This is a genomic window from Oceanobacter sp. 3_MG-2023 (assembly GCF_030688925.1).
GTDB lineage: Bacteria > Pseudomonadota > Gammaproteobacteria > Pseudomonadales > Oceanobacteraceae > Oceanobacter.
The window spans coordinates 1-57671 of the sequence record NZ_JAUYVX010000010.1 but is presented as its reverse complement, the minus strand read 5'-3'; the positions used below and the strand labels follow the sequence as shown (position 1 = coordinate 57671).

Below are 57671 nucleotides of genomic sequence, written 5' to 3'. Positions count from 1 at the left end.
CTACGGACGTTGTATTCATGCATCATAAAAAACATATCTATCCATTGCCAGCGCACGGGTTAAATGCGCTATGACACAAACGGTAACGGGTTCGTTCTCTTAAACTCAGTTGGCCTGATAACTTTTTGAAATCAGCTCAAAGGCGGTTTCGAGTTCAGCGGTGCAACGTAAATTCAGCTCAATATTTCCTGTCCCCCAATGGCCAATTTTCGATACATCCCGTATAAACTCAGGATCATGTAGTTTGCCTGTTGGGTTAAGCTTTAATAGATCATCAGTGGGTGACAGCTTGAGGAATAACTGGATTCTGGGGTCTTTATTCTGCGGCAATACAAGAACACTGACGAAGTTCTTGATCCGTTTAAAGGCGGTGTAGAGTTTAAGCTCTTTTCGCTGCACCTCATCACCGAGGCCGCTCGCGTATTCACAGACCTGATTGTACAGGCTGACAAGCTCGGGGGATGATTCAGCCAGTCGCTCTTCATGAGTTTTATCAGCCGACTTGCTTTTGCCACCTGCTGCTGATTGGGTTGTGCTGCTTTGCGTAATCTTTTTAGGGGCACTGGTCTCAACGGTTTGGGCATTAACCAATTCCAGTAACAGCAGATCATTACCAAAATAGCGATAGCGCATCAGTTCGATATTACGATTGATCTGCTGTACCGCATGTTCATCATAACGGTTGAAATCGGCGGCAATACAGATCAACCGAGTGCCGCCCCACTCGATGGATTCGGTTAGCTCTTTATCCAGCTGCTTCATCACCAACAGCTGGAATTCCGCCTGATGATCCAGCAACCAATCGAGGTAGAACAATCCCTGATTAATCACGTTCTCATTACTATGGCGTTTATATTCGATAATCACGGGACAGTTGTTTTCATCCAACCCCAACGAATCGATTCGACCTTTGTGCGTTTTGCCTGTGCTGTATTCACTGGCGAGAAAACGCACCCCCAAAAAGGTTTCTAATTGACCTTCGATCAGGTTTTGCAGATCTTTTTCCAGCAGTGCGCTATGGCTTGAGAGTTCATCAACACGATCGGCATTGATAGAGAAAAGTTTGATATCACTCATGCGTTGGCTTCCATGCTGGGTTGAGGGTTTTCGGGCTTCCAGTTGCGGACGTCGATTTTTCCTGTGACGGCGGCGGAGATTAAGGCTGTGCGGCGTTCTTTTAAATAAGCTATTAAATTCATCGATTTTTCTTCAACCACATCATATCTATTCAACATATCATCCAAGAAAGAAATGATATCGTATTGCTCATGAGTGGGAGGAAATGCTGCTTTTACTGCTCCAATCCTATCTATGTTCAAGTTTGCTTGAGTGCTTTGTGTAGACGTTTGCTCTAATGCGGGCAGTGCAGCTAAAAGGCTGTAACGTAAGAATTCCAACTCAATGTCCTCTTGCGGCTTAAAACCAACGACACTATCTGGAGCATAAGCCTCAAAACCAAGAATCGCAGTGTCTCCAATATTGGCTGCTATAGCCATAACTAAAGTACCGCTAGGGAATAATTGACTGATGTCTTTTCCTTTTTCATTCAAAGTTTGTTTGTATGAAGTTATAACCTTACCAGCTCTTGCAATATCACCTGTTTGAATAAATGGATATTCACCATCATAGAAAGATGGGTCGTTTCTTGGTCTATGGCCAAATTTTCCTCGGTAAATTAAACAAGAATATCTATAAGATTTCGTTATCCAATGCTCTGGCACTTCGCCCAACCACTCAATACCTGAATCTTTCATTGGGGCGTCGGGGTTTAGGCCTTTGGTGACGGCATGGCTGATCACCGCCTGACGCTTCTCTTTCAGCAGCTTAATCAGTTGCTGTTGCTTGTCGATCAGAGTGTCGATCTTAGCGGTTTCGTGATCGAGGAAGTTAGCGATTTGGTTGCGCTCTTCAGCACACCGAGGCAACCCAACAATTTGGTTAAGTATATTGGAAGCAGTAATCAAAGGTTGAGCATTTTTGGAAACAATATCTTCAAGGTTTAAGCTCTTTAATAGATAGAAATTAAATCTAGGGAGGTCATCTATATTACTTTTAATAATTAGAACGTTATCAGAAACACCAAATTGTCCTTCCGCATAATTAACTTCGCCTGCTGACCCGACACGACCAACTAATGTGCATTTTGATATAGATATACACGAATCTGATTTTCCAATGACTCCATTAGCCCCCCAAAGAGGAAACTTACCTGTTTCCGATTTGGTATTCGTTCCACTTTTTGCGCTCAACTCCCACTTTAGTGCTTTAAAAGTCCAGTCTATAGGAATGCTAGAAAAAGGAATTTCTTTACTCGTTTTGTATTCTCTATAAGCTATATAACGCTTCTCCGTCATGAGTGAACCTCCCGCAATAGCGCCATAATCTCCGCACTCACTTGGTCTAGGTCAGCATCAATCTCCTCCAAGCTACGCGGTGGCTGATAGACATAAAAATGCCGATTAAAGGGGATCTCATAGCCGACAATACCAATCTCTTCATCTTTGGCGTCGCGCTTATTGGAATCGATCCAGGCATCGGGCACATGGGGGGCCACTTCACGGTCGAAGTAGCTTTCGATCAGGGTTTCGGTGGGCTGTGAGGGGTCGAGGGGGACGTTTTCGTTATCCCGCAAGTCGCCATCGGGTTGGTATTCCACCACGGTGGGTTTGCCATTAACGGTTGTTTCAAATGCACCGTACTTTTTACCCTGAAGGCTGGCCTGAGCCGACCCTTTCAGCACTTTCTTGATAACGGGTTGTGCCGCTGGGTTTTTCCAGCTAATGGCATCCAGCAGTTGTTTCTTCTCTTTGACATCCAGCTTGATACCGGTCTGCCTGATGGCGAGTTTCAGCGCATCTTCAAAGTGGTTAAAGTCATCGCAGGCTTGATCAATAATCATGTCTGACCCCATTGCTGCACCCAGTGCCGCTTGTAGCTGATGGCCTTTATCCAGCAGGGCTTGTTGGCTCAACCAGAGTTTGCTATCCAGCAGCTCCTTGATCTGCTTCTCTTTCAGTTCAGGGTAGCTGGCCTTGAGTTCGGCCCTGATTTCGATCGCAACGTCGGCAAGCTGGCCGTAATTTGTCTCATCCCAATCGCCACCATAGGCCAGCCAGATCCACTGCATCGGCGCATTAAAGGGTTTGGGGGCAAAACGCAGTGCTTCCAGGCGTTCATCACTGAGCTGTACGGATAACCGTAATGGCCGCTCGATGGTAATACGGCGATAACCAAAATCGGTGGTATTAAATATTTTACTGGCGAAGGTTTTGGTTGTTTCTGGTTTGGGGTTGGCCGCTTGGCGTCCCCGGCTGCTCTTTTGCTCGGCAGGTTTATCCAGCGACTGATTATCGATGGCTTCAAAACCACCAAAACAGCGGGTGATCATGCGGATATCGTCTGCGCTCATCTCGTTACGTTTAGAGCCTAGCGATTTACGCATTTTGCCGCAGAGGTTGACGGCGTTAATCAGCTGTACCTTGCCTTTGCGTTCGGCTGATTTCTTGTTCGACAGCACCCAAACATACGTCGCGATGCCGGTGTTGTAGAACATATCATTCGGCAAGGCGATAATTGCTTCCAGCAGATCGGCTTCGAGGATATAACGGCGAATCTCGCTCTCTCCGCTTCCTGCGCCGCCGGTAAACAAAGGCGAGCCGTTGAGGATAATGCCGATACGGCCACCGCCTTCAGCAATGCCTGACTGGTTTATCGAGGTATCGCGCAGCTTGCTGATCAGGTGCAGCAGAAACAGCAGCGAGCCATCCGACACCCGTGGCAGCCCAGGCCCAAAACGGCCATCATAGCCCTTCAGGGTATGCTCATCCTTAATGTCGCCCTCGACCTTTTTCCAGTCCACTCCAAACGGCGGATTAGACAGCATGTAGTCGAATTTATCGGCGTAGAGTTGATCGTTTGACAGCGTGTTGCCCAGTTTAATACGGCTAACATCCTGCCCTTTAATCAGCATATCCGCTTTACAGATAGCGTAAGACTCGGGGTTCAACTCTTGTCCAAAGGCACGCATGACCGCATTGGCATTGAGCTCATGCACATATTCCATACCACTGGACAGGAAGCCGCCTGTCCCTGCGGTGGGGTCATAGATGGTGCGGATAATGCCGTCTTTCGTCAGCGCGTCGTCATCCTCCATAAACACCAGTGAGGTGGTCAGGCGGACGATATCCCGTGGGGTAAAGTGTTCCCCTGCGGTTTCATTCGAGCTCTCCGCAAAACGGCGGATCAGCTCTTCAAACACCAGGCCCATTTCGTGGTTGGAAATGGCGTCGGGGCTCAGGTCGGTATTGGCAAACTTCTGCACCACTTTGTAGAGCAGGTTGGCATCACTCAGCAGGCCAACAAACTCATCAAACTTGAAGTATTCAAAAATCTCCCGGGCATCTTTGGAAAAGCATTGAACATAGTTTTCGAGGTTGTCTTTAATGCCTGTTTCACCCAGTTTATCGAGCGACATGGGGGATGTGTTAAAGAAGTTTTGGCTGGTTGCCCGCAGAATCAGTTTTTCCGTGGCTTCCGCGGGCAGGTGCATGCCTTGTACTTTCTCGCATTCGCTCAAAACCGCTGTTTTATCTGCCTCCAATACGCATTCCAGACGACGCAACAAGGTAAAAGGCAGAATCACCCGCCCGTATTGGCTTTGTTTGAAATCACCACGCAGAAGGTCAGCCACCGACCAGATGAATGCGGCCGTTTGAGAGAAGTCAGTCATGAAATAGCTTTGCCTTATAAAACGTATTAGCAGAGCCAGCGGGGGAAAGAGATGAAGCGTCCGCTGCCTCTTTTTGGTTGAAAATCAGTGTACTATAGAGAACGGCTGTTAGGTATATTTTGCGGGTAAATGAGTTACCGCAAGGTCATGACGTCTGTCTGGCTGGCCAGGCAGATCAACATCACTCAAGATCGAGGCGCAAGTTTTCTTGTATTTCATCTATCAGTGTTTTTGGTACTTCCTGTTCCTGCGCAAGCTGACGCCAGGTTGATACGTGTTCAATGGTTGTATCAATAATATCGTCGATTTTTCTTTTGTTAAAAATCGGGCTGAGTTTTTCCAGGCTATGGAAATCACTTCGTGTAAAGTGGTCTCTTTTACCATTCAGGCTCATCCAGTGGCTGTTCACCCATTGGCTGCCTGGTTTGTAGCTGTAGGCCAAATCATAAGCCGGTGCGAGCGACCATTTGTCTTTTTTCAGCATAAAAGCAATGTTTTTTGAGTGGTCGTCATGGTTTCTCGCAATGATGTTAAAGGTCATGCGCTTGAAAAGTTGCTCGGCGTCAAGAGCGGATAGTTTCAGCTGTCTGGCTATGCCAAATAATTCGGCGTAAGAAAATGAACCCGGTTTTTTATAGTCAACGTGGGCAAGGCCGTTAAGCGTTTGTACGTGTACCTTGCTGTTGTTAATTCGGTCAAATCGCTGGGTAATAAAGTGTCGTCGCTTGCCTTCATCGAGCAAGCGGCATGGCATCATATCGACACCGCATTTTTGGGCCATTAAATAATAAACAAACTCCATGGCACCATAACCTGATGGATCACCGAAGGTTTCTTGATGTTTGTTATGCTCACTCACGCCATCAAATTTCATCAGGTAATGAGTAAAACCGTTGGGTACATTGGCTTGGCCAGAGCGAACCTGGGTAAAATCTTTGTTAAATGCCAATACTGCTTTTGGTCTTGCTCCTCCTGCACTCATGCCTACAGATAACAAAGACATCATTGCTTCTCTGTCATCCTGGCCATTTTGTTTGAGTGCTACGGCAAAATCATTTCGTGAGTTGAGTATTTCCTGTGCAATTGCAACGAGCGATTGGATTTCTACCTGTTGTGACGCATTCAAACTTCGTAGCTGTGTCGCCGGTGCATATTCCAGTGCGCCCATGCCTCGCTTTCCTGTGTATTGAAGGCGTTGCAGTGGCGTAATTTCGTTTGGTGAATGGCCTTGTCCTGCAACCCATGCGTTGAGCACTGCGTTGCCAAAATCATCCGGCAATGAATCGGCAATTAATCCGGGCAGTCCTTTAAACGTATTGAAACCCAGCTCAGGAAAGCTATAAATGCGGCCCGATAATGGCATTTTGATTGGGGACAGTTCGACGCCATTTTTTACGAAGCCAGGGTCGTATTCAAATGAGCCGAACCCCTTTTCAGTGTTAAAACTCACTGCGCCAACCAGTTCGTCCTGGTAAGTTATTCTGATGGCTTCCATTACCATTCTGGCGTTTCCTTATTTTTGTTGCTGCGTTGGCCAGAGGCTCTCTGCCTTTTTTTGCCTTGTAGTTTGGCCAGTTGCAGGGGAGATATTTCTTGCTGAGGGAGGAAGAGATCGATCTGTTCTGTGAGGTCCAGTGCCATTAATATCGCGATCATGGTATCGAGCTGCACTTTTCCTTTTTCTGCATTCAGAACCGTTTTGCGGGCTATGCCAGCAAGCGCTGCCACTTCGGATTGGGTGAGATCCCGGTTGAGTCGGGCTTGCTTCAACCTGTCGCCGATCTCTTCTGCCAGTGCTGTAGCGGTCTCGACTTTCATTTTAAAGTCCCGTTTTGGTTACTTTAAATCTGGTTTATTTATTTAATGCTCTTAATTTAGGACTTTACAAAAAACCTGTCAAATATATATTTTAATGTGCTTGATTGGTTGCATTAACTGGGTTTTTATCACCTAAAGTAACCATTCAGGGACTTTGTACTTTTCTTGCACTTTATTCGTACTTCTCTTGCACTTTATTCGTACTTCTCTTGCACTTTATTCGTACTTCTCTTGCACTTTATTCGTACTTTTCTTGAACTTTATTCGTACTTTGTTTGTATTCTGTTTGTAGTCTGTTTAACAGGGGCTGGATAACAGAAACCTGGCTGGGTGGCTGGTGAATATAGCTGCCATCAACACAAAGCGGTGCAGTGGTTCAATATTTTCTATATCTCCGGCACGACCCGGGCAGATTCCAGCCAGCGAGATACTTCAGCGTATGGCACATGCTCCAGCTGGCCAAAACCGGGCAACTGTCGAGCACGCACCTTGGATAACCAGGGCACCTGGATACCGCATAAAAAACGCGTCAGTAATTCCAGCGATGCGGCCCGGCCAAACTGTTGCTGTATTTTCTGTTGTAACGGAGCGACCAGGGTTGCTGCATCCAGCGCGGCCAATGACGCACCACTCCGGGTTGGTAGCCACTCTTTAAACTGCCCCCGGCAGACGGAGCAGATACCGCAGTCTTGCGGCATCTGTTCACCAAAGTAGGCGGCCAGCCGCCGTGATACGCAATCAGGCTGACGAAACAGGTTGAGCATATTGTGGATGCGGTTGATCTCGTTGGCCTGCTTCTGCAAAAAATGCTGATACAGGGATTCTGCCAGGCCAGGCTCGGCGAGTGCCTGTTCATTCACCCGGTACACATCCGTCATTTGTTTGCTTTCGAGCTGTAGCCAGCCTCTTTCCTGACAGAATTCCAGCGCGTTTAATGCCCGTACCCGGGTTGGTCTGTCTCCGTTGCTGGCCTGCGCCCCTAACGACTGTTCCAGAGCATCCAGGTTGAGGGTGTACCAGCTGCGGCCTTTGTTGCTGGTATTCAGTACCGTGGCCAAAAACTGCTGGCGTTCACCATTGAAGTGGCTTAATAACGCTGTTTCGGTCTGTTCAAGCTTGTAACGATATTCGGCAAAATAGCTGTATTGCGATGTCAGTACGCCACGCATCTCAAGGTTGACCAGCAGGGTTTTCAGCGGCAGCAAGCGAATATTTGAGAGACTGGATAACGGCGTCATCAGTACCTCCCACTGTCCCGCTTCTAGCTGACCGGCGACCGACTGAATCACCTGTTGAATGCTGTGTAATTCCGGCCCATCGCCGTAAACGAAGTTTTCCAACACCGTCAGCCCGCTGTCATCGGCCAGCATAATACAGTCCGATGCCTTGCCGTCACGTCCGGCGCGGCCAATTTCCTGGCTGTAATTTTCTATCGATTTGGGCAGGTCGTAATGCATGACCTGGCGGATATTGCTTTTGTCCACGCCCATGCCAAAGGCGATGGTTGCCACAATCACCGGTACTTGCCCCGACATAAACTGCTGCTGGATGCTGTCGCGCTGCTCATGGCTCAAACCGGCATGGTAAGCCCGCACCGGAAACGGCACTTGCCGGGCCAGCTGTTGAGCCACGTCTTCTGCGGTATGTTGCAGGGTGACGTAAATGATGGCTGCAAAATCCTGCTGTTTTTGTGCCGATTTACGCGCCAGATGCTGTAACCAGAGGGCGCATTGGGCCACCCGTTCGGAGGTGGCGGTTGGCTGCACTAACAGGCGTAAGTTGGGACGGTGAAAACCGGTTGTGACGACATCCTCTGCATCCAGGGCAAAATGCGTTTGCATGTCTTCGATCACTGCCTGGGTCGCTGTGGCGGTTAACAGCAGCACCTGTGGCACGTTAAATTCACGGCAATAAGCGGGTAATTTCAGATAGTCCGGGCGGAAGTTATGCCCCCACTCGGAGATGCAGTGTGCTTCGTCGACGACCAATAACGAAATCGGCACCTGGGCTATAAATTGGCGGAAGCGCTCGTTTTTCAGTCGCTCCACCGACACCATCAGGATTTTGATTGTGCCGCTGCGCACTCCGTTCATAACATCCTGGGCTTCATCACGGCTCTGGGTTGAGTCGATGGTGGCCGCGGCGATACCACGGGATTTCAGAAACTGTACCTGATCCTGCATCAGTGCCAGCAATGGTGAAATCACCAGGGTCAGGTGCGGCAAGATCAGGGCTGGTAGCTGATAACAGAGTGACTTGCCCGAGCCAGTCGGAAAAATCGCCGCACTGGAACGCCCGGCCAGAATCGCCTCGATCACTGGCTGCTGACCAGGACGTAGCGCATCAAAACCAAAATAGTGCTGTAGTGGCTGCTGCCAGGATGATGTCATAAACCTGTTCCCTGTTGGCGTTATCCGGATAGGCCAAACAGTGTAGCGGAAAGCATCAGCGGCATGACAAGGATATGGCAATGGCAAGAATAAAGATGGCAAGAATAAAGATGGCAAGAATAAAGATGGCAAGGATAGAGGTGGCAAGGATAAAGACATCCGTTGCGAACAGCGGATATATTGGCAGTCACTGTTGGTGCCAGCGAATCAGCCGGGGCTGTGTCTTGCTGGCTGGTGTCTTGCTGGCAAGCTGACGCTGCACCGGGGCAGCCGAATCAGGCTGATTACTCAGCCTGTTCCTGCACCAGATACTGCTCGGTTTTAAGGTATTCCACCCCGTATTGCGCCATCAGCCGGGTCATGTCACCACTGTTGATCATTGCTGTCACCACGTCTTCCAGCGCATACCCCAGCGCCCGATGATCGTTTTTGACTGCCATACCCACTTCCCAATAACGACTCACCAGATTCGGCATTGGTATATCGGCCAGTTGGTAACGCTCGGCCTGACTGTCACCCAGCTGTTGCATGCCCCACTCCAGCTGCGACTTCATGCCCATAACGCCGGCAACCTCTCCTTCTTTCAGGGCAGCAATGGCGTCAGCGGTGGTCGTGAAGTGCACCACGTTATTACGGACTTTGCCGCGAAAGGCGCTGGTCAGGTAGAAATCCGGCAGTGAGTCTATTTCGACACCCACCTTGTCGTACATAAAGGTGGCCAGGTTTTCGATCGTTGCCAGTTGCTGGCGATCGATCAACAGTTCCCAGCGTTCCCGCTGATAAGGGGCAAAGAAATGCACCAGATCGTTGATGACTCGCCCATCCGGGTCGACCTTGAAGGCAAATTCACGGTCGTACGGTGCCCGCAGCATCACATCCGCGACGTCACGCCGTAACATGGGTTCGTCTTCGATCCGGGCCAGATAATGGCCTTTCCAGACATGGTTACGCAGGTCGTCATCCAGATTTTCATCCGGGATCATCCAGTGCAGATGCAGCTTGACGCCCAGCCCTTTGGCCAGTGCCCGTGCAATCTCCACGTCAAACCCCATGGCCTTGCCGTCCACTTCCCAGGAGTACGGCGGGAAATCACGATATACCGCCACACTGAGTTCACCGCTCTCTTGCACATCTTCCAGAGAGCGGGCACTGGCATTGCTACTCGCTAACACCCATGCCAGCAGCAAAACCCGCCACCAGGCGGGTTTCAGCAGCATACCGGATGCTTTCGCCGTCAGGGAAAACAAGGGATTACTCGTCTGCAGGACGGGTTTCGAGCCATGCCCGGATGGCCCAGAGACCTTCCTGACTGAGGAAGTCGGCCATTTTCGGCATATATGGCACGCCATTACGCACCGCGCCGTTACGTACCCGATAAACGAACCATTCATCGCCATCAAGGCCTGGCTCCAGCATCCGCAGATCCGGTGCAATACCGCCGGAAATGGCATCAAGACCATGACAACGGGCACAGTTCTGAGCGTATGCCGATGCGCCAATTTCGATAGCGCGTGGATTACCACGGTATGGGTTTTCTTCGCGCCATTCGTCGCCAAGCTTCTCAAGACCACTGACGTCAATCGCCTGAGGTGTCACATCTCCGTGCGCCCAGACAGTACCCGACGCTGCCATAAAACCAGCTAATGCGATGCCATGAAGGACAGAACTGAATTTTTTCATTATGAGTACCCGTTTGTTATTTTCTTTGAGCTTATTCTAGGTACGAGTAAAAACGGGCCACAGAACACTTTGGTAGCCGATTTTCAGTACCTTGGTACTAGGAGGGTATTGCCAATAACGGCGGTCTTCAGGGGGAGGCGGCTGGCACTGGGTTGCCATTCATCATAAAATCAGAAGGGAAAGGTGCTGCAATCATCACCGGATAACCACCGACACGACCCGGTAAAATCCAACCGTGGCCGCTATCTGACGGCGTTATAACAGCCTCTGGGGTAAAACCGGGTTCCATTCCGGCAATAACGGCCGCGGCATGGCAACAGTACCCGCGCTGCATCACATAGTACGAGAGGCGTAAATGTTGGGTACTTAATGCCTATACCTGTCTCTTGTCGGGTTGCGTAATCTCGTTGAAATAACAGTCCCGCCGATAACAATCAGGCTTTATCCGGGCTTTATTACCATAACAACAATAATCATTTTGCAACGGCGGGATACTATGACAAACGCCCGATTTCATCAGACTTATGCCTTTTGCCTCTCTCTTTGGTCAATCTGCTCAACCGGCTTGACCTGCCTAACATCGGGGCAAAGGTCTGCCCCCACAGGATTACCAACCTTGCTGCTCAGTTGCTGGCTGCTGTCCGTCACCACGATGGTCAACGCCGCGACTCCGGCAGCCGATACCCAATCCATCCAGATTGGTTATCTTGAATTGCAGCACGAGACCCCACCGCTGCTTTCCAATGTTTTGCCCGACCCGCAAGACAATGCCCTGCAAGGGGCGTTGTTGGGTATCAGCGATAACAACGCCGGAGGCCGCTTTCTTGGTCTCGCCTACTCTCTGGAGCAGGCCCGCAGCTATGATGAGGCTGAACTCCTGGCCGCACTCCATCGCTTTCAGCAACAGGGCATCCAGTTGTTGCTGGTGAACGCTCCGGCCCAGACCCTGACAACGATGGCCAACCAGTACCCCGAGCTGCTGTTTTTTAATGTGGGGAGTTACGACGATTCATTACGTCTCAACCAGTGTGTGGCCAATGTGCTGCACACTTTGCCCAGCCGCGCCATGCTCACCGATGCCATGGCCCAGTGGCTGATCAGGAAGAAACTGAAAAAATGGTTGCTGATCAGCGGCACTCGTCCGGAAGACAAGGATTACGCCAATGCTGTCCGGCGCTCAGCCAAACGTTTTGGGGGCAAAATTGTCGCCGCAAAAGACTGGACCTTTGATTCTGACCTGCGTCGGTCTGCCCAAACCGAGGTGCCACTATTTACCCAGACCAAAGAGTACGATGCGGTTGTGGTGGCCGATGAAGTTGGCGATTTTGGCGAATTCCTGCTTTATAACACCTGGTACCCACGTCCTGTCACCGGAACCCAGGGGCTGAAGCCCGTGGGCTGGCATCGTGTTATTGAACAATGGGGAGCGGCACAGCTGCAAAGTCGCTTTGACCGGCAAGCCAGCCGCTGGATGACCGACAAGGATTATGCTGCCTGGGCTGCCATTCGTTCCATTGGCGAATCCCTGTCCCATCAGATTCCTTATTCCGCCACTGATATTCGTAGCCATTTGCTCAGTAGCCGGTTTGAACTGGCGGGCTTCAAGGGCCGCAAGCTGACCTACCGGCACTGGAATGGCCAGCTGCGCCAACCGATTGCGCTGGTGCATCCACGGGCGCTGGTATCCCAGTCGCCGCAGGAAGGTTATCTGCACCCTTATACCGAACTTGACACCCTGGGTTTTGACCAGCCCGAGAGCCAGTGCCGACTGGTCGATCAAGCTGATTAAACCGGCCGCCACTATCTGCACCTGCCCAAATCCGAGGAGCCACAGGATGAATTCCCCTTTTAAACAGCTGTTAGTCTCTGCAGCACTGATCACCCCATTATTGCTGCCGGTCAGCGCCCAGGCGGCGCTGGCTTATGTTTCCAACGAGAAAGACAATTCGCTTTCCATTATTGATCTGGACAGTTTTGCCGTGGTCGACACCATCGAGGTCGGCCAGCGCCCCCGTGGTATCACCTTTAACCATGACTATTCGTTGCTGTATATCTGTGCCAGTGACGATGACACCGTGCAGGTGATGGACGTTGCCACACAACGTATCGTCGCCAGTCTGCCTTCCGGTGAAGACCCGGAGCAGTTTGCCCTTCACCCCGATGGCGACCGCTTGTATATCTCCAACGAAGACAGTGCTCTGGTGACTGTGGTGAACCCGTTAACCCATCTGGTCACCGGCCAGATTGATGTTGGTGTTGAGCCGGAGGGCATGGCCGTCAGCCCGGATGGCAAGCTGGTGGTCAATACCTCCGAAACCACCAGCATGCTGCACTGGATCGATACCAGTACCAACCAACTGATACACAATACCAAGGTCGACCAGCGCCCCCGTTATGTCCAGTTCAGCAAGGATGGCAACCGCCTCTGGGCCAGTGCCGAGATTGGTGGCACGGTATCGGTGATCGATGTTGCCAGTAAGGAAGAGCTCCACAAGATCCGCTTCAATATCCGCGGGATTCATCGTGACAAGGTGCAGCCCGTTGGCGTCAAGCTGACCTCTGACGGCCGTTATGCCTTTGTTGCCCTCGGCCCGGCCAATCATGTCGCGGTGGTGGATGCCAACACCTGGGAAGTGCTCGACTATTTGCTGGTCGGCCGCCGGGTCTGGCATATGGCACTGACGCCCGATGAAAAATTCCTGCTCACGACCAACGGTATCAGTGGCGATGTCTCGGTGATTGATATCGAACGGATGAAGGTCACCAAATCCATCAAGGTAGGACGCTACCCCTGGGGGCTGGCCATCAAGCCAGACTGAGTTATGACGCATTCATCACAGCCGTTAGTGGAAGTCGATCAGCTGGGGCACTGCTACCCCGGCAAACAAGCACTGAAGCAGGTGTCGTTCAATCTTCAGGCCGGTCAGTTTCATGCTCTGCTCGGCCCCAACGGCGCGGGTAAAAGTACGCTGTTTGCGCTGATCAGCCGCTTGTTTCAGGTGCAACAGGGTGACATCCGGGTGAATGGCCACAGCTTGCGTCATGCCCCGGCTGCCCTGCTGGGTAATATTGGTATGGTGTTCCAGCAAAGTACTCTCGATCTCGATCTTAGCGTCGAACAGAATCTCGACTACCACGGCTGCCTGCACGGCCTGTCGACGCGCTTGCGCCAGCAGCGTATCGAGGAAGAGCTGGCCCGGGTGGAATTACTCGATGCCCGGCACAAAAAAGTCCGGGCGCTAAACGGCGGCCATCGCCGCCGGGTGGAAATCGCCCGAGCGCTCCTGCATCACCCCAGTTTGCTGTTACTGGACGAAGCCACGGTTGGCCTCGACCCGCACACCCGCGCCAGTCTCAATCGCCATGTCCGTTCGCTGTGTGAACAGCGGCAGGTCACCGTGCTGTGGGCCACCCATCTGATTGAAGAAATCTTGCCCATCGATCCCGTCACGCTGCTGCATCAGGGCAGTGTACTGGCCAGTACCTCGGCCCATGCCCTGTGCCAGCAAACCGGTACGACCTCCCTGGTGGAGGCTTTTGAGCAGCTGACTTCCCGCCCACCGCCAACGGATGGAGCCAACCTATGAGCCTGGCCAGTTACTGGTATGCCTTTAGTGGCATTCTCAAACGTGAAAGCTTGCGTTTTATTCATCAGCGCAGTCGCTTTTTCAGTTCATTGGTGCGGCCATTGTTGTGGCTGGCGGTTTTTGCCGCCGGTTTTCGGGCGGCGCTAGGGATTTCCATTATCGAGCCTTACGACACCTACATCACGTATGAGGTGTATATCGTCCCCGGACTGGTGGCGATGATTTTGCTGTTTAATGCCATGCAAAGCTCGCTGTCGATGGTATATGACCGTGAAATGGGCAGTATGCGGGTGTTGTTGATGAGCCCGCTGCCCCGCTGGTATTTGCTACTCAGCAAGCTGGTTGCCAGCACTCTGGTCGCCATTCCACAGGTATATGCCTTTCTTGCGATTGCCTGGTTATTCGACGTTGAAGTGCCACAGGTTGGTCTGTTGTGGGTTGCTCCCGCGGTTATACTGACCGGTGTATTACTCGGGGCCATCGGGCTGTTTATATCCAGCTTTATCCGCCAGCTGGAGAATTTTGCCGGAGTGATGAATTTTGTTATTTTCCCGATGTTTTTTATGTCGTCGGCTTTATACCCGCTCTGGAAAATGCAGGAATCCAGTGAATGGCTTTATTGGCTGTGCCGCATAAATCCTTTCTCTTTTTGTGTCGAGCTGATTCGCCATGCGCTGTACGGTAAATTGAACGCTGACGCGCTGTTGGTGGTCAGTGGCTGCCTGATGGTATTTACCTTGCTGGCGGTGCTGACGTTTAACCCGGAACGCGGTCAGATCGGCAAACCCAACCAGCGCTGATCAATACAGACCAACATCTGTCAGTCAGTACCGGATTAATCATGCATCATGCCCTGTCATGCCTGTGACAGGGTCATACGGGTAATCTTGCGCCTCTTCGCGGCACAGCCTCTGTATGCCGTTACCTGCTGTTCTATCAGCCCTCATATCCTTCTTTGTCACAACCGCTCTCACAATCCCTTCACAATCCCTTCACAATCCCTGTCACGACCTCTCTCACAACCGCTTCACAACCGCTCTCACGACCCGCCAGCTTGCTCCAGCTGACTTGCTCCAGTCGGCTTGCAGGCCCGGTGATAATCTCCCTGTATCAAACCTGGTCCTGCTGTATCACTTCCTGCTGTATCGCTGCTCTGGCTCTGTCGGCTCTGTCGGCTCTGTCACCCGACGCCCGGAGTCCAGTAGATACTGGTCGTGGCGATTCAGGTGAACACTGCGGGTAAGAATTGAATAACAGGCACCCAGACCGATAATCAGGCATTACGGTTATAAACAGCTCATAAAAACAACTGCCATATTATAAAACCAACGATGCACATGCTGACCATGACGATGGTGTATCACCTTGACCTGCTATTTCCGATGAATAAATCAACGGCTCTTTAACCTGTCCAACGGGTCAGATAAGGTCACCTTTACTTTGGTCGTATTGGTTTCGTCAATCAACGGCAATGCTATTTGCTCCTACCATAAGCAGCCAGCGGGCCGGTCTTTACTGCATATTTTTCATAATTTACATATCCTTGCATTATTCTCACCTCTCAGATTAATGCACCTGAGTGCATATTACTGTTCCACTATTCTGGTTAAAAAATCGACGCAAGTGCAATGAAGCCATTATCCATCCCTGCTACTCACCATGTCGTTGGCGGTTTGTTGCCCCAAAACACTCACGACTTCATGTTTTTTAATACTGCTATCTTGGAACATTGGTGAACTCTGTGCTATACAGTAATCATCAGGAACACCTGAGAGTCTTGCATCTGCTCCTACAGCATAAAAAACCAACAAGGATTGCGTGTTATTGTTTATACACTGCGCATTTCTTTGTTTTTTTCTGTGTCTTTTTGCATGTGCAACATTTTTGGTTTTACCTGCCCATATTCACCATTAAACCATCAGAGGTTTGAATGACCGTATCCATTCTCGAAACTAATATCGATGAGCTGATTGAAGCCGAGCAAAAGAAACTTGCCGAATTAATTCAGGCCAAAGCCGATCAGCAAAAAAAATACGCTGCTCTGAATGACATCGCAGAAGCCTTTCAATCAGCATTAACGCAGCACGGTGTTTCCGAGAAAGAGTATTACCAGTACATTGCATCAGATCTGGAAAACTGGATTAAAAGCAATCCAGAAAGCGCTCTGTATGAATCACTGCAAAAACACTTCACCAAAGCGGCGTTAAAGGTACAGAAGACCTCCAGCCTGCCCCTGCCGAAGCTGAAAGTCGGCAAATACCGCAATCCGGCTACCCAGGAAGTTGTGGAGAAGATCAAACGCTCTCCCAAGCTGCTGGATCAATGGATTGAAGAATACGGGTTTGCTGTTGTAAGAACCTGGAAAGAGTAGTCATAACCATACACAGCCGGTAAACCTGCGGGTTGCCGCTGTGTGTGTTTTACTCTCAACAATAGCAGCAGATGTTGTATCCTCTGCTGCTATTGTCTGTTTTAGTACTTGCCCGGTACTTGTCCGGTACTGGTTGTTGAGCCTGTTATGCTGTCTATGTTGTCTGTTGTCTATGTTGTCTGTTGTTATTCCAGACTATATTAAGCTTATGAGCTGTTGCCAATAACCTTAAATCACAGCACTTAAATCTCAGCGATGGCATCCAGACTTTCTGGCAAGATCTGCCCACCATCCACAACAATTTGCTGGCCGGTGATATACGATGCTTCATCCGAGGCAAAAAACAATGCGGCATTACCAATATCTTCAACCGCGCCCAAGCGTTTAAGCGGAATGGATGATGCCATACTGTTCAAATACTCTTCTCCCAGATCCGCCAATCCTTCCGTCATAATATTGCCCGGCATAACGGCATTCATCGTCGTGTTGTAACGCGCCAGTTCCATCGCTGCGGTTTTCAGAAAACCCAATTGACCCGCTTTTGATGCACCATAATGTGACCAGCCAGGATAACCGGTTATTGGGCCAGTAATGGATGACGTCACAATAACCCGACCTTTCCCCGCTGCTTCGAAGGATGGAATACAGGCTTTTACGCACAGGAATGTACTTTTAAGGTTGGTGTCCATTACCTTGTCCCAATCGTCTGGCTCCAGATCGATCAGTTTGGTCTGTGGGAATATACCGGCATTGGCACACAATATATCAATCTTGCCAAATATATCCGTGGTGGCTGCCACCATTTCCTGTACCGATTGCCAATCGGCTACATCACACTGGCAGAAGGCAGCGATTCCGCCTTCTGCCTCGATTTCAGCAACCGTCCGCTGGGCTTCCTCCTCGCCCCGCGCAGCAATCATTACCTTGGCCCCCTGACGGGCAAAAATCTGCGCAATACCCTTGCCGATACCTTTGGAGCCACCGGTCACGATCACGACTTTGTCTTTGATGGAACTGAACATGATTTTCCCTCGATTTACAGTGAGTTGATACAGCACATCATCTCGGTATACTTTTGCTCTTGCAACATTTTAATTTGCAAGATAAAGATTTTGTCGATCTAATAACCCGACACCTTGGACATTTCCCGTATCAGAGAGCACACCATGACAGGTATTTACGACGATCAGTTTGTTAATCGGCTACAACAGGGCGTACTACAACTGGCGCCGCGCTGGGGTGCCGGAGCAGAGGCCAGCGTGCGCCTGCTCACCTTGTCGGAAAACGCTACCTTTCTGCTGGAGCAACCAGGCAAAGAGCCGTTGGTGATTCGGGTACACCGCCCGGATTATCACTCCCGTGCTGAAATTGCCTCCGAACTGAACTGGATTCAAACCCTGAGAGATAATCAGGTCGTCACGACACCAGCCCTGATACCACTGGATGACGGCTCTTTTATCGCCAGCTTTGATGATCAGGGCCAGACCCGTTACGTCGTTGCCTTTGCCTTTATGCCAGGCACAGAGCCAGATGCCGATGCCAACCTGATTCCCGGTTTTGAACTGCTGGGGGCCACCTCTGCCCGTCTGCATCAGCAAGCCAGTGCCTGGACATTACCACCTGCATTCCAGCGCAAAACCTGGAATTTCGACAGTGCCTTTGGGGCACAACCGCTCTGGGGAGACTGGCGCGCCGCGCCGGGCTTGACGCCGGCAGGTCAAGATACGCTGGAGCGGCTGTGTCAGCGCTTGCAACAACGGCTGGCCAACTATGGAGAAACACCCGACCGCTTCGGGCTGGTACATGCCGATTTGCGGCTGGCCAATCTGCTGGTTAATGACAAGCAGCTGGCGGTTATTGACTTTGATGACTGCGGCTTCAGCTGGTTTATGTACGACTTTGCTGCTGCCATCTCGTTTTATGAAACCTCACCACTGGTACCGGAGCTGCAACAAGCCTGGCTGCGCGGCTACTGTTCCGTACAGCCGTTAGCCGATGAACATATCCAGATGATTCCGGATTTTATTCTGTTTCGTCGTTTGTTACTGACGGCCTGGATCGCCAGCCACCCGGAAACCGAGACCGCTGCCGCTGCCGGACACGAAACCTATACCCAGGGTACCGTCGAACTGGCACAGCAATGGCTGAACCAACAGGAGACCAACCAATGAGCCAGACGGATTCTGCGGTACGCCCGATTCTCGATATGAATGCCTTTGACAGCAGCCAGGCGTCTGCCAACCCCGGTGTTAATCGGCGTTTGAACAATCTGGGAGCGGCTTCGGTACTGTTTTACCGCCAGCCGATTGAAATGGTCTCGGCCCAGGGGTGCTGGATGACGGCCGCTGATGGCCGCCGTTATCTTGATTTTTACAACAATGTGCCCAGTGTCGGCCATAGCCACCCTGCGGTGCTTGAGGCGGTTACCCAACAGCTTTCACGGCTGAATACCAACACCCGCTATCTGGTCGCCGCGGTGGATGATTACCTCGATGCCCTCAAGGCCAGGCTGCCCGGTGATTTATCCAATGTTGTCATGACTTGCTCGGGCAGCGAGGCCAATGACCTCGCCATGCGTGTTGCCCGCAAGGTCAGCGGCGGCAGTGGTTTTATCGTGACCGAAGCGGCTTATCACGGCAATACGGCTCTGGTAACGGAAGTATCCCCGTCGGCTTTTCGCCATGCATCGCTACCCGACCATGTCATAGCGATTGCTCCGCCTTCAACACAAGCATACGGCGACGACATTGCCACCGGTTTTGCCAACGCCGTACGGGATGCAATCCGGACTCTGACACAACGTGGACATCCACCGGCGGCGTTGCTGGTTGATTCAATCTTTTCTTCGGATGGTGTGTTTGCCCAACCTGCCGGTTTTTTACAAGCCGCCGTTGAGGTTATCCACCAGGCCGGGGGCTTGTATATTGCCGATGAAGTGCAGCCGGGTTTTGGCCGCCTTGGTGCTGCCTTCTGGGGCTTTGATTACCATGGCGTCCAGCCAGATCTGGTTACCATGGGCAAACCGATGGGCAATGGCTTTCCGATGGCGGCCATGGCGACTCGACCGGATTATCTGGCAGCTTTCTGTGAGGACACCGGTTACTTCAACACTTTTGGTGGCAACCCGGTAGCGGCGGCGGCGGGACTGGCGGTGTTAAATGTGCTGGATCAGGAGGGGCTGCAACATAATGCCCTGGATACCGGCCACTGGTTGCAGCAGCAGTTAACCCAGCTGGCCAACGGGCACGACCGTATAACGGATGTTCGCGGCAGTGGTTTGTTTATTGGTGTGGATATTGGCAGCGTCGATCATCCCGGCCAGCCGGACCCGACGCACACCGTCCAGATCATTAACCGGATGCGTGATGCCGGTGTACTGATTGGTGCCGCCGGTAAACATGCCTCGACCCTGAAAGTGCGCCCACCCTTGTGCCTGACACGCCCGGAAGCGCAGCAATTTGTCGATGCCCTGGCACTGGCTCTCAGTACCGACTGACAGCGGGCAACCGGCTACGAGCGCCGGACTGGTTTGGCCAGCTGGATATCAACACCACCGCTGGCCAATGCCTGGTCAAGCGGGCCTTGCGGGGCGATATCCGTCACCAGTACGTCAATATCGGCCCACTGTGAAAAACGCGCCGTGGCCATACGGTCAAATTTGGAGTGATCCGCCACAATCATATGGCGGCTGCTCTGCCGCAACATACCGGCATACACTTCGGCAGCATCCATCAGGGCATCGGTTGGCCCTGCCGGAGAAATGCCACTGGCCCCGAGAATGGCCCAGTCGACATTATAATCGAGCAGGAATCTCAACGTCTGGGCACCGTGAACGGCCCCTTCTCCGGCATGATAAACCCCCGGCGCCAATATCACTTCAATGGTCGGATTCAGTGACAAGGCGGTCGCAACGCCAAATGAGTGGGTGATCACGGTGATATTGTTCATCTCAAATGCGATCCGTTTGGCTACCTGTACCGTGGTAGCCCCCGACCCCATCATCAGCACGCTGGCACCTTTTAATAACGGCGCGGCGGCCTTGCCAATAACAGCGCGCTCCTCAACGTTGGCCTTGTGTCGCTCCGACAATGCGGGTTCAGCCGGCTGGCGCAGCAAGGCACCGCCATAGGTACGGCTGATCAGCTGTTGCGCTGCCAGTTCTTCCAGGTCGCGCCGGATCGTTTCGGTGGTTACTCCCAGAGCGCCGGATAACTCACTGACCCGCATTGACGGATTGATCGTCAGCTGGTCAATAATGGCCTTGTGGCGGGTGGTTTTCTTGCGCGACATATGGCGTTCCGTGGTTCAGGCGATCAAAAGTTGATTAACAAACAGCATCAACAAACAATAACAATCAACAAACAGGCACTATTAACAAACAATAACGGCCAACCTCTGGAGGCCGCCACTGCGATCAGAGTGGCCTCACAGCATACAACCCAAGCAGCGTTTGCTGATGAGCCGTGATTATTTCATTTCAAAGCCTTTGGAGAACAAAAAATCTTTCATATGGGGCCGTAGTTTCTGGCTGAACATCGGCCGTAATTGCTCCGACCAGTTGGTGATTTTCTTATTACCGGTACGCTGCTGATAATAGGCTTCCATCGCCGCATCAAATTCAGCTATCTGGGCTTCATCCTGGCTGTCATCGTAATAATCCTGCTTCAGGATACTCGCCAGTGGTAAACGGGGTTTGACTTCCGGGTTCTGGGCCGGATACCCCAAACACACACCAAACACCGGGTAGACATGCGCCGGCAATTTCAATAGCTCGCTCACTTCGGCCGGATTATTACGCAAACCACCGATATAACAGATACCCAACCCTTCAGACTCAGCCGCTACCACCAGATTCTGGGCAATCAATGCTGCGTCCGTTGTGGCAACCAGTAACTGTTCTGTCATACCGGTGACGACTTCGGCCCCGGCTCGCTCTGCCGCTCCGAACGCCCGTTTCATATCGGCGCAAAACACCAGAAACTCAGCACAGCTGGCCACATAGGGCTGGCCACCCGATAACGTCACCAGCTGCTCACGATTGGCGCGATCCACTACCCGCACAATGGCATAGGCCTGTACGTGATTGGAGGTCGCGGCGGCCTGGCCTGCTTCGACCAGCGTCTGCAATAATTCATCACTGATGGGCTGATCGGTAAATTTACGAATGGAACGATGGGACTTGAGTAAATCGATAACCGCGTTCATACAACCTCGTGTCGTGTATTGAATACAAAAAATGGACAAGACAAGTACGCAGTTGAACAAATAACGCCATCATTTGCCAATACTGTTGATATCACTTGCCATCATAAAAATAGCGAGACAGTAGCCAGGCGTCCAGCCAGAAGCCGCAATATACGGCCCTCTGCGCTGTTTGTTAGCGACCGCTGACTACAGACCTTGCGAGTGCTGCAGAATGGCCGCAACAATCTGATCCATGCTACTGGCGTCAATATCCGGGCGACGATAAAACGGATGATAAGGAATGCCGGAGCGGTCGATATAGGCGGCTTGCATACCTGCCGACAAGGCTCCATGGGTATCCCAGTCGTGGGTAGCGACCAGTCGCAAGGACGCGATGGGTTCGGCCAGTTTTTGCGCTGCAAAGTGATATACCGCCGGGTCCGGTTTGAAACTGCCCGTTTCTTCTACCGATATAATCTCATCAAAACAGCTTTCCAGACCGGCGTTTTTTATCTGATTGGCTATCAGGGTTGATGAAGAATTGGAAAAGGCCACGGTGCGAAAACCATGGCTCCGCAGTGTTGCCAGTGCCGGTTTTATATCCGCATGAGGACGCAGGCTGGCGAAACCGGCCAATAGTTTGGCCCGCAGGTCATCGGTCAGGGTAATGCCATAACGCACAGCCACAGAGTCCAGCATCGCGGCGGATAATTCAGCAAAGTTGGTGCTGACTTTGGTAGCGATACACACGTTTGAGGAGTGCAGCAGTAACGAAAACCATAACGGCAAGGCACTCTCGTGGCCAAAGACCTCGGTAAAGCCGGGTTTCAGGGCACTCAGGTCCAATACGGTTTCGTTAATATCAAACAGGATGGTTTTGTTATTCATATTTTCTCACTGGTTATACCACGCTCCAGGCGCAGGAGATGGCCAGGTTTGAGGCGACTGTTTGTCCATCAGATACAGATTATCCGCGGATTCAGACAACCATACCTGGCTGCCTGAATCACTTATCAGCGTCGACTTTTTATGTTATGCCCTTATGCACCGGTATTGTTAACCGTATTTTCGTCTCCGGATAACTTATCCCCGGACACAACCCTGGCTGACTCATTATCCGTACGATCACCATACTGGATACGACTGACCTCCGCCAAATCCAGTAATTCCCGCAGAGCCACGGTCAACATGGCAAATTCCACCACATCAGCGCTTTGTAATTCCGCCAGCATACCTTGCCAGCGACCAAACATCAGAGCCTGCTCACCTTGCCAACGTTGTAACGCCTCCATCAGGGTTTCGTCAGCGGTTTTACTGGCCAGAATGGCAATCGTCAGTGAGCGCTGTTGCCAGTCCAGATCATCGCGCAGGCTTTCTCTGGCCAGAGCTTCCCAATGGCTGTTGGTCGGCAGGGTGTTGATTTGTTGCCCGACCCAGTTGAGTGACAAGTGTTCACCAATATCGAAGTACGCCGCCGCCACTTCCGCAAAGGTGCGGTCGGTTTCGGTGGCGGCTTCAATAATGCCGAGAGCTGAGTACAGATTGATGGCACCTACCGTGTAGCTGGCCAGACTCTGGGGGACACCCCGGTCAACCCGGGCCTGATAGCTGCGTTGCCAGCGCTCCAGGGATGAACCCCGCAATATATCTCCCAGATTGGCAGCAATATCTTCCACCGCTGGCCCAAAAGCGGCCACTTCGTTGGCAATATCAATGGTTGAGCGACGATTTCGCAAGAACCAGCGGGTCGCACGACGTACCAGCCGCATTAATTCCGCCATCATGTCTTCCTGGATATCAGTACCGATTTGATAATCCAGTTCGTTGATCTGCAACCAGTGTTTTTCCAGCGCAAAAATATCCCGGGCGGCAACGTAAGCACGGGCAATATCGGCAATGCTGGCACCGGTAGATTTATGCAGCCGGTGCATAAAGGTGATACCCATATAGTTGACCATATCGTTGGCCAGCTGGGTGGCGATGATTTCCTGGTGCAGGCGATGTCGTCCTAACTGCTCGCCAAAACGTTTGTCCAGCGCCTGTGGAAACGCCGTGGTCAGAATCTCGGCCACATAAGGGTCGGCGTAAATGTCCGGGCAGTTCAGCTGTTCTTTCAGATCGGCCTTGGTATAGGAAATCAGTACCGACAACTCGGGCAAGGTCAGGCCAGAGCCGGAGTTCTTGCGCTCGTTAAGCTGGTCGTCATCGGGCAAAAATTCCAGCGCCCGGTTGAGTTTGCCCTGGCTTTCGTAGGCTTTCATCAGGCGGCTGTATTCGTCCAGCCGGGTCATGCAGTCCTTGTAGGCCAGCGAAATAGCCTGGGTCTGACGGTAATTGTTCGCCAGCACCAGCTCGGCGACATCGTCGGTCAACTCCATAAAAATGGCATTACGCTGCTTGCGGGTGAGGTCGCCGTTATCAAGCACCTCGTTCAGCATGATCTTGATATTCACTTCGTGGTCAGAGCAGTCCACTCCACCAGCGTTATCGATAAAGTCGGTATAGCTGGCTCCCCCCTGTTCGGCAAATTCAATCCGCCCCAGTTGGGTTACTCCCAGGTTGCCACCTTCCCCAATGACCTTGGCGCGTACTTCTTTGCCGTCGATACGCAGGCTGTCATTGGCCTTGTCGCCGACTTCGGAATGGCGTTCGCTACTGGCTTTGATATAGGTACCAATGCCACCATTCCACAGCAGATCCACCGGAGCCTTGAGCAAGACCCGAATCAAATCATTGGGCGCCATACGATCCTGGGTAATGCCAAAGCGCTGTTTCATCGGCAAGGATATGGCAATACTTTTGGCGGAACGCAAAAAGACACCGCCGCCTTTTGAAATCAGCTGGCTGTTGTAGTCCGCCCAGGAAGATCGTGGTAATTCAAACAGACGCTTGCGTTCTGCAAAGCTGGCTTTCGCATCCGGCGTCGGGTCGATAAAAACATGCATATGGTTAAACGCCGCCACCAGGCAAATATGCTCCGATTGCAACATGCCGTTGCCAAATACATCCCCGGCCATATCCCCAATACCAACGACCGTCACATCCTGTTCTTGCACGTTATGGCCACGTTCGCGGAAATGCCGCTGTACTGACACCCAGGCACCCCGGGCGGTGATGCCCATTTTCTTGTGGTCATAACCAATCGAGCCACCAGAGGCAAAGGCATCTCCCATCCAGAAGCCGCGACTGACGGCGATCTCGTTGGCGATATCCGAAAATGTTGCGGTCCCCTTGTCGGCCGCCACCACCAGGTAAGGGTCATTACCATCGTGGCACACAACCCCTTCCGGTGAGCAGGGTTGACCCTCAACCAGGTTGTCGGTGACATCCAGCAGTGCACTGACAAAAATCTTGTAACAGCGGATACCTTCTGCCATAACGGCGTCACGGCCACCGTCCTTGGGCAGCTGCTTGGCAACAAAACCCCCTTTGGCTCCGACCGGCACAATCACGGCATTCTTGACCTGTTGCGCCTTGACCAGTCCCAGCACTTCGGTACGGAAATCATCAATACGATCAGACCAGCGCAAGCCGCCACGAGCCACCTTGCCGCCACGCAGGTGCACCCCTTCTACCACGGGTGAGTAAACAAAAATCTCGAACATCGGCTTCGGCAACGGCATATCACCGATCATGTCCGGGTTCATTTTCAGGGCGATATAGGGCTTGGTCTGGCCGTCGTCATCCAGTTGGAAAAAGTTGGTGCGCAAGGTGGCCTTGATCAGCTCACAGTAACGACGAATGGTGCGATCTTCATTAAGCTGGCGCACGTCATCCAGACTGTCGAGTATTTGCTGTTCAATTCTGCCGGTATCGGTTTCCCGCTGTTCGGCACCGTCCTGATCCAGACCAAAACGGCTATGAAACAGTTTCACCAACAAGGTGCTGAGCGGGATATAACGACACAGGGTTTCGGCAATATAGGATTCCGATATGCCAAAACGAATCTGCTTCATATAACGGGCGTAGGCCCGCAACAAGGCAATATCTTTCCAGTCCATCTGGGCACCCAATACCAGCCGGTTAAAGGCGTCGTTCTCGGAGCGACCTTCCCAGGTAGCACGGAACGAATCCTGAAACAGGTTTTTGACATCGGTAATACTGATGCTGTCGGCCAGGGTATATTGCAGCAAAAAGTTGTGAATCCAGACGACTTCGCCATTCTGGCAAACTATCTCGTACGGGTGTTCACCCAGTACCCGCAACCCCAGGTTTTCCAGTACCGGAATCACATCCGACAGCGGCAGAATCGAACCACGATGAAACAGTTTGAAACGCAAGTGGTCGCCATTTTCTTCCAGCTGACGGTAAAAACTCATCGACAGCTGGCCAGGCTGCTGTTTCAGCAAGGATTCCATATGCTGGATATCGGCCACCGCCGTACGGGCGCCAAAACTTTCCCGATAACCGGCCGGGAAGGCGGTGCGGTAGGTGTGATACTGGCGATTGCCCAGCTCTTCTCCCACCTGTTCAATCAGCGCATCATGCAAATCATCCGGCCACGAGCGCACCACCTGACGGATTTTGCGTGATACCCGGGCATCGTCAAAGCTGTTGTCGCGCTCCGGGTCAAGCCGCAAGGTGTACTGCGCCCGCGCCAGTACCGACTCAGAAAAATAGGTTGTTGATTCAATATCTTGCGGCTCGAATTCGGCCTGCAACACCCCTTCGATCCGTTGCCGCAGTTCGGTGTTGTAAATGTCCCGCGGCACATACACCAGACAGGAAACAAACTTGCTGTAGGTGTCACGACGCAAGTAAACCCGGGTCTGGCGCCGTTCCTGGATATTCAGAATACTGATGGCGGTCTTGTACAGCTGTTCCGCCGATGACTGGAACAACTCATCACGGGGGTACACTTCGAGAATACGATCCAGCTCTTTGCCGCTGTGACTGCCGGCGTCAAATCCCGCCTGCGCCCGTACTTGTGCCAACTTGTTACGAACGATAGGGATATTGTTCGGGCTTTCGATATACACCATGGAGGTATACAGCCCCATAAAACGCACGCCGCCAATGACCTCACCATCGTCGTTATAACGTTTAACCACCACATAATCAGGGTATACCGGACGATGAACACGACTGCGAACGCCGGATTTCATAAAACTGACCGGGCAACGGCCGGTAATAAATTCCTGAATTTCGTCCGACAGGTCGTGCAGCTTCAGCCGCGTCCGGTCGGTCTTGTTGCGAAACAGGAAAGAGCCCAGTCCCTGTTCACTGTCGCGCACCACAAAGCGGTCGTCGCCTTTCTGTTCAAAATGGAATTCATCCGAAGCCAGAAAGGTAAAGTGGCCTTTTTCCAGCCATTGCAGAAAGGCCAGCCCCTCTTCGGCACCCTCCACCTGAACACTGGCCAGGTGGTCGCTCACGACGTGAAGCCGCTGGGTAATGGCAGCAAAGCTGTCGACGCAACAGCGAACTTCTTCCAGCACCGAATGCAGCGATTCGGTCAGGTGTTGCAGCACGGCCTTGTCGGAGTGATGGTCAAACTCAATATAAATAATGGCTTCAGCTACCTTGCCCTGACCCGGCTGGCTCCAGTCGGATTCGGTATTCAGATGGCCATCGCGATCCCGCGTGGCATGCAGCACACAGTACTGGATGGTATGCAGCGACATCTGATGGGCGTTCAGTTGCATCCGCACGGAATCCACCAGAAACGGCATGTCCTGACACACCACTTCCACCACAGTGTGTAACGACTGCCAGCCGTGATTCTCATGATCCGGGTTAAATACCCGTACCTTGACTTCATTGGCTTGCCGCTGCTGAATAAAATGCCAACTCGACAGGGTCGCCCCGTACACATCGGCAATCGGACGCACAAGCCATTCGTCGACCGGTGCGTTAGCGTAATAAATATCGGCAAAACGGCTTAATACCGCGGCCTGGGTGGGTGTATTGCGGTCCATAATCGTGTTGTGCAAGGCAGTCAGCATGGGAACTATCCAATTCGGTCGTCATGTTTGTTTCAGAGTAACATTGCTGACAATTAGTTGCGTGATATCCGTGCTACTAACCATCCGATCGCCGCAGTGATTCTTGCACTGCGCTTGAACTTACTGCATCTGCCCCCATCTGAGCGACAGCGTCATCGACTCTCGCCAGTCATCCATGGCCGCTCTGATTGCTTTGAATCGTAATATGACAGGAATATTCCATGACCCAGCAAGAAGGATTTCAACGTCTTCGTACCACTTTGCAGCGCCAGATTATTGGCCAGCCTCATCTGGTTGACCGTTTGCTGATTGCTCTGCTCAGTGATGGACATCTGTTAGTGGAAGGTGCTCCGGGGCTGGCCAAAACCAAGGCCATCAATGCCCTGGCGCAAAACATGGAAGGCGATTTCAAACGTATCCAGTTCACTCCGGACTTGCTGCCCGGTGATATTACCGGCACCGAAATTTACCGCCCCGAGCACCATAATTTTGAGTTTCAGCCCGGGCCGATTTTCCATAACCTGATTCTGGCCGACGAAATCAACCGCGCACCAGCCAAGGTGCAAAGCGCCTTGCTCGAAGCCATGGCCGAACGGCAAGTAACCGTTGCCGGTGTCACCCGGCCATTACCGGCGCTGTTTTTGGTAATGGCCACCCAGAACCCGATTGAGCAAGAGGGCACCTACCCACTGCCCGAAGCCCAGCTCGACCGTTTTATCATGCATGTCCGGATCGATTACCCGGATGCCGACGCCGAGCTGAAAATCCTGCGGCTGGCCCGTGGCGAAGCCATGGATAACCCAACCGACGCTCTGCCAGCCTTGAGCCAGCAAGATATTCTCAGCGCCCGCCAGGCAGTGTTGTCGTTACATATGAGCGAAGCCGTTGAGCAATATATTGTGCAACTGGTGATGGCCAGCCGGAACCCCGGCCGTTACAACGCCGAGCTGGCCAACTGGATTGAGTACGGCGCCAGTCCCCGTGGCACCATCGCGCTTGAACGCTGCGCCCGCAGTCACGCCTGGTTACAGGGCCGCGATTACGTCAGCCCGGATGATGTCCAGGCAGTCGCCCACGATGTTCTGCATCATCGCCTGATACTGAGCTTTGAAGCTGAAGCCAGCGGCAAAACGACCGATCAGGTGATCGATACGCTGCTGTCCCTGGTTCCCGTGCTCTGACAGGCAGACTCTCATGCGCTATTCCAACGACCCGACCCTGAGCCTGTTTCATCACGGCAGTCAGCTCAACCCTGCCCAGCTGATTCGTCTCAGCCAGCTGGCTCGCCATATCCCGTTAAAAAAACAGCAACGGATACTCAGCAGTCGGGCAGGTAATCATGTATCACGGGTTAAAGGACGTGGCCTCGACTACGCCGAAAACCGCCAGTATCTGCCCGGTGATGATATTCGGGCGATGGACTGGCGCGTCACGGCCCGGACGGGTAGCCCACATATCAAGGTCTATCAGGAAGAAAAAGAACGGCCGGTCCTGCTGGTCACCGACTTGCGAGCCAGCATGAATTTTGGCAGTCGCCGCACGCTGAAACAGTTGTTAGCTGCCGATCTGACGGCCCTGCTGGGCTGGGCTGCCATCGCAGAAGGCAGTCGCCTTGGTGCCCTGCTGTTTAATGATAACGACGAACTCGATCTGCGGCCCAAGCCAGGTCGGCGTCAGCAACTGCACATTATCAACAGTCTGGCGACCCTGTACGACACCCGGCCACCGGGCAGTCATGTTCCAGCTTCAGCCTCGGCGTCACCCCAGCAACGAATCACCGATATGTGCCTGCATTTACGCCGTATCGCCAAGCCCGGCAGCAGTATCTACTTTATCAGTGACTGGCACGGCATGAATGCCGATGCCGAAGCACAGCTGTTCACCCTCAGTCGCCATTGCGACCTGACGGCGATCCAGATTTATGATCCACTTGAAGCCCGTTTGCCAGCCAGTGGCTGGCTGACGCTGACCAATGGCCAGCGCCGTGACCTGATTAACAGCTCCTCACAACGCCAGCAGCACAGCCACCAGCAACGCTTTGAGCAGCAGCAACAGCAATTGCAGCAACATATGCTGCGGCTGCAGATGCCCTTGTTGACCCTGTCAACCGCCGACGAGCCGTTACCGAGCCTGCTGGCCGGGTTGGGTTTAACCAGGGTCACAGGAGGTTAACCATGGCAACCAGCCCTACCCTACCAGCCGCAACCAACCCACTGGCCAGTCCGGTGCCCTCACTGCCACTGGCCGATATTCACTTGCCCGATCCAGTGTCAAGCTGGCCCGCACCGGGATGGTGGCTGCTGGGACTGGTTGTACTGGTCGCCGTCGCGGTAGCTTGCTACGTCGGCTACCAGCAATTATGGCGACCGTACCGGCAGCGGCAAAAACAGCGGGCCATCCAGCAGGCTTTGCAGGCCCGGCTGCAACAGGCCAGAGCCGACTGGCACCAGCATCAACAGGCCGGGCGTTATATTGCCGACCTGCAAACCACACTGAAACTCTGGTGTCGGCATTACGCCCCAGAGGCAATGACGTTACATGGCGCGGCCTGGCTCACTTTTTTACAAGGTCGCCAGGCGGAATCTCTTTTCGACAGCAGCGACAGCCGCTTGCTACAGCACGGGCATTACGCGCCGCTCACTGATATTCGTGACGAACAACTGGACACCTTATTCCAGCATCTGACTCGCTGGCTGGCCAACGCTACAGCCCCGGAAACAGCCCCGCAAACGATTCAGGAAACGACCGCCACTACGACCGCCACGACCACTACCTCTCGTCCCATCCCCCGGCAACAGGAGTCACGCGGATGAACTGGTTTTCACCTGATGCCCTGGCTTCACTGGAATGGTACTGGCCCTGGGCCTTTGTACTGTTGCCGCTGCCATTACTGATCCGCTTCCTGCTCCCGGCCATCAAGCCGGAACAGGCTGCCCTGCGCGTCAGCCAGCTGGATGACTGGACTGGCCAACACAGCAACGATCAACAGCGCCACACCAGTGCCTGGCTGGTTCTGGCGAGTATCAGTCTGATCTGGTGTTTGCTGGTAACGGCCCTGGCGCGACCTTATCAACTGGGTGATGCCGTTGCCCTGCCCACCAGCGGTCGAGACCTGTTATTGGCCGTCGATATTTCCGGCAGCATGCAACGTGAAGACATGGTGATTAATGGTCAGCAGGTTGATCGCCTGAGCGCCGTAAAAAACGTCGTGGAGCAGTTTATCGATCAACGTCAGGGCGACCGGCTGGGTCTGATTCTGTTTGGTTCCAACGCCTACATCCAGACGCCACTGACCTTTGACCGCCAGACCGTACGCCAGTATCTGTTGGAAGCCCAGATTGGCCTCGCCGGTGAGCAAACCGCGATTGGTGATGCCATTGGTCTTGGCATCAAACGCCTGCTCAGTCATCCCGCCGACAGCCGGGTAATGGTGTTGCTGACCGATGGGGCCAATACCGCCGGCGAAATCGAACCATTACGTGCCGCTGCCCTGGCCGCTGACAACCAGGTACGGATCTACACCATTGCCCTGGGAGCCGACTCCATGGTGGTACCCGGCCTGTTTGGTAATCGTCGGGTCAACCCGTCCCGCGATCTGGATGAGCCCACTCTGACCGAGATCGCCCGACAAACCGGCGGGACCTTCTTTCGTGCCCGTAATATCGACGAGCTGAACCAGATTTACGGGCTGATCGACCAACTGGAACCAACCGAAAAAGACCCGGAAATATTCCGGCCACAACGCAGCCTGTACGACCAGCCGCTAGGACTGGCGCTGGTGTTATCGCTGTTACTGGCGCTGGCACGCAGCGTTGATTTTATCGCGCTGCAGCAGCGGCTGCGCCATGCCGGTTCACGAGGTAAATAGCCGTTGTGATGGATTCTAACCTGATGACCAGTTTTCATTTTCTGCGCCCTGAATGGCTTTGGTTGCTGCTACCAGCAGCCCTGTTACTGTGGCAAAACCATCGCCGCCAACTGCAATCCGGCCAGTGGCAAACCCTGATGGACCCACAGCTGCTGGACTATATGGTGGAGCAGCAACCGGCCCAGGGACGCCGCCCCGGACTGATCTGGCTGGCACTGGGATGGTTACTGGCCACTCTGGCCATGGCCGGGCCAAGCTGGGAGAAACTGCCCCAACCCGTGTACAAGAACCAACACATACTGGTGATTCTGCTGGATATGTCGTATTCCATGGCCGCCCAGGATATCAAGCCGTCACGGACTGAACGGGCGTTGCAGAAAATCACCGATATTCTCAACAGCCGCCGGGACGGACAAACCGCCCTGATCACCTACGCCGGTGACGCCCATACCGTCACCCCGGTCACCAACGACAGCGGCACCATTGCCAACCTGCTTCCAGCGCTGTCACCTTTTATCATGCCCAGCCCGGGCAGCCGCCCGGACCGCGCCATCGAGCTGGCACAACAACTGGTGCAAGACAGTGGCTACCAGCGGGCTGACCTGCTGCTGATTACCGACGGTATCCAGCCCAGAGACGTTGACCGCATCCAGCAGGTGCTGGATCAAAGGCATTTCCACCTTGGGGTGATCAGCCTTGGCAGCCCTCAAGGGGCACCGATTCCCCTGCCCTCCGGCGGCTTTTTACAAGACAGCAACGGCAGTATTGTATTGCCGGGTCTGGATACCCGACCACTGGATGCATTACAGCAACAGCTGGGTATTCCCTGGCACGCCATCAGCTTGCTTGACGACGACTGGCAAGCCGTTACACCAGCAGCGGCAACCCCGGATTCCCATACTAACCCTGAAGCGAAACACTCGGACCAGAACAACAGTCTGAACCACAGTCAGAGTCAGCCATCCTTCGACCGCTGGCTGGATGAGGGCTTTTGGTTGCTACTGATCATATTGCCCCTGGCGCTGGCCGGATTTCGCCGAGGAGTATTAAGCAGCTGGTGCCTGGTCTTACTCTTGCCGCTCGGGTTGTTATCATCTCCACCCGGCTATGCGGAAACAACCACCGACAGCAGCGCCAACACTGGCAGTCGCTGGCAAGACTGGTGGTCAACACCGGATCAACAGGGTGCCCGCTTACTGGACACCGACCCGGCCGCCGCGGCCAGCAAGTTTGAAGACCCGGCCTGGCGTGGTACCGCCGCCTATCGAGCCGGTGACTATCAGGCAGCGGTCGACGCTTTTGCCAACGACCCCAGTGCCACCGGCCACTACAATCTGGGCAACGCACTGGCGCAACAGGGTCGCTACGAGGATGCCTTGGCGGCCTACGACAATGCCCTGCAACAACAGCCCGATATGGAGGATGCCCGCAAGAACCGGGAGATAGTTGCACAGGCACTGAAACAGCAGCAGGACCAGCAAGATCAGAAAAGTCAGGATCAGCAGCAAGATCAGGATAATCAGGGACAACAACAAGACCAGCAAAACCAGCAGGGCCAGAATGGTCAGGATCAACCGTCCTCGGACTCGTCCTCAAAGAATGCCGATCAGTCCGGTGAGCCGTCTTCCGAGCCACAGCAATCCAGCGAACAACCCAGCGAGCAATCGCCGTCTGACGCCGATAACGATGGCCAGTCAGATCAGCAACCCGGTCAGGATCAGCAGCCGTCTCAGGAATCATCACCAGAAGACGCCGATGACCAGACCAGCGACGACCAGACCAACAAAGACCAGGCTAACAACGACACACCAGCCAACAACCAGGCACCACAGCGCGCGCTTGGGGATATTCCCAGCGATAGCCTCGAGCACTTGAGCCCAGAAGAACAAGCCAGCCTGCGCCAATGGCTTAACCGGGTGCCCGACCAGCCCGGCCAGCTGCTGCAACGCAAGTTTTTATATCAGTATTCCCAGCAATCCAAAGATCAGCCGCCAGAGGATGTTTTATGGTAAATCAGCGAGAATTCCGGCTGATGGCCCGCCCCGTTGTCGCCCAAGCCCAAGCTAAAGCCACCCCTGCCCACCAAAGGGGCACGGCTCGTTCACTGCACTCGCTATGGCTACTGCTAGCCCTGCTCCTGATCAGCCCGCGCCTGCTGGCCGACAGCTTTACCGCCAGTGTCGATCGCAGCCAGCTGTCGGAACAGGAAACCCTGCAACTGACCCTGACCCACGATCCGCAAATACTCTTTGGTTCCCCCGACCTGAGCGCCATCCGGCAAGACTTTGAGATTGTGCAAGGGCCCAACCGCATGAACAGCATGCGCTCGGTCAATGGCGAAAGCAGCTCTCGCACCGAATGGACCCTGACCCTGATGCCCAAACGTACCGGTGCCCTGACCATTCCGGCGATTGAGTTTAAAGGTGAACGCAGTCAACCTCTGACCATTACGGTCAAGCCGCTGTCCGACAGCGTGCGCGAACAGGCCAGCCAGCAGGCATTTTTCGATATCCAGCTGGACCAGCAACCTGAATATTATGTCCAGGGCCAAATCCTCTACACCGAAAAGCTTTATTACCGCGTTAATCACCGCGATGCCAATCTCAGTGAATTGCAGGTAGAAGATGCTCGGGTCGAGATGCTGGGAGACCCGAAACATTACACCAGCATGATTAATGGTGAACGGGTCGGCGTCTACGAACGGCGTTATGTGATTTATCCAGAAAAAGCGGGCACCCTGGTGATTCCCGGGCAACGTTTTCAGGCTCTGGGAATTGTGCAAAACGGCAACGACCCCTGGGACCGTCAGCGCACCATGATTTCGGCCGTGACCCGGCCACTGGAGCTGGAGATTTCGCCGATTCCTGCCAACTATCCGGCTGCTCCCTGGCTACCCGCCCAACAGCTCAGCCTGACGGAGCAGTTCAGTGCCGACCCGACCCAATGGCAGGTTGGCGAGCCCATTACCCGGACGTTGATTATCCGCACCGAAGGCATGTCGGCCAGCCAGGTGGTATTACCCGATTTACCCCAACCGGCTGGCATGAAGCAGTACCCGGATCAGTCAGAGTATCAGGATACCCCCGGGGAGCACGGCTTCAGTGGCCAGTTCCAGCAAGCCATTGCCATGGTGCCAACAGCAGCAGGGACCGTCGTCCTGCCGGAGATACGTTTGCCATGGTGGAACACTCATACCAATCAACTGGAATACGCCACACTGCCTGCGCGTACCGTGACGGTATCAGCAGACCCGGCCCAGACTGTCCCAGGTGCACCCAGTGGGATGACAGCCAACCAGCCCCCATCCCAGAGCAGTGCAGCCAGCACGACTCTTAATAACAACACCGCTCTCAGCAATACCAACCCGGGCACCACAATGGCCGGTGCTGCCACCACCCAGGGTATGACTACCATCGGCATTATTGGCTGGGTAGTGGCGCTATTACTGCTGTGCAGTCATCTGTTGTTGCTGTACTGGTGGAAATTCCGCTCGCCACAGCCAACCACACAGGCCAACCAAACGGTTAACAGGGATAAAACGCCGGCCGCCAGCTGGGCAACGCTAACACGGGCGTGTAATCAGGGAACCATGGGAGAAATACGCGCCGCGCTACTGAACTGGCTGGCAACAGAGATGGCGAGCAGTGGTATCAGCCGTATCGATCAGCTGGCCAGCCGGGCTGGCGATCCTGAGCTGGTTCGCAGCTTGCAGCAACTGGACGCCAGCTTGTATGCACCGGAAAACGACCGTTCGAACCTGGATGGCAAACAGCTACTGCGCCAGCTGACACACTGGCGTCAACAGCAAGGTCGCACACAGGCTGGTTCCGGTTCATTGCACGACAGTCTGTATCCATCCTGATACAACGTCCTGAGATAACAGCCAAAAATAACGTTCTGGAATAACCAACGATAGATAACGCTAGATAACGATGGCTGTAGCCGGGCGGTTTTTATTCGACCACCAGCCCATGCTCAGCCAACACAGCCAGCAGGCGGGCTTCATCCCAGACACTGACGCCAAGATTATTGGCCTTGGTCAATTTGGAACCCGCCTTGTCTCCCGCCACCAGAAAATCGGTTTTGGCCGATACACTGCCCGTTACCTTGACTCCCAGTGTTTGCAAATGTGCCTTGGCTTGCTCACGGGACAAGGCCGACAGGGTGCCGGTAATCACCGCGGTTTGCCCGGCCAAAGGCAATGCATCGGCCTCTGACGGCTGCACCGGTTCGGCTTCTGGCCAGACCAGCCCGGCCTGTTGTAATTGCTCGATCACCGTCCGGTTGTGGCCTTCGGCAAAAAAGTTGACCACATGACTGGCCACCACGGTGCCAACATCGGACACCTCCAGCAGTTGTTCAACACTGGCATCCATAATCGCCTGCAAAAAGCCGAAATGATCGGCCAGACTTTGCGCCGTCACCACACCGACCTCCCGGATACCCAGGGCATACAAAAACCGTCCCAGAGTGGTCTGTCTGGCCTTGTCGAGGGCTGCCAGTACATTGGTGGCCGATTTCTCACCCATTCTCTCCAGGCCCGACAACTGCTCCAGTGTCAGGTGGAACAGGTCGTCGACAGAATCGATCAGGTTGGCAGCCACCAGTTGTTCTATCAGTTTGTCGCCCAGACCTTCTACATCCAGTGCCTTGCGTGAGGCAAAGTGCTTGATGGCTTCTTTGCGTTGTGCGGCACATACCAGCCCGCCAGTACAACGAGCTACGGCTTCGCCTGCGACCTTTTCAATCAGCGAGTCACACACCGGACAGCGATCAGGCATGACAATCGCTTCGGTCTGCGGCGGCCGTTCCGCCATCACCACGGAAACAATCTGTGGAATCACGTCACCGGCCCGACGAATAATAACGGTATCCCCAATCCGTACTTCCAGCCGGGCAACTTCGTCCATATTGTGCAGCGTGGCATTACTGACGATAACTCCTGCGACTTGCACTGGCTGCAGGCGGGCTACAGGGGTTACAGCACCAGTGCGGCCAACCTGAAAATCCACCCCGATCAAACGGGTCATCTGCTCCAGTGCCGGAAACTTGAAGGCAATCGCCCAGCGTGGTGCCCGGGCCACAAAGCCCAGCTGCTGTTGTAAAGCCAGATCGTTTACCTTGAATACCGAACCATCTATTTCATAGTCCAGCTGATGGCGTTTCTCACCTAACAGCCGATAGCATTGCAGTGCCGGTTCCAGACCGCTGGCAAGACGGGTTTCCGGATTGATACGGATACCCCACCCCTGAATCTGATCCAGCACGCCCCGGTGGGTTGCCGCCAGTTCAAATTCGTCCGAGACGATCCCAACGCTGTAGGCACAAAATTCCAGTGGCCGTTGTGCTGTAATGGCAGAGTCGAGCTGACGCAACGAGCCGGCGGCAGCATTACGTGGATTGGCAAACACCTTGCTGCCGCTGGCTCTGGCCTTGGCGTTGTAGGCCTCAAAGCCGGCCTTGGGCATATAGACTTCGCCACGGACTTCGATACGCTGCGGCCAGTTCTCGCCTTGAAGGCGCAAGGGCACATTCTTGATCGTGCGGACATTCCGGCTAATGTCTTCACCGGTCTGGCCATCGCCACGGGTCGCCGCCCGTACCAACAGGCCATTTTCATACAGCAAGCTGACCGCCAGACCATCCAGCTTTGGTTCACACACCAGTTCAATATCGGTGGTGGTTTTCAGTCGATCCTGCAGGCGCTGGTAAAACGCGGCGAACTCTGTTTCGTTCATGGCGTTATCCAGCGACAGCATTGGCATTTCGTGCTGGATCTGGTCAAACGATGATAACGGCTCGGCACCGACACGCTGGGTGGGTGAGTCTGTAGTAACCAGCTCCGGGAACTGTGCTTCCAGCTGCTGTAACTCCCGCATCAGGCGGTCGTATTCGGCATCGGGAATCAGCGCTTCATCCAGAGTGTAATAACGATAGTTGTGGTCGTTGATTTGCTGACGCAGCTGTTGAATACGGATACTGGCTTCGTTTGCTAACACGACGTCTTGGGAGGTATCGGAGGGCATGACTTTCTGGCTCACACTGGCAGGCGCGGTGCGTGCCGCGCCTGAAGGAATGGGTTGTACACACTGGTGACGCTAGCGCCGCCGGCCTGCTGCCGCCTGTTTTTTGGCCAACAGTGCTTGTCGACGTTCATATTCAAGAATTTGCTGACGATCGTGCTCTACCGTTTGTTTGGTAAAGGTACTGAGCGTGCCATCCTTGAGTTCGGCATTCAGGTGATCGGCCAGCAGCCGCGCCATTTCAGACATGGCCTGATAGGCTTCCAACGGGCGCTTGGCACCTGGCAGGCTTAAAAAGAACGTTAATCCGGCAAAATTCTCATCGGCCATGGTGGCCGGATCAAAGATGCCGGGTTCGTAAGTCTGGGCAATTGAAAACTGGATCGCCCCCTGACCGTCGGCTTCTTCAAAGCGGTGAAATATTTTTTCTTCGCCGTAACGCAGGTCACAGCCATCAAACAGGTGTAAGAGTGCCAGACCGGAAAACCCTGCCTCATCCCGAGCACGGGCGTGCACAACCAGTACGACTTCTGCTGCAGCGCGACTGGACAGCTGTTCAGCATTCTCGCCAGCATAAATAATCAACTCACTGCCCTGATCCGCACCCTGTTCTTCTTGCAGGGCAATCTCATCTTCAAGATGTGGCTGCTGGTCGTCCTCTGCCTGACTGTCTGCCAATGTGGTGTCGGCTTCCTCATGACTGGTTTCGTACCCAGTCGATATGGCCGCCTGTTCTTCTGTCCTGGCCTCTGGCTCGATAATCACTTCCTGCTCACCCAGCGCTTCGACGGTCATCAACAGCGGCACGGATTCATCCAGATTCACCGGCTGGGCTTTGGGGATGATGGCGGCCGGTGGCTGCTCGTCGGTTGACTGGTCTATTTCCTGGCTACGGGCATTCAGCCAGCTTTCAATATTGTCTTGCAAGCCCTGTTCTTCTGTACTCCCGGTCTCGGGTTCCAGAACATCGGTACGGGGAGCAGCCAGATCGTCACGGTCACTGGCCCAGGCCTCGGGAACAAAAGCGTCGATATCCCCCGGGTTGTCTGTACTGCCGGAGTCGCTGGCCGTTATCGGGTCATCCTTGGATTCAGAATCCTCCACTACCCGAAAACGCCCACCCGGTAACTCAGGGTTGTGATTATCTTGCGGAAATTTGAAATTCTTGTTGATGTCCAGCTTCAGTGCCATCGCCCGGGCACGCTTCATTCGCCGTATGCCATCCACTACGATCGTCACGACTGCCAGTAACCCCAGCAAAATCATGACCGTTTTCCAGGTCAGTTCCATAACGCCCTCTTCGTCTGTGTATTATCGGGCAACTGGATTTGGTGTCTCATAAAACCCGTTGTAGGTTGCCCGCTGTATTCTGTTGTTGATTGCGCCCTTTCTGACGCCCGGCAGCTTAACGCTTACTGTTCGATCATTTCTGCCGCCGCTTCGACATCAACAGAAACCAGCCTGGACACGCCAGGCTCCTGCATGGTGACACCCAGTAATCGGGATGCCATTTCCATTGCGATTTTGTTGTGGGTAATAAATATAAATTGCACCTTGTCTGACATTGCCTTTACCAGTTTGGCATAACGTCCGACATTGGCATCATCCAATGGTGCGTCTACTTCATCGAGCATACAAAACGGCGCCGGATTCAGCTGGAAGATGGAAAATACCAGTGCGATTGCCGTTAATGCTTTTTCACCGCCCGACAGCAAGTGAATAGTGCTGTTTTTCTTGCCCGGAGGCCGCGCCATAATGGCTACGCCTGTGCTCAGCAAGTCATCATCGGTCAGGTCCAACCAGGCATGCCCACCACCAAATACCTTGGGAAACAGGTCGGCCAGGCCGTGGTTGATTTTATCAAAGGTCTCTTTGAATCGGGTACGGGTCTCACGGTCAATTTTATGAATGGCGCTTTCCAATGTTGCCAGCGCGGTTTCCAGATCGTTACTCTGGGTATCCAGATACACTTTACGTTCTGACTGCAGTCGATATTCATCGATAGCCGCCAGGTTGATATTGCCAAGACGCCGAATGCGTTCACCCAGGTCAGACAGGTCTTGCTGCCAACGTTCGGGGTCCGCTTCTTCTGGCATATTGTCCAACACGTCTTTCAGGGTCAGTTTTTCTTCCTGCAGCTGTTCGATCAGCCCTTGGCGACGAATATCCAGCGCCTGACATTCCAGTCGTACGGCTTCCAGCTGGTTACGCACTTCCAAGGCCTGTTGTTCTGCCTGACCACGCTGTTGCTCCAGCTGCCGCAATCCGGCTTCTGTGCTTTCCAGCTGGCTACGGGCTGCCTGTACCTGCTGTTCTGCCTGTTGGCGTCGGGTTAACAGTTGTTGCAGTTCTGATTTTAACTGCTCCAGATCAATATTATGATCTTGCGTTTGGCTTGACAGTATAGCCTTTTTTCTTCCACGCCACTGTTCCAGCTGCGCCTGTAACCTCTGTAGTGCCGTGTTTAGCGACTGAATACGGCTATCCAGTTCACGTTGTCCCAATGCGGCCTGATGAGCGGCTTGCTGTTGTTGTTGCAATAATGCCCGTGCATCATCCAATTGTTGCTGTTTGCTGTCTCGCTGCTGCAGCAGTTGGTCACGCTCATCGCCATATTGTTCAATCGCGGCATTGGCTTCTTGCCATTGCAGCCGGGTTTCTTCCAGTTCTTCTTGCAAAAATGCCTGTTGTTCACGAGCTTCCCCCAGGTCGTCATCGATACGCCGGCTTCGTTGTGCCGCCTGTTCGGCCCGGGCCTGGTGGGCTGACAGCTGGGTTTGTAGTGTCATCAACTGGCTGTTGACCTGCTGCCATTCCCGTTGGGCATTGTCCCGTTGCTGTTCCAGACCACGCAAGCGCATCCGCGCTGCTTCGTAATCGGCTTCCCACTCTTCCACGTCCATATCCAGCTGGTCCCATTGCTCCAGCAACAGTTCCAGCTCTTGCTGGCGACCCAGAACACTGCCCTGGCTTTCGTCCTGGCGTTGTACCCGTATCCAGTCGCGGCCAACCCGTACTGCGTCGGCAGTGATCCAGCTTTCTCCGACGGCCAGCTGGTGACGCTGCGCCAGGGCCTGGTCAAGGGAGTCTATGGTGCGTACGGAGGCCAACAGGTCGTCCAACGGATAAGCACACTGTACCCGTTGCAGCAGGGAGTCCGGGGCCAGCGCGGTATTGCTCGCATCAATGGCGGAGTCGGACCAGAGCACAAGGCTGCCTTCCTGCAAGCTGTCCAGCCATTGGCTGGCGGCGTCCAGATTATCGATCACCAGCGCTTGCAAGTAGTCCCCCAGGACTGCTTCCACTGCGTCTTCCCAGCCTCGTTCAACCTGCAGCCGTTCTGCCAGTCGGGGTTTGCGCGCCAGCTGACGGCTTTCCAGCCAACGGGCCATGGCATCGCTGCCTTGCCCCAGTGCGGCTTTTTGCAGCGCTTCCAGTGTTGCCTTGCGATTGCTGAGGGTGTTGAGTTGCTGGCGACCGGTTTCTATTTGCTGTCGTTGTTGCTCGATCTCGCCCCGAACTCGCTCAGCCTGTTCTTTACTGCTGTCGGCACGCTGTTGCTGGTCTTCTGCTTGCAGCTCGTATTCGCTCACTTCTTCTTGCAGCAGCTGGATTTCATCCTGTTCCGGGCTGTTCTGTAGTTGCTGTTGCTCGCTTTGCAATTTTTGTAGCTGTTGCTGCAAGCGCGTCAGTTGCTGCTCCAGGGATTGGATCCGGGTCTGGGCAACATCGGCCTGACGGGCTGGCTCACCCGCCCGTTGGGTAAACTGTTGCCAGTCATCCTGCCAGCGGGCTTGCTCATGTTCGGCGTCTTCGAGCTGCTCTTTGGCTTGCTGTAGTAACTCGTCCAACAGTTCCTGTTCCGGTGCCTGTTGCAGACGCTCGGCTTCCAGCTGATCCAGTTGCTGCTGATCGGCTTCCAGGGCGATCTGGCAGGCTTCCAGCTCACGTTCGGCTTCGGCCAGATTACGGCTCAGTTCCTGCGACATTTGCGACTGGTGTTCTATTTTTTGTTCCTGGCGGGCAATCAGGGCACCGACTTCATAAAACTGGCCCTGCACTTCCTGAAACTGTTCGTTGTGTTCCGTTTGTTGTAGCCGTAACGATTCGGTTGTGGTGTCGATGCGCACCTGCTCGGATCGATACGCTTCCAGACGTGTATCCAGCTCACTGATCAATAACTCGCGCTGGCAGTACTCCTGATCCAGTTGCTGCCATTTCAGTGCCTGCAACTGGGCTTTTTTCTGCCGCTCTTCGGCTTTGAGTGCCTTGTATTTTTCCGCGGCCTCCGCCTGGCGCTGCAGATGCCCCAGCTGGCGGGTCAGTTCGTCGCGAATATCCTGCAGGCGTTCGAGGTTTTCCTGCGTGCGGCGCATGCGGTTTTCGGTATCACGGCGGCGGTCTTTATAACGGGAGATACCCGCCGCTTCTTCAACGTAAATCCGCAGTTCTTCCGGTTTGGCTTCAATCAGGCGGGAGATCATGCCCTGTTCGATAATGGCGTAGGAACGAGGCCCCAGGCCAGTCCCCAGAAACAGGTCGGTAATGTCTTTACGGCGACAGCGGCTGCCATTCAGAAAGTAGGTAGACTGGCCATCCCGGGTAACCTGGCGACGGACGCCAATTTCGGTGTAGGCCGCGTATTCTCCCCGCAGCGTCTGGTCACTGTTGTCAAAAATCAGGTCAACGCTGGCTTTGCCTACCGGCTTGCGCTCGGAAGAACCATTAAAGATAACGTCGGTCATCGAGTCGCCACGCAGGTATTTGGCTGAGCTTTCGCCCATCACCCAGCGCACCGCATCAATGGTGTTGGATTTGCCGCACCCATTAGGGCCAACGATACCGGTCATATTGGTATCAAAGCTGACCGTGGTGGAGTCGACAAAAGATTTGAAGCCAGAGAGTTTGATGGCCTTCAGGCGCATAGGAATCCGGTGGAGTTGGACTGTACAGGGCAACAGCCCGAATAATACGCAATATTAATTGGAAGTGGCTAATCACGCCACTTCCACAGCGTCAGATTGACTCTTTCTGTGCATTGGCTTCGATGGCTTGCACTACCAGCAAGCAGTGACGCTTACAATATTCATTGACCAACGCCTGTACTTCATCACAGCGTTCACCCAGGGTATAGCCGATCAGGCGGGTAACAAACAGACTGGTTTCGTTCATTTCACCCAGGTTTTTGCGTAATGCCAAGGCCAGCGCCCGATGCAGGGGAGGCTGCAGGTTGTCGAGGGCGGTTTTCAGGTATTCATTGCCGGCCGCTACCGCGGCGCTGGATATCAGTTCGAAGTTGGCATCGATAAACTGGTGAGGGTCGTGCTCGGCGGCGGTGTTACTCAGTTTGTTGACCAGCGCTTCCAGTGTTTGCTTGTCTTCTTCTTTCCAGCTCCAGGAAAGTTTCTCTGCCAGCATTTCAAGCAGGTTGCCATACAACCGATACAGGCTGCGTACACGGTCGGCATTCAGTTCGGTGACATAAGCACCCCGGCGCGGCTGGATAGTGACCAGATGCCGACGTTCCAGAATCAGCAGTGCTTCGCGAACCGACCCACGACTGACCTTCAGCTCGGTTACGATGCGAGCTTCCTGGATACGCTCGTTATTGACCAGGTCTCCCTGAATAATGCGATTGGCCAGGTGATTGGCTATTTGTTCTGCAAGACTTTCGGCGACAACAAACGCCATAAATCAATTCCTCGTAAAGCGATATATATGACCCGAGACCATCCTCTGGCTCAGGCTATGCAACGTTGACTGTCATCATGCTCGGGTCAACATATTATCGGTAATCATGTTTTTTACGGATACTCCACAGCACGATTGCTGAAAACGGGAGTTTTCTCCGTCATTTGTGCTACAGAACTCCCCCATCCGGGAAATGGTAGCATAGGCATACAGCAAAACGGCCCAGGCTGTCCTGCTTAGCATAACCTGCTCCAACATCTCTGTAATCACGCGACCATCCAATAATCATCGACGCAAGAGGGAAACGACAGGGAATCTACAAAAAGAGCCCACTTGGCCAAAAACAACACTTAGTCTCTTGCCAGGAACAATAACTACCGAAAAAAGCATCTTTCTCAGCCAAAAGTACCAATTTCTACGAATGATCAATCAACTTTGTGCTTTTATACTGCCTGCTGAAAAGACCCGGACAGTATAAAACGCCCATGTTGTCTATGGAGCCGTCACTGTTTGCCCGCAATAGACAGCAGCCTCTCGTCGGTCTGGCCGGAGCATATTGACACATATGCGACCAAGTCAACAGAAGCATGCATATATGTGTGTGACAACGATATTCCGGATGAGACACAACCAGTGGTTTTTGCATACTCAACCAACAGTGACAACATGAATAGCGCATCAGCGGATAACGACAACAAAAAATCGATGGAATTCCTGACCCAGCTGGGACAACGAATTTCTACCATGGCCGATCTGGTCGGTGGCAAAAAGAAACTCGCCGATGCCGCTGGTATTTCAGAGTCACAGCTTTACCGCTGCATCAAAGGTGCCAGTGCCACCACGGTCGAGCCACTGGTCGCCATGGCAAAAGCCGCCAACGTTTCCATTGAATGGGCAATATCCGGCGAAGGCCTGATGCAAGCCTGTCCTGATCAAAAAACAGCGCGCATCGACACCCCCACTCCGTGCCATACCGGCTCACTCCCCTTGTGCGACAAGCACACGACCTGCGCAGAATTTGCCCCTCCCAACCACTGGGCCAAACAACGGGGCTTGAACGACCAGAGCCTGAGATTAATAACGGCCCGGGGCGACAGTATGGAACCCACCATTACCAACGGTAGCCTGGTGCTGATCGACACCGGAAATACCTCACTGGAAGATGGTTATCTGTACGCGTTGCGAGAAGATACTTTCGAAGTCATACGGCGCATTCAGCGCAAACCGGGTCAGGGCATCTGGCTGCTGACCGATAATACCCACTATACCGATATCCTGTTGGCAGCAGACGATATCAACCCATTGGGAATCATTGGCCGAGTCGTCTGGATTGGCAGAGATGTATAAGCCCTGATACAGGGCTTATACACAATCAACGGATTCAGGCAGTGGCTTGCCGAGCCCGAATGGCAATCAGAACACCCGCCACAATCATCGCCATTGCCAGCAACATCAGCAGGGTCAGATGCTCAGACAAGACCAGCGCCCCCATTAATACCGCCAGCCCTGGCACCAACAGCTGCACCTGTGCTGCCCGATGAATCCCCAACCAGGGCAACACCTGATACCAGCCAAAATAGCCGACTCCGGACGCCACAGCCCCTGACAGAATCGCCAGTAATAACGGCTGCCAGTCCAACAGTTCTGCGACAGCAGCAAAAGGCAATAACAGCATCGACAGAATACTCGCCGCGACAAACGCTGCCTGCACATCCGCCAGCGGTGTCGACGAACCTTGCCCCAACACCACAAAGCTGGTCCAGCCCACGGCAGAAACCACCATCAGTAATACCGCCCACCAGGAATATACGGCACTCCCGGGCAGTAACAGCAGTGCCAGTCCGCTGATGGAAACCAGCATGCCTGCCACTTGCCAGCGTCCCGGGTGTTCACCGCGCCAGATATTGACCAGTTGCAGGCCGATTTGTACCGTGGCGAACAGCACAAAAGCGCCAACACCGGTATCCAGACTGACATAGGCCATGGAAAACGCCGCAGCATAAACAAATAGTCCCAACCCCAGAAACCAGAAACGGGGAGCCTTGATGCTTACTCGGTTATGAGTTGCTGCCCGCGCATTTTGAAACCACAATAACAGGCTCAACACCACGGCACCGGATACCAGCCGAATCATGGTGAAATTTTCAGGGTCAAAATTATATTCCCGCAGCGCCCAGCGGCAGAGCAGAGAATTGGCGGCAAAAGCCAGTAAAACGAACGCAGTCTGAATCACCATCATATGCTCACTTGTTGTTAATATTATTCGGGCAATTTGCTGCCGTTTTTCTTTATCGATCAATTGATAAAAATACCCGGCAGCGACTTATCATCGCTACGTGCCTCTTTCTCCACACTTATCATTGAGTCGTAGTGGAGCATAACACTAAAGTATGACACCTGAGGCTGCCGTCATAATTGACTATTCCATCGATTAAGAAAAAGTATTATCTATTCCACCAGCGCAGCGTCTGCCTGCGCCAAACCCGATGCTGACAGGCCAGGGCAAGAGTCCGTTATCCATCCGCGGCATGCGTTGATACAGCAAGCAACACGACCAGGGTTTTCCTGACAAAGAGTTACCCACGAAGGGTTTGCCTGCCAAGGAATGCATCTGCTAATCTGCCCCGTCAACGTTTGACCCCGACCTGCTTGCTGCGCATCAGCGATCGCTCCGGCATAACGTTTCATGCCGTCACACGCCGGATGCTCGAGGTACTGGTGCACAGTAATGATCCAGCCTTGGCTGGCATACTGACCGGGTCGGCGTTAGCAATTGTGTTGCCCCTTTGCTTTGCCATGATCAATACGCCATGACACATTCACAACGCTGCAGCCGGGCGTTTTTCGCCGGATCGAGCGGTTCCGCCCGGATCTGATTCCTCAGCCAGTTCAGAGATATTTCATGATTAAACAGTCTGCCCTGATTCTGATCGGAGCACTTACCCTAAACAGCCTGATAGCCAGTGCCGACCCGTCACACAGCTGGAGTTACGAAGGTGCCAACGGCCCGGAGCACTGGTCCAGTCTTTCAGACAACAACGCCGCCTGTAACCATGGCTGGAATCAGTCACCGCTCAATCTGACCGCCATGATTGATGCCGATCAGTTACCGCTGGTCTTGAATTACCACCCGGGCGGCAAGGAAATCCTTAACAACGGCCACACCGTACAAGTCAATTACGCTACGGGAAATACCTTGAATGTGGGTTACCACCGTTTCAACCTGATGCAATTACATTTTCATACGCCGTCAGAAAACCGTATTGAAAGCCGCTCCTACCCGATGGAAATGCATATGGTTCATGCCACACCGGAAGGGCGGCTGGCCGTGTTGGCTATCATGTTCAAGACCGGCAAGAAAAACGCCGAACTGGCCAGAATCTGGGATGACCTGCCGCAGCCTGGCCAGCGCAGGGCATTGAAGGGCTCGCTGGATATCACCCAATTACTGCCCTCTTCACTGGATTACATTCGCTACAACGGCTCCTTAACCACGCCGCCCTGTACAGAAGGAGTCAGCTGGTTTGTACTGAAAACACCGATCGAAGCCTCCGCTGACCAGATGACAAGATTTACCCGCCTGATTGGCGAGAACAACCGCCCGCTACAGCATCTGAATGCCCGCGTGATTATCAAATAGAACAACGGCCAGTGCAGGCGCCTGCTTGCCTTGCTCCCGAGCCGAACCACAAGACAGGCCAGAACAAGCAAGCAAAAACGAGCCAAAAAAAAGCCCGCAGCGATCACCATCGCTGCGGGCTTTTTCATTCCATGCAACAGCAAACCGACGAGCCCTGACGGTCTGCTATGGCATTGAATGACTGTCGGTCAAATCATGCCTCGAGGCGTTCCCACACGGTGGCAATCCCCTGACCCAAACCGATACACATGGTCGATACGCCGTAACGACCGCCTTGCTGTTCCAGCACATTGATCAACGTGGTCGAGATACGGGCACCGGAACATCCCAGCGGATGACCCAACGCAATCGCACCACCATGAATGTTGACGTGATCATCTGCAACTGCAGTCAGCTTGAGGTCCTTGATGCAAGGCAAGGATTGTGCGGCAAAGGCTTCGTTCAGTTCCCAGTAATCAATATCGCTGGTTTCCAGACCGGCACGCTTCAAGGCTTTTTTGGTTGCTGGCACCGGGCCATAACCCATAATCGCCGCATCCACACCGGCAACCGCCATCGACACGATACGAGCACGGGGCTTGAGACCCAGCTCGGCGGCTTTTTCCGCACTCATCAGCAACATTGCTGCCGCACCATCGGTGATCTGGGAAGAAGTACCGGCCGTGACCGTCCCACTTTTGGGATCAAACGCCGGGCGCAAGGCACCCAGGGTCTGTAACGTGGTTTCCGGACGAATGGTTTCGTCTTCGCTAATCAATACCTGTTTGCCATCCGCATCGTGGCCATATATCGGGATGATTTCGTTCTTGAACTTGCCATCCAGCGTTGCCTGATGCGCACGCTGATGCGAGCGCACTGCGAAGGCGTCCTGTTGGTCACGGCTGATACCGTGCATCTTGCCGAGCATTTCTGCGGTCAGCCCCATCATATTGGAGGCCTTGGCAAAATGCTTGGACGATGCCGGGTTATGATCAAAACCATGGGTCATTTCGACGTGACCCATATGCTCAACCCCTCCCACCACAAATACATCACCGTTGCCGGTCATAATGGCCTGGGCCGCCGTATGAATGGCGCTCATGGCCGATCCACACAAACGGTTAACGGTTTGTGCACCGGCTTCTTTCGGGACTTTGGTGAGCAGACCAATCTGGCGCGCCACGTTAAAGCCCTGCTCTTTAGTCTGGTTCACACAGCCCCAGATAATGTCTTCCACCAGCTTGGGTGGCACTTCCGGGTTGCGGTCAAACAGTGCATCGATAATTGTGGCGGACAGGGTTTCTGCACGGACATGACGGAAAGCGCCACCACGGGAGCGGCCCATTGGCGTACGAACCGCGTCGATCACTACAACGTCTTTAGGATTCAGGGTTGTCATAAATTTCTCCAGGTTCGCTCTTATTCCGCACTGTCTGTGGTAACGGCTGCCGGGAAGTAGGACTCACCGTTGGCGGCCATTTCTCGCATACGGTCCGTCGGCTCATACAGTTTGCCCAGATGCGCAAAACGGTCACACTGCTCAACAAAGCTGGCCAGGCCCACGGTATCCATATAACGGCAAGCGCCGCCACGGAATGGTGGGAAACCGATACCAAAGACCAGACCCATATCCGCTTCTGCGGCGGTATCTACAATGCCTTCTTCCAGACAGCGGGCAATTTCGATACACATCGGAATCATACAGCGGGCAATGATGTCGTCGGCTTCAAAGTCGGTCGCGGCTGCCACTACAGGCTGAATCAGTTCGTAGGTGGTTTGATCAACGACTTTTTTCGGTTTGCCTTTCTTGTCGGTTTCGTATTTATAAAAACCTGCACCGTTTTTCTGACCATAACGATGGTTTTCAAACATGACTTCCATCGAGGTTGTGTAATCGGCTTTCATTCGATCCGGGAATCCTGCCGCCATGACTTCGTTGGCGTGCACACCGGTATCAATACCAACAACATCGAGCAGGTAGGCAGGCCCCATTGGGAAGCCGAACTTTTCCATCACCTTGTCGATTTTCTGGAAGTCGGCACCGTCTCGTACCAAACCTGCAAAACCGGCGAAATACGGGAACAAGACCCGGTTCACCAGGAAGCCCGGGCAATCGTTGACCACAATCGGGGTCTTGCCCATTTTCTTGGCGTAAGCCACGACGGTTGCTACTGCTTCGTTGGACGTTTTTGAACCACGAATAACTTCCACCAGCGGCATCATATGTACCGGGTTAAAGAAGTGCATACCGAGGAAGTTTTCCGGCCGCTTGAGATCGGCTGCCAGCAAATCAATCGAAATGGTCGAGGTGTTGGAGGTCACAATCGTGTCTGCAGATACCTGGTCTTCCAGCTCAGCCAGGACTGCTTTTTTGACGTTCGGGTTTTCCACGACCGCTTCCACCACGGTATTGACCGTACCGAAGTCACCATAACTGAGCGTTGGACGAATACGGTTTAATGACTCGCCCATTTTCAGCGCGGTCATCTTGCCTTTATCCACCCGACGGGACAGCAGCTTGTTGGCTTCATTCAGACCCAGCTCAATGCCGTCTTCACTGATGTCTTTCATCAGGATTGGCGTACCTTTATAGGCACTCTGGTAAGCAATACCACCGCCCATGATACCGGCGCCCAATACTGCTGCCATGGCCGTTGGCCTGGCGATCTTGTCGTATTCCTTGGCTTTCTTTTTCAGCAGCTGATCATTGAGGAACAAGCCGATCAAGGCCTGGCTTTCGGTGGTTTTGGCCAGGGTCGCAAAGTTTTTGGCTTCAACGAGCAGCGCTTTGTCGCGGCTCATGGAGCAATGTTTCTGCATGGTTTTGATGGCCGTTACCGGTGCCGGATAGTGGCCTTTGGTCTGCCCCATCACAAAACCCTTGGCGGTCTCGAACACCATCATGGCTTCCATGGTGTCCAGCATCATCTTGCTTGTTTTTTCGGCCCGACGCTGTTGCCAGTTGATGTCTCCGGCAATCGCCGCTTCCAGCATCAGAATAGCTTGTGGACGCAGTGCATCGGCGCTGAATACCGCATCAACAGCACCATCGGCCAGCGCCTTGTCGGCTTTCTGTTCGTTGCCCATGCAGATCCACTCGATCGCATTGTCAGCACCGATCAGACGTGGCAAACGCACAGTGCCGCCAAAGCCCGGCATGATACCCAGTTTGACTTCAGGCAACCCCACTTTGGCGGTGTCGGCCATCACCCGGATATCGGTCGACAATACCAGCTCCATACCACCACCCAGCGCAATACCGTTGATCACTGACAAGGTGGGTACTGGCAAGTCTTCAAGGGCAGAGAAAACGCTGTTGGCGTAGCCGATCCATTCGATGATGGATGCTTCTGGTCCAGCAAAGTAGCCGCCGAACTCGGTGATATCAGCACCCACGATAAATGAGTCTTTACCGGACGTTAACAGCACGCCCCGGACCGTATCATTGGCAGCAATCGCGACAGTGGCAGCCTGTAACTCTTCCAGTGCGGCGCGGTTGAATTTGTTGACGGACTCGCCCTGCAGGTCGAACCTGAGTTCGGCGATGTCACCTTCGATCATGCTGACCGTGATGGCTTTACCTTCGTAAATCATCAACTGATCTCCAAGTGGTGGTTAGCGTAAGGACTGTTGGTTGACAGCCCGATCCATGGTTTGTGCCTTCGCGTCATGTCATATGGTTATCTATTATGGACACGAAGCTATTTTCAAACACTCGATTAATACGACCGTTTGAATAATGAAACAACCTTCGTTGAATCTCACAGCAAAGTCAACAGCCAGATTGGACCACTCTTGGTCGCATCATCAAAAAACCACTCTGGAAAACGCTGGCCACCGGCACAAAACAGGCTGTCACCTGCTTCAGCAAACATCGGTTTATGCCATCAATACAAGGATAAACAGGCCGTCAGCAAGCATTGGGCAAAGAGCAGACATGGCCGCCTCCGGGCATGCCGCCAATCGCGCCAAGTTCGCTCGTCACCACGATAAAGTGTCTTTTCGTATCAAAACAACCTACTACTAATGTATGACGCCGCGACATTCGCGAGCAAATATCGTAGTATTGCTTGACCGGCTTTTATTGCGTTCACCCGCGGCCTGTTCGTGTGGTTGAATAAAAGCGAGGGTGTTCAGCAAGCAGACAGATGAAGACCCTAACAATAATCATAAAAAGACTGAGGTCATGATGACTAGATTCTTCCAATCGCTGGGATTCGCCCTGGCACTCACTTTGACATCCATTTCCTCCCACGCAGATGACAATGCGCTGATGGTCCAGCTTCAGCACATGCGGCTTGCTTCTATCGGAGTGATGACAGACTTTTTTATGTATACCGGTCTTGATGGCGACAGCAAATACAGCCGTCGAATGAATACCGATATGGATTCATTTAATACTTCTCTGGCCCAGGCCCGGGAAGGGGCTGATGGCCAGCAAGAGCTGATCCGTCATTTGAACGATATTGAAGACAAATGGCATCACTTCACCCGCTCGCTGAACAGCAACCGCAACCTGGTTGAGAATCAAGGTTTTCCCAGTGTGCAGATGGTTGATGAACTGGGTCGTCTCAACAACACCCTGGTGACACGTATTTCAACGGCCTATCAGCAATTGGCTGGCGAAAGTGACACCAATCCTGCCATTGAGAAAGTACGTGACATGGCCATGCTGCTACAGGAAATGACAACTCAATATGCCGCCTCCGCAGCTATGGAGAACTCTGAGGTGTATCTCAGTGAGTACAAGAACACCATGCAAAAAATGACCTCGGATTTTGAATTCCGTCTTGCTGATCTCAAGGTCATGACGTCGCAGCGATCTACCGATATCCTGATGGATAACATCAATAGCAAGTGGCGCTTTCTGCGTAATTCCATTACCCGCCAACACGAGATGGACGTGCCTTTTCTGGTCATCAGCTATAACGACCGAATCATTCGCCACCTGGAAGAGCTGGAAGGCAAAATAGGGAGTTGATCCGACCCGCACGTACCCTGCTCACCCGGTAGAATAGACAGGCCTCGCCTCCGGGCGTGGTCCTGGCATCCGGAACAAGAGCAGAGCTCGCCCGATACCAGTGGCCGGGTTACTTACCTTCCCCCCGGATTAATTGCCTGACCCTGTGCTTGCTCTCGTCCGCACGAAACAGATGCTTTCCACCTGCCCTGCTCCCTTCTTCCCACAAAACGCAAACGCCGGAATCCAGGTCATTGCACCGCGTGAAACCGGAGATCAATACCGATATCGGGTATATTATCTGGCTATACTGCTTGGCTGGCGATACCGCTGCATTGGGGTTCTGTTGTTTTGCCATGGCCCCTCGATCAATGATCAGACCAGTACCAGCCATTTCATCCAGTGTCATTCACAGGAAATACCATGTCGCATGCTATATATCTCGCTATTGTCATGATGTCTTTGATTGCCAGCGGTTGCAGTCAGATGAGCGCCTTACCGTCCCCTGGCGACAGTAACAGTTCCTACAGCGCTTCAGGGGCACAGCTAAACGATGACGAGGCCACCCGCGCGCGGCTGTATCAGCAATATCAACAATGGCGCGGTACGCCTTATGCCTGGGGAGGTTTAAGTCGCCAGGGCATTGATTGCTCCGGGCTCGTTTATCTTACTTATCGTGATGAATTTGGCCTGCCAGTCCCTCGCACAACGTTGCAACAGTCGCAGATTGGCTCAGCAGTCAGCCGCAACGAATTACGCCCCGGTGATCTGGTGTTTTTCAAAACCGAGAACAAGAACCGCCACGTCGGCATGTATCTGGACAACGACCAGTTTCTCCATGTTTCTACCAAGAGTGGCGTGATTATTTCCAGTTTTGAAAACAGCTACTGGGAAAATCATTACTGGCAGTCACGTCGGCTGGCGGATTAACACACACTGCTTTTATTGCCTCCCGGATCAGGTTCAGGCTTGCTTGTGGTCGCCGGGCATCAGCGCCGCAGCAGCCAAATCACTAACCCGATTACCAGCAAAAAAGGTATCGCCAAGAACCTGAATGCCACAAGCAACAGCAGCAAGCCCAGAATCAAATACACCGGCCCGACAACAACACACTTGATCAAAGTCCACACGGTCTCCTCCTTCTGACAGATATAGCCATTATTCTCTCCACCAACGAATCACCAACGAATCACCAACGAACTGTTCGGCCCTGTAAAGTGGCTATCAACTTGCCAAGAGTCGATTCAGGCTGCGACTCTATGATGATATCCAGATCAGTCGATCGACATTGATTACAGGGAAGTCCGGTAGCAATACAATCCGATGCGCCGTACTCCCGACTTTCATGGCCACATTGCTGACAGCGGCGAATAACGCAATAAATTGGCCATGGCATTGTATAATCTCCCGTATATATCCATGCATAACACACATACAAACCATATTATTTTTATATTATTCCTTAGCCATTAAATAATTTTGACCATATAGAAACATCAACCAAACCATTCCTTGATTTTTTCTTTTGCAGCATCAATATGATCCTGTTCAGTATAATCAACCATAGCTTTAACAGCAGCAGCCAGCGCCACCGTATCGTCCGTGTACCCTACAACCGGGATAAAATCCGAGATAATATCAACAGGAAAAATAAAGTATCCCAACGCTCCATAAATAATGGCTTTGGCACTGGCTGGTGTATTGCTATCTGCCGCAACGTAGTACAACGTCAAGGCTTTTTCTACCACCTCACTTCCAGCTGATTTGGCATACTTTGTTAGTTTTTCCCAAAAACCGCTATCGCTATAGCTTTCTGGGTGATGATTATCAGTCATGGCCATACTCCGTGATTTAGTCATTTATATATTCTTCCTGAAAAACAATAAAAACAAACCCACGCGACAAAAGCCGTCGCTTATATTTTTAAAAAGCATTTTTTCTGAAATGTCCTGTTCCCTGCTCTACCATGCGTCACTGAGCCATCAGACAGGAAAGTCCTGTGATACCAGTGCACAGCAGCCGTAGCCGTAGCCGTAGCCGTATACTGCGACTCAGCCGATTGTCAGAAGCTGGCCTTGATACCAGCAATCATTATTTATACCATGGTTATCAATAGTTTCAGGAGGCTGATACGCACGGATACACGGACTTATATATACACTGACAAACACACTGATACACACACCAGCGACCAGTGCAGCATGCACCAATACATATTTGAATCAAATGGTATATATATTGAAAATAAAATATAAACCGACAGCGGTTATATCACCACAACAGTCCTGTCTGCTATTGTTTTTTTAACGTGCGATTGATCGGGTAATCAGCCCAGTATCACTATGACAGACATTGTCCAGAGTCCAGAGTCCAGATGGCATCCTTTACTCACAGCCACGACTGGCTGCCATTCATTCATTATAAATCAGGCTCCGTCGAGGTGTGCTTCAAACATATTTTTTGAACACCAGAATGCGGTTATTGGCCGGCATGGCAATATCCTTGATCAGCCGCAGCTTTTCCTTGCGGGCAGCCAGTACGATTTGCTCAAAATCCTTGATTCCGGCTTCCGGGTCAACATCGGCCTTGAGCCAGGCATCCAGCGACTTGTTGCCTTCGCTGGTAAACTTGCCATGGTAGTTAAACGGGCCGTACAAAAAGACCAGCCCGGCGATGCGTAATACCCGGCCAATCCCGGCCATCATGGAGCGTACCTTGGGCCAACCAACGTAATGCACTACATTGGCCGAAAACACCGCATCAACTTCCTTCACTGGCCACAGGTCTTGCGATACATCCAGCACTAACGGTGGCAAAAAATTATCCCGCCCTGAACGTAAACGCCAGGCATTGATCGATGCAATCCGGGCCGCCATTTCAGAAGGCTGCCAGGTAATATCGCGCATGCGCTCACTCATAAACGCCGCATGCTGGCCAGTACCGCTGCCTATTTCCAGTACGACAGAATGTTTCGGCAACTCTTCTGACAGTACATCACCAATGGGTTGCTGATTACGTAAGCAGGATTCCGAGACCGGCAGGTCTTCATCCTGTGCAATTTGAAGCTCCGGCAGAATATTCACCCGATTCATAGCGATTCCTGTTGTCTGCCGAGACCACCCTCAGCCTTACTCGCGGCAGAGTATGTCACAGGCACCAGTCGGCAGAAATAGTGCCGCTTCGAAATAGCATGATCTTTATTGCACCATTCCATGCCCTTTTTCGAGAATCACTGTAACAGGCAAATTGCCGCCAGCCTGACTAGCCAGTAGAATCGGACGATATTTTTCGATTAATAAACCGGATTTGAACTAGCCCCATGCGTGCAACCGAATTTTTACTCGCTACAGAGAAAGAAACCCCAGCCGATGCCGTGATTGTCAGTCATCAATTAATGTTGCGATCTGGCATGATCCGCAAATTGGCCGCGGGTTTGTACACCTGGATGCCGCTGGGGTTACGTACCTTGCGCAAAGTTGAAGCCATTGTACGGGAAGAAATGAATAAAGCCGGTGCCCAGGAGGTATTGATGCCAGCGGTACAACCCGCCGAGCTGTGGGAAGAAACCGGTCGCTGGTTCGAATACGGTGGCGAATTGCTACGTGTCAAAGACCGCCACAATCGTGAGTTTTGTATTGGCCCGACCCACGAAGAAGTCATCACCGATCTGGCCCGTAACCAGCTAAGCAGTTACAAACAGCTACCGGTCACGCTGTTCCAGATCCAGACCAAATTCCGTGATGAAACCCGCCCGCGCTTCGGGGTCATGCGATCACGTGAATTTATCATGAAGGATGCCTACTCCTTCCACCTGACCGAAGCAAGCCTGGAACAAACCTATCAGGTAATGCACGGCGCTTACTGCAACCTGTTTGACCGTCTTGGCCTCGACTACCGTCCGGTCTGGGCCGATACCGGCTCCATTGGTGGTGCCAAGTCCCACGAATTCCACGTCTTGGCTGATTCTGGCGAAGACGATATCGCCTTCTCCAGCGCCAGTGATTACGCCGCCAACGTTGAATTGGCCGAAGCCGTGGCACCAGCCGGTGAGCGCCCCGAACCAACCGAAGCGATGCAGCTGGTCGACACCCCAGATGCCAAAACCATCGCCGAGCTGGTTGAACAACATGGCATTGCCATTGAAAAAACCATCAAAACCCTGATCGTTCATGGTGAAGCCGACGACAAGGGACAATACGATCTGGTTGCCCTGCTGGTGCGTGGCGATCATGAGCTGAATGAACTCAAGGCTGAAAAAATTCCCGGTATTGCCTCGCCACTCGAATTTGCCAGTGAAGAAGAAATACGTCCGGTGGTCGGGGCTGGCCCAGGCTCCATTGGCCCGATTGGATTGACAATACGCATTATTGCCGACCGTGCCCTGAGCATCAGCTCAGACTTTGGTGCTGGCGCGAACAAAGACGGTCAACATTATTTTGGCATCAACTGGGAACGCGACCTGCCGCTGCCAGAATTTGCCGACCTGCGTAACGTCGTGGCCGGCGATCCAAGTCCTTGTGGCAAAGGCACACTGGAAATCAAACGGGGCATTGAAGTTGGCCATATCTTCCAGCTGGGTACCAAATACTCAGAAGCCATGAAAGCCACCGTGCTCAACGAAAATGGCAAGGACAGCACCCTGATCATGGGTTGTTATGGTGTCGGCGTCAGCCGGGTGGTCGCTGCCGCCATCGAGCAAAACCACGACGACAAGGGCATTATCTGGCCTGATGCCATCGCGCCGTTCCATATCGGTATTGTACCCATGAACTACCACCGTTCAGACGCCGTAAAACAGGCAACCGAAACCCTCTACGCCGAACTGACCGCTGCCGGCTATGACGTTTATCTGGACGACCGCGACAAAAAAACCAGCCCCGGCGTCAAGTTTGCCGATATGGAGCTGATGGGCTTCCCGCATCGCATTGTACTGTCAGACCGGGGACTGGAAGCCGGCACGGTGGAATACAAGGCCCGCCGTGCTGACGAGAAGCAAGACATTGCTCTCGATGAACTGATGCCATTCCTGAAAACCAAGGTGTCATGCTAGGCCGCCAACCGGCTACATGGTTGCTGACTGCCGTACTGAGTGGCCATTGTGCCCTCAGCGCAGCAGAGGCGATGCCCAACCACGACCCGGAATTACGGTTGGCCTTGCTGAACGCTGTTACCACTGCCGAGTCGTTCCCCGACCGCTTTGATGCCGAAGTCTGGTTAATGGATATGCAATCCCGGCTCGAGAGCATGAAATGGATCAAGCTGAGAGATAAGGCCGAACAGCTTGAGTTTCTGCGGCTGGTACACCTCGAAGCCAGTCGGGCCAATATCTCCGCCGAGATGGTACTGGCCGTGATTCAGGTCGAAAGTGCCTTCGACCGTTTTGCGGTTTCCCGTGTAGGTGCCCGCGGTTATATGCAGATCATGCCTTTCTGGAAAAATGAAATCGGCCGCGATGGCGACAACCTGATGCATATGGCCACCAACCTGCGTTACGGCTGTACCATACTGCGCCACTACCTCGACAAGGAAAAAGGCAACTGGACCCGCGCGCTGGCACGCTATAACGGCAGCCTGGGCAGAACGGTTTATCCGGAAAAGGTGATGGCCGCCTGGGAAAAGTACTGGTTTGTAAACCATTGACCTGCCGGCTGAGGCAGGCAAGCCAAGACGCTCCTTGAACCAGTAATACCGAGACACAGACCGCCTCTCTTTTTACCGGCTTATCATCGTCTCGCTTGTTATCTCTCTCACCACACCAGCCCCACACACCAGCCCAAAACACCAGCCCAAAACACCAGCCCAAAAC

Annotated in this window: 42 protein-coding genes; 19 read left to right on the top strand and 23 right to left on the bottom strand. The window is 53.2% G+C overall.

Features of this window, described 5'->3' with window-relative positions:
• Nucleotides 1-105: 105 nt before the first annotated feature.
• The 8 genes from Q8W32_RS10485 to pedF form a co-directional block, all read right to left on the bottom strand.
• A complete protein-coding gene (locus Q8W32_RS10485) occupies nucleotides 106-1077 on the bottom strand; it encodes a DUF5655 domain-containing protein (protein WP_305414851.1) in 972 nt (323 codons plus the stop codon).
• Nucleotides 1074-2354, bottom strand: a complete 1281-nt coding sequence (locus tag Q8W32_RS10480) for a restriction endonuclease subunit S (protein WP_305414849.1) — start codon at nucleotides 2352-2354, stop codon at nucleotides 1074-1076. The genes Q8W32_RS10485 and Q8W32_RS10480 overlap by 4 nt, the downstream gene beginning before the upstream one ends.
• Nucleotides 2351-4729 (bottom strand): class I SAM-dependent DNA methyltransferase, encoded by a 2379-nt coding sequence (locus Q8W32_RS10475; RefSeq protein ID WP_305414848.1) that lies wholly within the window; start codon nucleotides 4727-4729, stop codon nucleotides 2351-2353. Before Q8W32_RS10475 ends, Q8W32_RS10480 begins: the two co-directional genes overlap by 4 nt.
• A 181-nt stretch (nucleotides 4730-4910) precedes the next feature.
• Complete coding sequence (locus Q8W32_RS10470) at nucleotides 4911-6230, bottom strand: type II toxin-antitoxin system HipA family toxin (protein ID WP_305414846.1); 1320 nt, start codon at nucleotides 6228-6230, stop codon at nucleotides 4911-4913.
• On the bottom strand, nucleotides 6224-6547 hold the full coding sequence (locus Q8W32_RS10465; RefSeq protein ID WP_305414845.1) for a helix-turn-helix transcriptional regulator: 324 nt from the start codon (nucleotides 6545-6547) through the stop codon (nucleotides 6224-6226). The genes Q8W32_RS10470 and Q8W32_RS10465 overlap by 7 nt, the downstream gene beginning before the upstream one ends.
• A gap of 386 nt (nucleotides 6548-6933) precedes the next feature.
• Nucleotides 6934-8937: an ATP-dependent DNA helicase RecQ gene (locus tag Q8W32_RS10460; RefSeq protein ID WP_305414844.1), complete on the bottom strand. Its 2004-nt coding sequence runs from the start codon at nucleotides 8935-8937 to the stop codon at nucleotides 6934-6936.
• Nucleotides 8938-9221: 284 nt separating this feature from the next.
• Nucleotides 9222-10154 carry a transporter substrate-binding domain-containing protein gene (locus Q8W32_RS10455; RefSeq protein WP_305414843.1) on the bottom strand — a complete coding sequence of 311 codons (933 nt, stop codon included), beginning with the start codon at nucleotides 10152-10154 and terminating at the stop codon, nucleotides 9222-9224.
• A 34-nt stretch (nucleotides 10155-10188) separates the two neighbouring features.
• Nucleotides 10189-10617 carry a cytochrome c-550 PedF gene (gene pedF, locus Q8W32_RS10450; RefSeq protein WP_303434003.1) on the bottom strand — a complete coding sequence of 143 codons (429 nt, stop codon included), beginning with the start codon at nucleotides 10615-10617 and terminating at the stop codon, nucleotides 10189-10191.
• A 616-nt stretch (nucleotides 10618-11233) separates the two neighbouring features.
• Between pedF and Q8W32_RS10445 the strand changes: the two genes are divergently transcribed.
• The 5 genes from Q8W32_RS10445 to Q8W32_RS10425 all read left to right on the top strand — a co-directional run bounded on the left by Q8W32_RS10445 (nucleotide 11234) and on the right by Q8W32_RS10425 (nucleotide 16575).
• Nucleotides 11234-12406, top strand: coding sequence for an ABC transporter substrate-binding protein (locus Q8W32_RS10445; RefSeq protein WP_305414842.1), 1173 nt, complete (start codon nucleotides 11234-11236; stop codon nucleotides 12404-12406).
• A gap of 46 nt (nucleotides 12407-12452) precedes the next feature.
• Nucleotides 12453-13436, top strand: coding sequence for a YVTN family beta-propeller repeat protein (locus Q8W32_RS10440; RefSeq protein ID WP_305414841.1), 984 nt, complete (start codon nucleotides 12453-12455; stop codon nucleotides 13434-13436).
• Nucleotides 13437-13439: 3 nt separating this feature from the next.
• Nucleotides 13440-14204, top strand: coding sequence for an ATP-binding cassette domain-containing protein (locus Q8W32_RS10435; protein ID WP_305414840.1), 765 nt, complete (start codon nucleotides 13440-13442; stop codon nucleotides 14202-14204).
• A complete protein-coding gene (locus tag Q8W32_RS10430; RefSeq protein WP_370693308.1) occupies nucleotides 14201-15004 on the top strand; it encodes an ABC transporter permease in 804 nt (267 codons plus the stop codon). Before Q8W32_RS10435 ends, Q8W32_RS10430 begins: the two co-directional genes overlap by 4 nt.
• A gap of 1130 nt (nucleotides 15005-16134) precedes the next feature.
• Entirely contained in the window at nucleotides 16135-16575 is a 441-nt protein-coding gene (locus Q8W32_RS10425; protein ID WP_303434007.1) for a hypothetical protein, read from the top strand.
• A gap of 242 nt (nucleotides 16576-16817) precedes the next feature.
• On the opposite strand, the gene fabG is transcribed toward Q8W32_RS10425, so the two are convergent.
• Nucleotides 16818-17597, bottom strand: a complete 780-nt coding sequence (gene fabG / locus Q8W32_RS10420) for a 3-oxoacyl-ACP reductase FabG (protein WP_305414838.1) — start codon at nucleotides 17595-17597, stop codon at nucleotides 16818-16820.
• A 144-nt stretch (nucleotides 17598-17741) separates the two neighbouring features.
• Here fabG and Q8W32_RS10415 point away from each other — a divergent pair, with 144 nt between their 5' ends.
• On the top strand, nucleotides 17742-18746 hold the full coding sequence (locus Q8W32_RS10415) for a phosphotransferase enzyme family protein (RefSeq protein ID WP_303434009.1): 1005 nt from the start codon (nucleotides 17742-17744) through the stop codon (nucleotides 18744-18746).
• Nucleotides 18743-20071, top strand: coding sequence for an aspartate aminotransferase family protein (locus Q8W32_RS10410; RefSeq protein ID WP_303434010.1), 1329 nt, complete (start codon nucleotides 18743-18745; stop codon nucleotides 20069-20071). Before Q8W32_RS10415 ends, Q8W32_RS10410 begins: the two co-directional genes overlap by 4 nt.
• 14 nt (nucleotides 20072-20085) lie before the next feature.
• On the opposite strand, the gene Q8W32_RS10405 is transcribed toward Q8W32_RS10410, so the two are convergent.
• From Q8W32_RS10405 to Q8W32_RS10390, 4 genes are all read right to left on the bottom strand, one after another.
• Nucleotides 20086-20865 (bottom strand): DeoR/GlpR family DNA-binding transcription regulator, encoded by a 780-nt coding sequence (locus Q8W32_RS10405; RefSeq protein WP_303434011.1) that lies wholly within the window; start codon nucleotides 20863-20865, stop codon nucleotides 20086-20088.
• Between the two features lie 177 nt (nucleotides 20866-21042).
• On the bottom strand, nucleotides 21043-21780 hold the full coding sequence (gene nfsA, locus Q8W32_RS10400; RefSeq protein ID WP_303434012.1) for an oxygen-insensitive NADPH nitroreductase: 738 nt from the start codon (nucleotides 21778-21780) through the stop codon (nucleotides 21043-21045).
• 186 nt (nucleotides 21781-21966) lie between these two features.
• A complete protein-coding gene (locus Q8W32_RS10395) occupies nucleotides 21967-22647 on the bottom strand; it encodes a haloacid dehalogenase type II (RefSeq protein WP_305414837.1) in 681 nt (226 codons plus the stop codon).
• 152 nt (nucleotides 22648-22799) lie between these two features.
• The gene (locus Q8W32_RS10390; RefSeq protein WP_305414836.1) at nucleotides 22800-27704 is read right to left on the bottom strand and encodes an NAD-glutamate dehydrogenase; all 4905 of its coding nucleotides are present in this window, start codon (nucleotides 27702-27704) and stop codon (nucleotides 22800-22802) included.
• A 221-nt stretch (nucleotides 27705-27925) separates the two neighbouring features.
• Between Q8W32_RS10390 and Q8W32_RS10385 the strand changes: the two genes are divergently transcribed.
• From Q8W32_RS10385 to Q8W32_RS10360, 6 genes are read left to right on the top strand one after another with little or no spacing between them, the layout of a single operon-like run.
• A complete protein-coding gene (locus tag Q8W32_RS10385) occupies nucleotides 27926-28885 on the top strand; it encodes a MoxR family ATPase (RefSeq protein ID WP_305414835.1) in 960 nt (319 codons plus the stop codon).
• 13 nt (nucleotides 28886-28898) lie between these two features.
• The gene (locus Q8W32_RS10380; RefSeq protein WP_305414834.1) at nucleotides 28899-29876 is read left to right on the top strand and encodes a DUF58 domain-containing protein; all 978 of its coding nucleotides are present in this window, start codon (nucleotides 28899-28901) and stop codon (nucleotides 29874-29876) included.
• Between the two features lie 2 nt (nucleotides 29877-29878).
• Nucleotides 29879-30517 carry a DUF4381 domain-containing protein gene (locus Q8W32_RS10375; RefSeq protein WP_305414833.1) on the top strand — a complete coding sequence of 213 codons (639 nt, stop codon included), beginning with the start codon at nucleotides 29879-29881 and terminating at the stop codon, nucleotides 30515-30517.
• A complete protein-coding gene (locus Q8W32_RS10370) occupies nucleotides 30514-31572 on the top strand; it encodes a VWA domain-containing protein (RefSeq protein ID WP_305414831.1) in 1059 nt (352 codons plus the stop codon). Before Q8W32_RS10375 ends, Q8W32_RS10370 begins: the two co-directional genes overlap by 4 nt.
• Before the next feature lie 23 nt (nucleotides 31573-31595).
• Nucleotides 31596-33584 (top strand): VWA domain-containing protein, encoded by a 1989-nt coding sequence (locus Q8W32_RS10365; RefSeq protein ID WP_305414830.1) that lies wholly within the window; start codon nucleotides 31596-31598, stop codon nucleotides 33582-33584.
• Entirely contained in the window at nucleotides 33578-35434 is a 1857-nt protein-coding gene (locus tag Q8W32_RS10360; RefSeq protein WP_305414829.1) for a BatD family protein, read from the top strand. The genes Q8W32_RS10365 and Q8W32_RS10360 overlap by 7 nt, the downstream gene beginning before the upstream one ends.
• A 91-nt stretch (nucleotides 35435-35525) precedes the next feature.
• On the opposite strand, the gene ligA is transcribed toward Q8W32_RS10360, so the two are convergent.
• From ligA to Q8W32_RS10340, 4 genes are all read right to left on the bottom strand, one after another.
• On the bottom strand, nucleotides 35526-37598 hold the full coding sequence (ligA, locus tag Q8W32_RS10355; RefSeq protein WP_305414828.1) for an NAD-dependent DNA ligase LigA: 2073 nt from the start codon (nucleotides 37596-37598) through the stop codon (nucleotides 35526-35528).
• A gap of 72 nt (nucleotides 37599-37670) precedes the next feature.
• Nucleotides 37671-38885, bottom strand: coding sequence for a cell division protein ZipA C-terminal FtsZ-binding domain-containing protein (locus Q8W32_RS10350; protein ID WP_305414827.1), 1215 nt, complete (start codon nucleotides 38883-38885; stop codon nucleotides 37671-37673).
• Between the two features lie 122 nt (nucleotides 38886-39007).
• Nucleotides 39008-42520, bottom strand: a complete 3513-nt coding sequence (gene smc / locus Q8W32_RS10345) for a chromosome segregation protein SMC (RefSeq protein WP_305414825.1) — start codon at nucleotides 42518-42520, stop codon at nucleotides 39008-39010.
• Nucleotides 42521-42611: 91 nt separating this feature from the next.
• Complete coding sequence (locus Q8W32_RS10340; protein ID WP_303434024.1) at nucleotides 42612-43286, bottom strand: GntR family transcriptional regulator; 675 nt, start codon at nucleotides 43284-43286, stop codon at nucleotides 42612-42614.
• A 666-nt stretch (nucleotides 43287-43952) separates the two neighbouring features.
• On the opposite strand from Q8W32_RS10340, the gene Q8W32_RS10335 reads away from it, so the two are divergent.
• The gene (locus Q8W32_RS10335; RefSeq protein ID WP_303434025.1) at nucleotides 43953-44633 is read left to right on the top strand and encodes a S24 family peptidase; all 681 of its coding nucleotides are present in this window, start codon (nucleotides 43953-43955) and stop codon (nucleotides 44631-44633) included.
• A gap of 34 nt (nucleotides 44634-44667) precedes the next feature.
• On the opposite strand, the gene Q8W32_RS10330 is transcribed toward Q8W32_RS10335, so the two are convergent.
• A complete protein-coding gene (locus tag Q8W32_RS10330; RefSeq protein ID WP_305414824.1) occupies nucleotides 44668-45525 on the bottom strand; it encodes a DMT family transporter in 858 nt (285 codons plus the stop codon).
• Nucleotides 45526-46188: 663 nt separating this feature from the next.
• On the opposite strand from Q8W32_RS10330, the gene Q8W32_RS10325 reads away from it, so the two are divergent.
• The gene (locus Q8W32_RS10325) at nucleotides 46189-46926 is read left to right on the top strand and encodes a carbonic anhydrase (protein ID WP_305414823.1); all 738 of its coding nucleotides are present in this window, start codon (nucleotides 46189-46191) and stop codon (nucleotides 46924-46926) included.
• Between the two features lie 193 nt (nucleotides 46927-47119).
• On the opposite strand, the gene fadA is transcribed toward Q8W32_RS10325, so the two are convergent.
• On the bottom strand, nucleotides 47120-48304 hold the full coding sequence (fadA, locus tag Q8W32_RS10320; RefSeq protein ID WP_303434028.1) for an acetyl-CoA C-acyltransferase FadA: 1185 nt from the start codon (nucleotides 48302-48304) through the stop codon (nucleotides 47120-47122).
• A gap of 20 nt (nucleotides 48305-48324) precedes the next feature.
• Complete coding sequence (gene fadB, locus Q8W32_RS10315; protein ID WP_303434029.1) at nucleotides 48325-50499, bottom strand: fatty acid oxidation complex subunit alpha FadB; 2175 nt, start codon at nucleotides 50497-50499, stop codon at nucleotides 48325-48327.
• Nucleotides 50500-51091: 592 nt separating this feature from the next.
• On the opposite strand from fadB, the gene Q8W32_RS10310 reads away from it, so the two are divergent.
• Both Q8W32_RS10310 and Q8W32_RS10305 read left to right on the top strand, forming a co-directional pair.
• Entirely contained in the window at nucleotides 51092-51886 is a 795-nt protein-coding gene (locus Q8W32_RS10310; RefSeq protein WP_303434030.1) for a hypothetical protein, read from the top strand.
• 402 nt (nucleotides 51887-52288) lie between these two features.
• Nucleotides 52289-52795: an NlpC/P60 family protein gene (locus tag Q8W32_RS10305; RefSeq protein ID WP_303434031.1), complete on the top strand. Its 507-nt coding sequence runs from the start codon at nucleotides 52289-52291 to the stop codon at nucleotides 52793-52795.
• A gap of 33 nt (nucleotides 52796-52828) precedes the next feature.
• Here the strand turns inward: Q8W32_RS10305 and Q8W32_RS10300 are convergent, their stop codons facing one another.
• The 3 genes from Q8W32_RS10300 to Q8W32_RS10290 form a co-directional block, all read right to left on the bottom strand.
• Complete coding sequence (locus tag Q8W32_RS10300; protein WP_305414822.1) at nucleotides 52829-52993, bottom strand: hypothetical protein; 165 nt, start codon at nucleotides 52991-52993, stop codon at nucleotides 52829-52831.
• Between the two features lie 368 nt (nucleotides 52994-53361).
• A complete protein-coding gene (locus Q8W32_RS10295) occupies nucleotides 53362-53700 on the bottom strand; it encodes a YkvA family protein (RefSeq protein ID WP_305414820.1) in 339 nt (112 codons plus the stop codon).
• A 612-nt stretch (nucleotides 53701-54312) separates the two neighbouring features.
• On the bottom strand, nucleotides 54313-54957 hold the full coding sequence (locus Q8W32_RS10290; protein WP_303434033.1) for a DUF938 domain-containing protein: 645 nt from the start codon (nucleotides 54955-54957) through the stop codon (nucleotides 54313-54315).
• 227 nt (nucleotides 54958-55184) lie between these two features.
• Here Q8W32_RS10290 and Q8W32_RS10285 point away from each other — a divergent pair, with 227 nt between their 5' ends.
• Entirely contained in the window at nucleotides 55185-56915 is a 1731-nt protein-coding gene (locus Q8W32_RS10285) for a proline--tRNA ligase (RefSeq protein WP_303434034.1), read from the top strand.
• 20 nt (nucleotides 56916-56935) lie between these two features.
• Nucleotides 56936-57505 carry a lytic transglycosylase domain-containing protein gene (locus Q8W32_RS10280; protein WP_303434035.1) on the top strand — a complete coding sequence of 190 codons (570 nt, stop codon included), beginning with the start codon at nucleotides 56936-56938 and terminating at the stop codon, nucleotides 57503-57505.
• Nucleotides 57506-57671 lie beyond the last annotated feature (166 nt).

Coding starts and splice junctions, on each gene's coding strand:
- Q8W32_RS10430 (WP_370693308.1), top strand. CDS start 14,201: ATGAGCCTGGCCAGTTACTGGTATGCCTTTAGTGGCATTCTCAAACGT.
- Q8W32_RS10285 (WP_303434034.1), top strand. CDS start 55,185: ATGCGTGCAACCGAATTTTTACTCGCTACAGAGAAAGAAACCCCAGCC.
- Q8W32_RS10350 (WP_305414827.1), bottom strand. CDS start 38,885: ATGGAACTGACCTGGAAAACGGTCATGATTTTGCTGGGGTTACTGGCA.
- fadA (WP_303434028.1), bottom strand. CDS start 48,304: ATGACAACCCTGAATCCTAAAGACGTTGTAGTGATCGACGCGGTTCGT.
- smc (WP_305414825.1), bottom strand. CDS start 42,520: ATGCGCCTGAAGGCCATCAAACTCTCTGGCTTCAAATCTTTTGTCGAC.
- Q8W32_RS10375 (WP_305414833.1), top strand. CDS start 29,879: ATGGCAACCAGCCCTACCCTACCAGCCGCAACCAACCCACTGGCCAGT.
- Q8W32_RS10365 (WP_305414830.1), top strand. CDS start 31,596: ATGACCAGTTTTCATTTTCTGCGCCCTGAATGGCTTTGGTTGCTGCTA.
- Q8W32_RS10340 (WP_303434024.1), bottom strand. CDS start 43,286: ATGGCGTTTGTTGTCGCCGAAAGTCTTGCAGAACAAATAGCCAATCAC.
- Q8W32_RS10310 (WP_303434030.1), top strand. CDS start 51,092: ATGATGACTAGATTCTTCCAATCGCTGGGATTCGCCCTGGCACTCACT.
- Q8W32_RS10360 (WP_305414829.1), top strand. CDS start 33,578: ATGGTAAATCAGCGAGAATTCCGGCTGATGGCCCGCCCCGTTGTCGCC.
- Q8W32_RS10435 (WP_305414840.1), top strand. CDS start 13,440: ATGACGCATTCATCACAGCCGTTAGTGGAAGTCGATCAGCTGGGGCAC.
- ligA (WP_305414828.1), bottom strand. CDS start 37,598: ATGCCCTCCGATACCTCCCAAGACGTCGTGTTAGCAAACGAAGCCAGT.
- Q8W32_RS10390 (WP_305414836.1), bottom strand. CDS start 27,704: ATGCTGACTGCCTTGCACAACACGATTATGGACCGCAATACACCCACC.
- Q8W32_RS10305 (WP_303434031.1), top strand. CDS start 52,289: ATGTCGCATGCTATATATCTCGCTATTGTCATGATGTCTTTGATTGCC.
- Q8W32_RS10370 (WP_305414831.1), top strand. CDS start 30,514: ATGAACTGGTTTTCACCTGATGCCCTGGCTTCACTGGAATGGTACTGG.
- Q8W32_RS10440 (WP_305414841.1), top strand. CDS start 12,453: ATGAATTCCCCTTTTAAACAGCTGTTAGTCTCTGCAGCACTGATCACC.
- Q8W32_RS10325 (WP_305414823.1), top strand. CDS start 46,189: ATGATTAAACAGTCTGCCCTGATTCTGATCGGAGCACTTACCCTAAAC.
- Q8W32_RS10465 (WP_305414845.1), bottom strand. CDS start 6,547: ATGAAAGTCGAGACCGCTACAGCACTGGCAGAAGAGATCGGCGACAGG.
- Q8W32_RS10395 (WP_305414837.1), bottom strand. CDS start 22,647: ATGAATAACAAAACCATCCTGTTTGATATTAACGAAACCGTATTGGAC.
- Q8W32_RS10330 (WP_305414824.1), bottom strand. CDS start 45,525: ATGATGGTGATTCAGACTGCGTTCGTTTTACTGGCTTTTGCCGCCAAT.
- Q8W32_RS10460 (WP_305414844.1), bottom strand. CDS start 8,937: ATGACATCATCCTGGCAGCAGCCACTACAGCACTATTTTGGTTTTGAT.
- fabG (WP_305414838.1), bottom strand. CDS start 17,597: ATGTTCAGTTCCATCAAAGACAAAGTCGTGATCGTGACCGGTGGCTCC.
- Q8W32_RS10290 (WP_303434033.1), bottom strand. CDS start 54,957: ATGAATCGGGTGAATATTCTGCCGGAGCTTCAAATTGCACAGGATGAA.
- Q8W32_RS10475 (WP_305414848.1), bottom strand. CDS start 4,729: ATGACTGACTTCTCTCAAACGGCCGCATTCATCTGGTCGGTGGCTGAC.
- Q8W32_RS10410 (WP_303434010.1), top strand. CDS start 18,743: ATGAGCCAGACGGATTCTGCGGTACGCCCGATTCTCGATATGAATGCC.
- Q8W32_RS10480 (WP_305414849.1), bottom strand. CDS start 2,354: ATGACGGAGAAGCGTTATATAGCTTATAGAGAATACAAAACGAGTAAA.
- Q8W32_RS10405 (WP_303434011.1), bottom strand. CDS start 20,865: ATGTCGCGCAAGAAAACCACCCGCCACAAGGCCATTATTGACCAGCTG.
- pedF (WP_303434003.1), bottom strand. CDS start 10,617: ATGAAAAAATTCAGTTCTGTCCTTCATGGCATCGCATTAGCTGGTTTT.
- Q8W32_RS10335 (WP_303434025.1), top strand. CDS start 43,953: ATGAATAGCGCATCAGCGGATAACGACAACAAAAAATCGATGGAATTC.
- fadB (WP_303434029.1), bottom strand. CDS start 50,499: ATGATTTACGAAGGTAAAGCCATCACGGTCAGCATGATCGAAGGTGAC.
- nfsA (WP_303434012.1), bottom strand. CDS start 21,780: ATGAACGCGGTTATCGATTTACTCAAGTCCCATCGTTCCATTCGTAAA.
- Q8W32_RS10295 (WP_305414820.1), bottom strand. CDS start 53,700: ATGACTGATAATCATCACCCAGAAAGCTATAGCGATAGCGGTTTTTGG.
- Q8W32_RS10425 (WP_303434007.1), top strand. CDS start 16,135: ATGACCGTATCCATTCTCGAAACTAATATCGATGAGCTGATTGAAGCC.
- Q8W32_RS10470 (WP_305414846.1), bottom strand. CDS start 6,230: ATGGTAATGGAAGCCATCAGAATAACTTACCAGGACGAACTGGTTGGC.
- Q8W32_RS10380 (WP_305414834.1), top strand. CDS start 28,899: ATGCGCTATTCCAACGACCCGACCCTGAGCCTGTTTCATCACGGCAGT.
- Q8W32_RS10485 (WP_305414851.1), bottom strand. CDS start 1,077: ATGAGTGATATCAAACTTTTCTCTATCAATGCCGATCGTGTTGATGAA.
- Q8W32_RS10415 (WP_303434009.1), top strand. CDS start 17,742: ATGACAGGTATTTACGACGATCAGTTTGTTAATCGGCTACAACAGGGC.
- Q8W32_RS10385 (WP_305414835.1), top strand. CDS start 27,926: ATGACCCAGCAAGAAGGATTTCAACGTCTTCGTACCACTTTGCAGCGC.
- Q8W32_RS10455 (WP_305414843.1), bottom strand. CDS start 10,154: ATGCTGCTGAAACCCGCCTGGTGGCGGGTTTTGCTGCTGGCATGGGTG.